Below are 57671 nucleotides of genomic sequence, written 5' to 3' on the forward strand. Positions count from 1 at the left end.
GCGGCGGAGGTCGCGGCCAGGACGACGGGGGCGGCGGTGGCGGACGCGGACGCGGGGGCGTTCAGCGCCATGGTGGTGGACAGCGTCTGGGCGGCGCCGTCGTTGCTGGTCCGCAGCGGGGTCTGGGTACGGCACGAGGCGAGCTGCGGGGTCGTCAGGGCGCAGGCGGGGAGCTGGACGAGATGCAGGCGCGAGGCGTAGTCGCCGCCGTACGCCTGGGCGAAGGAGGAGTAGTCCACGCCGAGGCGCACCGTGCCGGGTCCGGAACCGGTGGGCGTCACCTGGGCCAGCACGCCGGTGATCCCGGCGTTCTCGGCGGCCTTCCGGTCGAGCACCTTCACATGGAGGGCGGTCAGGCCGCCGGCGGGGCTCTTGGTGGCGCTCCTGGTGGTCGCCGTGTCCGTGCCGGCCTTGCTCGTCAGGCCGGCCGCGGGCTCGACCCGCTGGGCCCACACCGGGCTGCCGGGGCTGCCGCTCCGGGCGGAGGTCAGCTCCAGCGTGCTGGACGCGGCGGACGGGAAGGCCGTCGCGGTGGCCTTGTAGGGCTTGGCCTGCTGGGCGGCCCTGGGAGCCGCCCGGTGGACGGGGCTCACCGGGACGGGCGCGCCGAGCACCGGCTTCGGCGCGTGCACGTGCGCCTTGGCGGGCGGCAGCGCGGACGCGACAGCGGTCTGCAGGACCAGCGCGAAGATCGCCAGCAGGGCGACCCTCAGCGACAGGAACCGGTTTCTGTTCCACCACAGCTTCGACCGCACTGCCCCGCCCCCCACTTCCCCGGACAGCGTCCGGACCAACTGCGCAGCGGCACAAGGCTTTTGCCACAGAGCATCAGCGGAGGAAGTTAGCGCCAGTTGGCTGGCACACGGATCAAAAGACGGCTGTGATGTGCATCACTTTTTCTGTGCAGCTCTCGTGAGTTTTCCGTGATGCTGCCGAAAAGCTAAAGCCGAACCCTGCGGGCAGTAAAGCGATTTCCAAATATCAAGGAGAATCACGGGCAAAAAGGGGCAGCGCTCACCAGACCTTCACGCCGAACACTCATGGGCTGTACAAGTCCTTCGGAATACTCACGGCGACATGCCAGGCGCCCAACCCGGGCAAACGGGAAGTGAAGTGATGATGGCTCACAGACCACGCAAACCCGCTGCCAGGAGAGGCGGCGCGGCGCTCGCGCTCGGCGCGCTCTCCGCGGCATTCCTCGTGGCGCTGCCCCCCGGCACCGCGGCGGCCGACAGCGGAATTCCGGCTTCCCCTTCCACCGCTGCGCCCGCGGGTAATTCGGCACACAAAGCACTCTCGGCCGACGAGGCGGCGGCAAAGGCCCAGTCGACGGGCCGCCCGGTCGTGGCCTCGGCCCTGACCACCGCGGTGTCGCAGACGACGGCCAACCCGGACGGCACCCTGACGCTTGCTCAGACCGCCGCTCCCACCCGGGTGCTCAAGGACGGCGCCTGGACGGCGATCGACCCGACCCTGACCGCCAACCCGGACGGCACGCTCTCCCCCAAGGCCGCCCCCAGCAGCGTGATCCTCTCCGGCGGCGGCACCGGCCCGCTGCTGTCCCTGCACACCGGTGGCCAGGGCTTCTCGCTCACCCTGCCCACCAGCCTCCCCGCGCCCACCCTGTCCGGTCCCAGCGCCGCATACGCCGGTGTCCTGCCCGGCGTAGATCTCACCGTCACCGTCGACCCCAGCGGCGGCGTCAGCGACGTCTTCACCCTCCACACCGCGGCGGCGGCGCGCAATCCGCAGCTCGCCACACTGCTCGACGCGGACATCGCGACCACCCCCGGCCTCACCGTCGGCTCCGACGCCAACGGCACCGTCCAGGTCAAGGACGCCGCCGGGCACCCGATCTACACCGCCCCCACCCCGCTGGCCTGGGACTCCGCCGACACCGCCGCCGCGACCCCGGACACCACCGCGGAGATCGCCCCGGCCACCGCGGACGCCCTCCGCCGTGACGCGTCCGGCGCCCACCCGTCCTCCGCCCTGCGCCGCGGCGCCGCGGCCCGCAACGGGCGCGTGGGCGTCACCGCCGGGCACGGCAGACTCGCCCTCACCCCGCCGGCTGCCCTGCTCGGCGCGAGCGACACGCAATACCCCGTCTATCTCGACCCGACCTATTCGCCCTCCTACGGTTCCACCGGCTGGGCGAGCCCCGGATCCGGAGTGCCCTCCCAGAATTTCTGGAAGAGTTCGGTCTCCTACACCGGTGACGCCGAAGTCGGCCCGAGCGGCGACGTCCAGGACGAGGCGATCAGCCTTTTCAATTTCCCCGTGACGACATCGCTGAAGACGGCGAAGATCTACAGCGCCCATTTCGACATCACCGAGACCTATTCCTGGGCATGCCCCACGTCCGGGCACAACCAGACGGTCGACCTCTACGCCCCCACGAAAGTCCTGTCGTCCTCCAACGCCACATGGAACAGCTGGTCCGGCAGCCTCGGCAGCAAGGTCGACTCCCATTCCTTCGCCCTCGGGTACAACAGCGGCTGCCCGGCAGGTGGCGCACCGCCCTTCGACGTCACGAGCACCATCGCGAAGGACCTGACGGCCGGAACCACCACACAGACCCTGGCGATGCGGGCGGACAGCCACACCGACAACTACGCCCTCAAGCGCTTCAAGGCCGGTTCGGCGCAGCTCGTCATCACCTACGACAAATACCCGAACACTCCCAAGGGGCTTTTCACCTCCCCGAAGACCAATTGCAAGGACACGCTCTTCGGCGACACCGCCGTCAGCCTCTACGCCCCCGTCTCCACCCCCACGGGCGCGGCACTGACCACGACGTTCACGCTCTACAAGACCGCGGACACCGCCAAGACCAACCTACTGACCTCGGCAAACGGAATCGCCGCCCGCACCTATCACGGCGCGTCCGGACAGAACGCGGTACTGAAGCTCCCGGAGACGTTCTTCAAGAAAGTCGCGTCCGGCGGCCTCGGTACCTTCAGCTGGACGGTGACCACCTCCGACGGCACGCTCAGCTCCAAGGCCTCGGCCACCCCCTGCACCTTCGGCTGGGACGCCAGCCGTCCCGGTGCCCCGGACATCGCCCCGGCCACCGCGCCGCGTGACGGCGGCCGGATCTGCCCCACCCTCGACGACCCCGACATGGGGGCGGTCCAGCCCATCGGCGCCCGCTGCTCGTTCAGCATCACGCCGCCCTCCGGCCAGTCCGTGTCGGGGTACGCCTACCAGATCAACCAGTCCTCTCCGGTGACGGTCGACGCGAAGGGCGCGCTCACCATCACCGTGCCGGTCAGCCGGCTCGTCAACACCCTCACCGTCACCGCGTTCTCGCCGGGCGGCAACCTCGGCCAGCCCGCGTCCACCGAGTTCCTCGGCACCGCGATCACCCCGGCGGCCGCGGACGGCGACGTCAACCTCGACGGCACGCCCGACCTCGTCACCGTCGGCGGGCCGGGCAGCTCGCTCCCGTCCGGGGCGTGGCTGGCCGCCGGGCACCCGTACGGCAGTGTGAGCGAGGCCGCGACGGACATCGGCGTGGGCGGTCTCCAGACCGACGACGAGGCGGGCACGCCGAAGCCGTCCGACTGGGACGGCGCCCAGGCCGTCACCGGCGACTTCTGCGGCAACGGCGCCCAGGACGTCCTGGCCTACTTCAGCGCTGACGGCAGCGGCGCGGTCGTGTGCAACGACGGGAGCAGCGGTGCCCTCGCGCCGGGCAACCCGACCACGATCGGCACGTCCTCGGCCCCGTACGAGATCCCGGACGGCACCTTCACCGACGCGGACGGCACCCCCGCCACCCAGGTCGTCACCGCGGGCGACACCAGCGGCGCGCACACCGGACTCCCCGACCTGCTCGCGACGATGGACAACACGCTTTACCTCACCTACAGCTTCACCGCCAACGGCTACGGCTTCCTCCTCGACCCCGACTGGGGCACCTGCGCGAGCTGCTACGCCCTCACCGCGCTCAACACCCCGGACGGCACCCAGGACTGGGACAGCTGGACACTCACGACCGCCCAACTGTCCACCGGGACCGCGCTCTACCTGTGGAACCCCGGCACCGGCGAACTCGACCTGTGGACCGGACTCGGCATCAGCACGGACGGCACCACCCTCACCACGGCCGGCCGGATCCAGCTCGCCGCGGCAGGCTGGAACCAGGCCCCCGCGCACCCGCTGACCCTGCGCGCCGCCGACCTCGGCGGTGACGGCAACCCGTCGCTGTGGACGGTCGACCGCACCACCGGCCACGTCACCCCGTACCTCTTCAACGGCACCACGCTCACCCCGCAGACCGCGCAGACCGTCTCCAACCCCTCACACGTCTGGCCGCTGAAGGACGGCACGGACGGCCAGGCCACCACGGCGGCCGACACCGTCGGCACCCTCGACCTGCACGGCGGCACGGGCGCCACCTGGAACGACAGCGACGACCAGCACAGCCCGGACGCCGCCTTCAACGGCACCAGCGCCGGGGTCCTCACGTCCACCGGCCCGGCGGTGACCACCAACGCGGCCTTCACCGTCTCCGCCTGGGTCAAGCCCGAGACGCTGGACACCAAGGTCCTCGAACAGGAAGCCACCGTCGAGCCCGGCTTCGTGTTGTACTCCAACTCCACGGACAACAGCTGGCGCTTCGCCATGGCGACCTCCGACACCGGCCCGACCTGGGACATCACGCAGTCCCGCACGAACGCCGCGATCCCCGGTTTCTGGACGCACCTGGTGGCCGGCTACGACCCCGGCACGTCCACCATGGCCCTCTACGTGGACGGGGCGCTCCAGGGCAAGGTCAAGCACACCAAGACGTCCTGGAACGCCACCCACTCCTTCGACATCGGGGAGTTCTTCAGCAGCGGCAGCCGCAGCAGCTTCTTCAAGGGCCAGGTCTCCGACGTGCAGACCTGGAACTCCGTCCTGACCGCCGCGCAGATCGCCGACCTGTCGGGAGCGCGCCCGGCCGCCACGCCCTCCGGGCCGCTGGCGTCGAAGGTGCCCGGCGTGTGCGCGGACGACCCCTCCGGGGCCACGGCCAACGGCACCAAGGTCCAGGTCTACACCTGCAACGGCAGTCCGGCGCAGAACTGGACCGCCTACCCCGACGGGACGCTGCACCCCGGCAGCCACGCCAAGATCTGCGTGGACGTCGCCTCGGCCGGTACCACCGCGGGCAGCCTCGTCCAGCTCGACGCGTGCAGCACCTCGGCAGCGCAGCAGTGGCAGGTGCTCGACGACGGGCAGGTCAAGAACGTCCACTCCGGGCTGTGTCTGGCCGACCCCGGCTCCGCGACCACGCTCGGCACCCAGCTCGCGCTGGCCGCCTGCGACAACGGAACGGCCGTGACCTGGTCGATCCCGCAGACCGGTGCCGTCAACGAATGGATGCTCAACGAGACCGGTGGCACCACCGCGCACGACGCCGTCGCCGCGGATACCGCCACCGCCACCGGCGGCGTCACCTGGGGCACGAGCACCGACAGCGCCGGCCGTAGCATGCCGGCCGCCACCTTCGACGGCACGGGCTCGCTCGGCACCCAGCACTGGGGCGTGGACACGACCGGCAGCTTCGCGGTCTCGGCCTGGGTGAACGTGACCGACCTCTCCAAGTACCAGACCATCCTGTCCGAGGGCGGCACCACCAGTTACGCCTTCGACCTGTACTACTCGCCCGTCTACCAGGCGTGGATCTTCAACCGCTCCGCCACCGACACCACCAACCCCACGCTGGTGCGCTCCAAGTCCACCGACAACCCGGCGATCCCGGCACCCGCGGTGAACACCTGGACGCTGCTCACGGGCGTGTACGACGCCACCACCGACCCCGCCCACCCGACCGTCCGCCTCTACGTCAACGGCATGCTGGCCAGCGCGATCCCCTTCCCGTACACCCCCTGGGACACCCACAGCCACCTCGACATCGGCCGGGACTTCTTCAACGGGGCCTACAACCCCGACGACCTGGTCACCGGCTCCGTCGCCGACGTCCGGCACTACGACCGGCCGCTCACCGACCAGGAGGCCTACGCCCTCTACGACGACGGCACGGGCATCCCGGCCTCGGCCGCCCACTGGCGCCTCGACGAGGCGAGCGGCAGCACCGCGGCCGACGCCGTCGGTGACGCGCACGACGCGACCCTGCACGGCACGGCGACCTGGAACACCGCCGACCACGGCGGATCCCTCGCGCTGGACGGCACCACCGGCTACCTCGACACGGCGGGGCCGGTGCTCGACACCGGCAACAGCATGACCGTCTCGGCGTGGGTGAAACTGAAGGACACCAGCGTCAACAGCACCTTCGTGGCCGCCGACGGCGTACACACCAGCGTCTTCCAGCTCTACTACTCCACCGCCTACGGCTGGACCTTCAACCGGCTCGGCTCCGACGTGGACACCCCCGTCATCACCCGGTCGTACAGCGGGACCGCCGCCGTGCACACCGGGGTGTGGACCCATCTGGTCGGCGTCTACGACAAGGGCTCGGGGACGGTCCGGCTGTACGTCGACGGCATCCCCCAGACCCCCAACTCCTTCACCACCCCCTGGACGGGCGAGGGGAACTTCCAGCTGGGCCGCCGCCGCTCGGCGGGCGTCTACGGCGAGTACGCCAAGGGCTCCCTCGCGGACGTGACCCTCTGGAGCACCGCCCTGACCCCGACCCAGATCGCCAACCTCGGCTGACGAGACCGTCCCCGGCACGCCCCGTGGTCCGGGCTCCTTCCCGGGAGCCCGGACCACGGGGCGGCCTGCAGAAGGAAAGACGTGATGATGGCTCACCCAAGACGCAAGTCCGCTGCCAGGAGAGGCGCCGCCGCGCTCGCGCTCGGCGCGCTCTCGGCGGCATTCCTCGTGGCCCTGCCACCCGGCGACGCGACCGCCGACAGCGGAACACCGGCTCCCACGTCCGTGAACAGCCCGGCGCACCACGCCCTCTCGGCCGACGAAGCCGCGGCGAAGGCGGCGTCGACCGGGCGACCGGTCGTCGCCTCGGCCCTGACCACCGCGGTGTCGCAGACCACGGCCAACCCGGACGGCACCCTGACGCTCGCCCAGACGGCCACGCCCACACGCGTGCTGAAGGACGGCGCCTGGACCGCGATCGACCCCACCCTGACCGCCGGCCCGGACGGCACGCTCTCCCCGAAAGCCACCCCGAGCAGCGTGATCCTCTCCGGCGGCGGCACCGGGCCGCTGCTCTCCCTGCACACCGGCGGCCAGGGCTTCACCCTCACGCTGCCGGTGTCGCTCCCCGCACCCACCGTGTCGGGGGCGAGCGCCGAGTACGACGGCGTCCTGCCCGGCGTCGACCTCACCGTCACCGTCGACCCCAGCGGCGGCGTCAGCGACGTCCTCACCCTCCACACCCCGGCGGCGGCGCGCAATCCGCAGCTCACCACGCTGCTGAACGCGGACATCGCCACCACCCCCGGCCTCACGGCCACCTCCGACGCCAACGGCACCGTCCAGGTCGAGGACGCAGCAGGGCACGCCGTCTACACCGCCCCGACCCCGCTGGCCTGGGACTCGGCGGAAGCGGCGGACACCGCGGACACCGCCACCGCGAACGCCCTCCGCCGTGACGCGTCCGGCGCCCGCCCCTCCTCCGCCCTGCGCCGCGGCGCCGCCGCCCACAGCCGGCAGGTGGGCGTCACCGCCGGGCACGGCAGACTCGCCCTCACCCCGCCCGCCGCACTCCTCGGCGCGAGCGACACCCGCTACCCGGTCTTCGTCGACCCCACCTACTCCCCCGCCTACGGCGCCACCGGCTGGGCCAGCCCCGGCTCCGGTGTCCCCTCGCAGAACTTCTGGAAGAGCTCCGTCTCCTACACCGGTGACGCGGAGGTCGGCCCCAGCGGCGACGTCCAGGACGAGGCGATCAGCCTTTTCAGTTTCCCCGTGACGACATCGCTGAAGACGGCGAAGATCTACAGCGCCTCCTTCGACATCACCGAGACCTACTCGTGGGCCTGCCACACCTCGGGCCACAACCAGAAGGTCGACCTCTACGCCCCCGCCAAGATCCTGTCGTCCTCGAACGCGACCTGGAACAACTGGTCGGACGCACTCGGCACCCGGGTCGACCAGCAGGACTTCGCCCTCGGCTACGGCAGCGGCTGCCCGGCGGGCGGCGCACCGCCCTTCGACGTCACGAGCACCATCGCGAAGGACCTGACGGCCGGAACGACCACACAGACCCTGGTCATGCGGGCGGACAGCCACACCGACAACTACGCCCTCAAGCGCTTCAACCCGAAGACGGCGCAGCTCGTCATCACCTACGACAAGTACCCGAACACCCCCAAGGGCCTGTTCACCTCACCCCCGACGAACTGCTCGAACACCGTGCTGGGCGACACGGCCGTCAGCCTCTACGCCCCCGTCTCCACACCCACCGGCGCGGCGCTGACCACGACCTTCACCCTCTACAAGACCGCGGACACCGCCAAGACCAACCTGCTGACGCCCGCGAACGGGATCGCCGCCGACACGTACCACGGCGGTTCGGGGCAGAACGCGGTGCTGAAGCTTCCGGAGACGTTCTTCAAGGCCCGTGCGGCCGGGGCGAGCACGTCGTTCACCTGGCGGGTGCAGACATCGGACGGCACCCTCACCTCGGCCTCGTCCGCGACCTGCGCCTTCTCCTGGGACGCCAGCAGGCCCGGCGCCCCCGGGGTGAGCCCCGCGGCCTCGCCGCCGGACGGGAGCCACACATGCCCGACGCTCGACGCGTCCGACACGGGCTCGGCGCAGTCCCTCGGCGCCCGGTGCTCGTTCGACGTCACCCCGCCGACGGGCGGCGCGATCTCGGGCTACGCCTACCAGCTCAACCAGTCCGCCCCGGTGACCGTGGACGCGACCGGTCCGACGACCATCACCGTGCAGGTCAGCCGACTGGTCAACACCCTCACCGTCAACGCCGTCTCCCCCGGCGGCAACCTGGGGTCGCCCACCTTCGTGGAGTTCACCGGCACGGGGATCACCCCACCGGCCCGGGACGGCGACATCAACCTGGACGGCACGCCCGACCTCGTCACGGTCGGCGGCCCGGGTACGGCGATGCCCTCGGGCGCATGGCTGGCGACCGGCCACCAGGACGGCACGGTGGCCCCGGCGGCGACCGACATCGGCGCCGACGGCCTGCAGAAGGACAACCTCGACACCACCGCGCCACCCGCCGACTGGGACGGCGCACAAGCGATCACCGGCGACTTCTGCGGCAACGGCGCCCAGGACGTCCTCGCGTACTTCAGCGGTGACGGCAGCGGGCGAGTCGTCTGCAACGACGGCAGCAGCGACCCGCTGGAACCCGGCAACCCCACGACGATCGGCCAGTCCTCGGCGCCGTACGAGATCGCCCCCGGCTCGTTTCCCGGCGCGGACGGCACCCAGGCCTCCCAGGTCGTCGCCGCGGGCAACACCAGCGGCGCGGACACCGGGCTCCCCGACCTCCTCGCCAAGGCCGGTGACCAGCTCTACCTGGCGTACAGCTTCGCCGCCAACACGTACAGCACCGGCTCCGACCCGGACTGGGACGACTGCTCGTCGTGCTACGCACTCACCTCGCTCACCTCGCCCGACGGCACCATGGACTGGGACAGCTGGACGATCGCGACCGCTCAGCTGGACTCCGGCACCGCCATGTACCTGTGGAAGCCCGCCACCGGTGAACTCGACCTGTGGACGGGCCTGTCGCGGACACCGGACGGCACCTCGCTGACGACGACGGGCCGGTACCGGATCGCCCAGAGCGGCTGGCACCAGAATCCGTCCGACTCCCTGTCCCTGCGGGCCGCCGACCTCACCGGCCAGGGCGTGCCGTCGCTGTGGGCGGCCGACCTCACCACCGGCGAGGTCACCTGTTCCACACCGTCCGCCCTGGCCGACGCCCCGGAACTTGACGCCACGACCACGAAGCTGCTCACCGCCGACCACTCCTGGCAGTTCGCGGACATCGGCGACAACGACGACGGCGCGGTCTTCACCGGCAGCGCGGACAGCACCGGCTCCCTCACGCTCGCCCCGGTGGCGTCGGGGACACCCGCCGCCCGCTGGAACACCGGCGACCTGTTCAGCCCGGACGTGCTCCTCAACGGCACCGCGGCGAGCGACCTGCACGCCGGGGCGGCCATCGGGCTGAAGCAGAGCTTCACCGTCTCCCTGTGGGCGAACCCCTCCGCGTACGGCGGGGCCGTCCTCTCCCAGGACGGCACTTCGTACTCCGGCGTCAGCATCCGCGCCACCGCGGGCGGCTGGCAGGCGAGCCTCGGCACCGCTGACGGCTCGACAAGCGCCGCGGACGTCATCACCGGCGGCCGGACCCAGCTCAACACCTGGACCCATCTGACGCTCACCTACAACAGCGCCATCGGCGTCGCCGACCTCTACGTGAACGACACCTACGTGGCCACCGGCGCCCACGCGGCCCCGGCCTCCGGCGCGAGCGGCGGCTTCCACCTCGGCAGCGACCTCGTCGGCAAGAGCCGCGCCGACTTCTACGCCGGGCAGGTGGCCGACGTCCAGGTCTGGGCCGGCCACGCGATCGCTCCCCCGCAGCCCTCGACCCCGCCCGGCTACCACCAGGCCGTCACCCCCACCCGGATCCTGGACACCCGCACCGCGGCCGGACTCGTCCACGCGAGCCACAACGTCACGGCCGGGACCGCCACGGTGCCCGGCGGCTCGGTCGTCCAGCTCCAGATCAGCGGCGACACGGTCACCCCCGCCGTCGCGGGAGCCCCGACGAAGATCCCGGCCTCCGTCACCGCGGTCGCCGTCGAGGTGACGGCGGCGAACGAGCAGGACCACGGCTACGTCACGGCCTACGCGGACGGGGCCCAGCAGCCGCTGTCGTCGTCCACCAACTTCGCCCCCGCGGTCACCACGACCGGCTACCAGATCGTGCCCGTCGGCGGCGACGGGAAGATCGACCTCTACACGCACGGCAACACGACCAGCGACATCGCCCTCATCGTCGATCTCACGGGCTACTTCACCAGCGACGCCACGCTCACCGGCGACGAGACCTACCACCCCCTCCCCACCGCGAGCCGGATCCTCAACACCTCCGTCAGCACGGCGGGAACCAGCCTCACCGCCACCGGCACGGTACCGGCCAACACCACGTTCACCCTGGACGTCGCGGGCAAGGGCGGGATACCGGCGAACGCCACCGGGGTCGCCCTCAACATCACCACGTCGGGCGCCACGAGCGCCGGTTACCTCGGCGTGTACGCCAGCGGCAGCACACCGGCCGACCCCGTCACCAGTCTCACCTACGGCACCACCACGCCACGGGCCTCCATGGCCGCCGACACGCCGACAGGCACCGGCGGGAAGATCACCGTCAGCAACCACAACGGGGTCACCGCCGTCATCGTGGACGTCTCCGGCTACTACCTCGCGGGGACGTCGGGGCAGACCTACCACGCGGTCAACCCCACCCGCCTGGTGGTGACGTCCAACGGCGTCGGCGGGCTGCCGCCCGGCCCCGTCACGTCGAACGGCACGTACACGCTCTCGCAGGCCGACGTCCGGCAGATCACCACGGCTGCCAGGCCCACACTCGCCCTCATGCTCACGGAGGCGTCGGGCACCGACTACGGCTACCTCACCGCCTACCCGGCGGACGGTACCCTCCCCCCGACGTCCAACCTGAACTGGGTCGCGGGCGACACCAACGCGAATCTCGCGGTCGTGCCGACGAGCGCGGACGGCAGGGTCGTCTTCTCCAACCACAGTCCCGGGACGCTGAACCTCGTCGTCGACTGCAGCGGCTACTTCGCCGGCTGAGCACGCGGTCCCGTCCTGATCCACGTACAGAAAAGAGCACAGCAGTTGGACATCCAGATCGAGAGCCGCATGACGGTCGAGGACATCACCGCGGCGTCCTTCCACATCCAGCGCTGGGAGACGATGCGGATCCTGCCGGGAGCCGTCGTCTTCGCGGTGGTCGCCGTGCTGACCGCCTTCACGGTGCCGGTGGTCGCGATCGTGTGCGGGCTGGGCCTCGCCGTCGTCCTGGGGCTGCACCTGAAGTGGCGGCGGGACGCCCAGCGGATAGCGGAGAGCGCGGTACGGCTCGCCGACCCGTACTCCGTGCGCTTCACCGACACCAAGGCGACCTTCGCGCAGAACGGCAGCGCGGCGGAGTACCCGTGGAAGGAGATCGCGTACGTGACGCGGTCGAACGCCGCGTGGATCGTGGTGCCGGACGACCCGCGGGAGGTCTTCATGCTGCCGCACCGGGCTCTCTCGGCGTCGCAGACGGGTGAGTTCACCCGGCTGCTGTCGGGCTGGCCGCAGCGCAAGTACCGCAAGGCCAGGCTGCCGGAGCCGAGGATGCCGCGGTTCTGACCGGCGTACGGCAGCGGGCCCCCGCCGGGTGATCCGGCGGGGGCCCGCTGCCGCTCCGGGCTCAGCCGCCGACGTAGGCGGCGAGGTGTTCGCCGGTCAGGGTGGGGCGGGTCGTGACGAGGTCGGTGGGGGTGCCCTCGAAGACGATGCGGCCGCCGTCGTGGCCGGCGCCGGGGCCCAGGTCGATGATCCAGTCGGCGTGGGCCATCACCGCCTGGTGGTGCTCGACGACGATGACGGACTTGCCCGCGTCGACCAGGCGGTCCAGGAGGGCCAGGAGCTGGGCGACGTCGGCGAGGTGCAGGCCGGTCGTGGGCTCGTCCAGGACGTAGACGCCGCCCTTCTCGCCCATGTGGGTGGCGAGCTTGAGGCGCTGGCGCTCGCCGCCGGACAAGGTGGTGAGGGGCTGGCCGATGGTGAGGTAGCCGAGGCCGACGTCCATCAGGCGGCCGAGGATCGTGTGGGCGGCGGGGGTGCGGGCGTCGCCGTCCGCGAAGAAGTCCGCGGCCTCGGCGACGGACATCGCCAGCACCTCGCTGATGTCGCGCCCGCCGAAGGTGTACTCCAGCACCTCCGGCGAGAAGCGCTTGCCGCCGCAGTCCTCGCAGGGGGTCGCGACTCCCGCCATCATCGCCAGGTCGGTGTAGACGACCCCGGCGCCGTTGCACGTCGGGCAGGCGCCCTCGGAATTGGCGCTGAAGAGCGCGGGCTTGACGCCGTTCGCCTTCGCGAAGGCCTTGCGGATCGGGTCGAGCAGCCCGGTGTACGTCGCCGGGTTGCTGCGGCGCGAGCCGCGGATCGGGCTCTGGTCGATCGACACGACGCCCGCCTCCGCGGCCTGCGCGCTCCTCATGAGCGAACCGTGCACGAGCGAGCTCTTCCCGGAGCCCGCCACACCCGTCACGACGCACAGCACGCCGAGCGGGATGTCGACGTCCACGTCCTGGAGGTTGTTGGCGTCGGCGCCGCGCACCGCGAGGGTGCCGGAGGGCTTGCGCACCTCGTCCTTGAGCGTCGCCCGGTCGTCGAGGTGGCGGCCGGTGGTCGTGCCGCTGGCGCGCAGCCCCGCGACGCCGCCCTCGTACGTGACCGTGCCGCCCGCGGCGCCCGCTCCCGGGCCGAGGTCCACGACGTGGTCGGCGATCTCGATCGTCTCCGGCTTGTGCTCGACGACCAGCACCGTGTTGCCCTTGTCGCGCAGCCGCAGCAGCAGGCCGTTCATCCGCTGGATGTCGTGCGGGTGCAGGCCCACCGTGGGCTCGTCGAAGACGTACGTGACGTCGGTGAGCGACGAGCCGAGCTGCTTGATCATCTTCACGCGCTGCGACTCGCCGCCCGACAGCGTGCCCGCGGGCCGGTCGAGCGCCAGGTAGCCGAGGCCGATCTCGGTGAAGGAGTCCAGCGTCACCGACAGCGCCGCCAGCAGCGGGGCGACGGACGGCTCGTCCAGGCCGCGCACCCACTGCGCGAGGTCGCTGATCTGCATCGCGCACGCGTCCGCGATGCTCACCCCGCCGATCTTCGACGACCGCGCGCCCTCCGCCAGCCGCGTGCCGTCGCACTCCGGACACGTGGTGAAGGTGACCGCGCGCTCCACGAAGGCCCGGATGTGCGGCTGGAGCGACTCCTTGTCCTTCGACAGCATCGACTTCTGGATCTTCGGGACGAGCCCCTCGTAGGTGAGGTTGACGCCCTCGACCTTGACCTTCGTCGGCTCCCGGTAGAGGAAGTCCTGCATCTCCTGCTGCGTGAACTCCGCGATCGGCTTGTGCGGATCGAGCAGCCCGGACTCGGCGTAGACCCGTACCGTCCAGAAGCTGTCGGACTTCCAGCCGGGGATCGTGAAGGCGCCCTCGGCGAGCGACTTCGAGTCGTCGTAGAGCTGGCTCAGATCGATGTCGGAGACGGTGCCGCGGCCCTCGCAGTGCGTGCACATGCCGCCCGTGCGGTTGAAGGTCGCCTTCACGGCCTTCTTCGCGCCGCGCTCGACGGTGATCGCGCCGGACGCGTGGACCGAGGGCACGTTGAAGGCGTACGCGCTGGGCGGGCCGATGTGCGGGGTGCCGAGGCGGCTGAAGAGGATGCGCAGCATGGCGTTGGCGTCGGTGGCCGTGCCGACGGTGGAGCGCGGGTCGGCGCCCATCCGCTGCTGGTCGACGCTGATCACGGTGGTCAGGCCCTCCAGCACGTCCACGTCGGGACGGGAGAGCGTCGGCATGAAGCCCTGCACGAAGGCGCTGTACGTCTCGTTGATGAGCCGCTGAGACTCGGCGGCCACCGTGTTGAAGACCAGCGAGCTCTTGCCGGAGCCGGACACGCCGGTGAAGGCGGTCAGCTGGCGCTTGGGGATCTCGACGTGGACGTCCTTGAGGTTGTTCACGCGGGCGCCGTGCACACGGATCACGTCATGGCTGTCCGGGCCGGTGCCCGCGCCCGTTCCCGTTCCCGCTCCCGTTCCCGCTTGTGCGTCCGTCCCCGTCATCGCGCTCTCCCTCGTCGGTGCGGCCGTACTGCCCGCCGCCACCGTAGCCGGGCGCGGAGCCGGGACGCTTCTCCGTTCCTGACCCGCGGGCGGGGCGTGCGGACACGCCGAAGGGCGGCGGGGCCGGTGTGGCCCCGCCGCCCTTCGAACCGTGCTTTCGCCGGTGACGGATCAGTACGCGGAATTCACGTTGTCCATCGTGCCGTAACGGTCGGCGGCGTAATTGCACGCGGCGGTGATGTTCGCGACCGGGTCGTAGATGTTGTGCGACGTGCCGGCCACGTGGAAACGGTTGAACGTCGGGTCGATCACCTGGAGCAGACCCTTCGAGGGAATGCCGTTGCGGGCGTTGATGTCCCACAGGTTGATCGCCTTCGGGTCACCACTGGACTCGCGGATGATGTTGCGGTGGATTCCCTCGTACGTGCCGGGGATCCCCTTCTTGTGCATGATGTCGAGCGACTCGCGGATCCAGCCGTCCAGGTTGTTCGCGTAGTGCTTCGCGGCCGGCTTGGACGCGGGCTTGGACGCGGTGGTGCTCTTCTTCGGCGCGGCCTTGGGCGCGCTCTTCTTCGGGGCGTCGGCGCGGTGCGACGAGCGGTTCGCGGCGGCCTCGGCCTTCGCGCGCTCGTTCGCCTCGGCGGCGGCCTTCTTCTTCGCGGCCGCGCCCGCGGCCTCCTTCTGGGCCTGCTCGGCCTTGGCCGCCTTCTGCTGCGCGGAGTCGGTGATCGCCTTCTGCGACGCCATACCAGTCTGCGCACCCAGGTCCTTGGTGGGCGTACCGGTGGAGACGGAGAACCCGGTCGGGTCGCCCGCCGCGGTCGCCGAGCCGGCTCCGGCGGTCGCCTCCAGGCCGGTGACGGTCAGCACGACCGCTGCGGCGGCGACAGCGCCGGCTGCGGTGATCTTGTGCTTCTTCGACATCTGCTGGAACTTCGCGAACGACGGGAGCTTCTTCGGGATCGTGGGGAGCTGCATGGAGAAATTACCTCTTCCGTAGCGGGACCCCTGAATTGTTAGGGGGCGGGGATCCGCCGGTCAACGACCCGCACTACGGCATGCATTCGTAGGACGCTTTCGGAAGGCCGGTATTCCGTGCGATACGGCGGCCGAGGTTCACTAAGCGGCCTAGTATGTGACGCACGTCCCGTCGAGGACGTCACAAGGGGGCGCCCCCGCTCTCACCGCGAGTGAGAACGGGGGCGCCGGACGTGAGCGAATTGCGGCGGTCTTTGTGACCGCGGTCACGCGGAATTGAGGACGGAAAGGAAAGGGGGCGGGTTCCTACGGTTCCTCAGCGGCCCGCGGGCTCGGGTGCGGGGGCCCCGGAGGGCGCGGGCACCGCCTTGTCGCCGCCGCCGGAGCGCGACGGCCGGACGAGCACCAGCACCAGCAGGCCGCCGAGCAGGCCCGCGACCGCCGCCCACACCGAGATACGGTCCAGGGCCGCCGCGTACGCCGCGTGCGTGGAGCCGCCGTGCCCGGTGACATGGCGCAGCCGCGCGGTGAAGACCGCCCCGAGGACGGCGACACCCAGCGTCATCCCCAGCTGGCGCGCGGTGTTCAGCGCCCCGCCCGCCATGCCCGCGCGGTGCGGCGGCACCGCGTCCACCGCGGCAGCGGCCAGCACCGGCGTGGTCAGCCCGACGCCCACCCCGGTCACCGCGAAACCGGCGGCCAGCGAGGCCGCGCCCGACGAGGTGTGCACGGTCAGTGTCAGCAGGCCGCAGCCCGCGCCGATGATCACCAGGCCCAGCCCGATCGGCAGCCGCGCCGGGAAGCGGTGCATCACGCGCCCGGCGATCGCCGCGACCACGAAGGCCGTGGCCGCCATCGGCATCATCGCCAGACCGCCGCGGATCGGGCTGAGGCCCAGCACGTTCTGCAGCCACAGGGAGAAGTAGACGAAGCCGCTGAAGGCCGCCGCCTGGTACAGCAGGCCGCCCACGAGCAGGCCGCTGAAGCCGGGGCGGCGCAGCAGGGCCAGGTCGATCATCGGATGGGCCGAGCGCGCCTCGATCGCGACGAAGCCGACGGCGGCGACCGCGCTCACCACGAAGGCGGCGACCGTCAGCCCGTCCGTCCAGCCCGCGTCACCGCCGCGGATCAGGGCGTACGTGACGGCGGCCACGGCGACCGTGAAGGCCGCGGCCCCCGGCAGGTCCAGCCGGCCCGTGCCGCGCCGGCCGTGATCGGGCAGCACCCGCAGGGTGAGCAGCACCGCGACCGCCGCGATCGGCAGGTTGACCAGGAAGATCGCCTGCCAGCCGAAGCCCTGGGTGAGCAGCCCGCCCAGGATCGGCCCGGCCGCGGCGGCGGCACCGTTGACCGCGCCCCACACACCGAACGCGACCCCGCGGTCACGCCCCTGGTAGGAGGACGCCACCAGGGCGGCGGAGGTCGCGAACATCGCCGCGCCGCCGATGCCCTGCACGCCCCGCGCGGTGATCAGCGCGGCGGCGTTCGGCGAGAGGGCCGCGCCCAGCGAGGCCACGGCGAAGAGGACGAGCCCGGCCGCGTACAGCCGCCGGTGCCCGAAGAGGTCGCCCAGCGAGCCGGCCACGAGCAGCAGCGCGGCCAGCGCGAGGGCGTACACGTCCACCACCCACTGGAGGGAGGAGAAGGGTGCGTCGAGGTCGGACGCCATCCGCGGCAGCGCGACGTTCACGATCGTGACGTCGACCAGCAGGATGAAGGCGCCCAGGCAGATCGCCACGAGGGGCAGCCATTTGCGCATGGGACGGGGCTCCGTTTTCGGCTCGTTCGGGGGTGCGGGTCGGGTGCGGGCGGTTCGCTTGCGGGCGGTTCGCTTGCGGGGGTCGGGGTACGCGGCTCGGGGATGAGGCCGGTCCGGGTGGACCGGGATCCGGGTGGACCGGGATCCGGGTGGCGCCCGTGCTCCACTGCTCCGGTACTGACACCGCCGGACGGCCCTTCCGGGCGGTCGCCCGGCTGTCCGACCGTTCAAGCGTGCGGCCCGCGTACCGAAATCCTCGGCCGATCCGCCCTGGCTGGCGGAATCCGACACGCAGTAGGCTCATCACGTGGAATCCGACACGACATGGGCACCCTTGCGCGTCTTCGACCCGCTCGACCAGCAGATCGTGCAGGCCCTGCAACTCGACGGGCGCGCGCCCTTCCGCCGTATCGGCGAGGTGCTCGGCGTCTCCGACCAGACCGTGGCCCGCCGGCACGCCCGGCTGCGGGAGACCGCCGGACTGCGTGTGCTCGGGCTGACCGAGCCGCTGCGGATGGGACTCACGCCCTGGTTCGTCCGTGTGCGCTGCACGCCGGACGCCGCCCAGCAGATCGGCGAGGCGCTCGCCCGGCGTACCGACACCCGCTGGGTGAGCCTGCTGTCCGGCGGTACGGAGATCGGCTGCATGACCCATGTCTCCGACCCGGCGGCGGACCCGCACGCCCTGCTCCTCCAGAAGCTGCCGCGCACCCCGCGCGTGGTCCAGGTCAGCGCGCACGCCCTGCTGCACGTCTTCTTCGGCGGCGACCTCAGCCCGTATAGCAGGCTCGGGCCGCTCACCCCCGGCCAGGTCGCGGCGCTGCGCCCGGCGCCGCCCGCGGAGTCCGCGGAGCCGCCCCTGCTCGACGAGGGCGACCGGCGGCTGCTGGAGCTGCTGGCGCACGACGGCCGCACCCCGGCGGCCGAGCTGGCGGCCGCCACCGGGTGGTCGCCCACCACGGTCCGCCGCCGGATGACGGAACTACGGGCGTCCGGCGTGCTCTACTTCGACCTCGACTTCGCCGCGGGCCTGCACCCGAGCGAGCTGCGGACCTCCCTGTGGCTGGAGGTCGAACCGGCGCACCTGGCCGCGGCGGGTACGGCGCTGGCCGCGCACACGGAGGTCGCCTTCGCGGCGGCCACCACGGGGACGTCGAACCTCTACGCGTCCCTCCTGTGCCGGGACGCGCCCTCCCTCTACCGCTACCTCACCGGCCCGGTGGCCGCCCTCCCCGGCGTCCGCCGCACCGAGACGGCCCCCATCCACCGCACCCTCAAGGGCGCGGGCCCCTTCTTCGTCCCGGGCCGCTGATCCCCGGGACGCGGACCGCGCCCGGTCAGAAGCCGAGGCGGCGCAGCTGCTTGGGGTCGCGCTGCCAGTCCTTCGCGACCTTGACGTGCAGGTCGAGGAAGACCGGCGTACCGAGCAGCGCCTCGATCTGCTTGCGGGACTTCATGCCGACCTCCTTCAGGCGGGCGCCCTTGGGGCCGATGATGATGCCCTTCTGGGAGGGCCGCTCGATGTAGACGTTGGCGTGGATGTCGACCAGCGGGCGGTCGGCGGGCCGGTCCTCGCGCGGGGCCATCTCCTCCACGACGACGGCGATGGAGTGCGGCAGCTCGTCGCGTACGCCCTCCAGCGCGGCCTCGCGGATCAGCTCGGCGACCATGATCTGCTCGGGCTCGTCGGTGAGGTCGCCCTCGGGGTAGAGGGCGGGGCCCTCCGGGAGCAGCGGGACCAGCAGGTCCGCGAGCAGGCCCACCTGCTCGCCGGAGACCGCCGAGACGGGCACGATCTCCGCCCACTCGATCCCCAGCTCGCGGCCGAGCTTGTCGACGGCCAGCAGCTGCCCGGCGAGGGCCTTGGAGTCGACCAGGTCGGTCTTGGTGACCACCGCGACCTTGGGGGTCTTGCGGATCTCGGCCAGCTCGCGCGCGATGTACGTGTCGCCGGGGCCGAGCTTCTGGTCGGCGGGCAGGCAGAAGCCGATGACGTCCACCTCGGCCCAGGTGCTGCGGACGACGTCGTTGAGACGCTCGCCGAGCAGCGTGCGGGGCTTGTGCAGGCCGGGGGTGTCGACCAGCACGAGCTGGGCCTCGGGGCGGTGGACGATGCCGCGCACGGTGTGCCGGGTGGTCTGCGGCCGGTTGGAGGTGATCGCCACCTTCTGGCCGACCAGAGCGTTCGTGAGGGTGGACTTTCCGGCGTTGGGGCGGCCCACGAAGCAGGCGAAGCCGGACCGGTGGGCGGGGCCGGTGGCGGGGGTGCGAGCGCTCATGGCCCTCATTCTCCCCGATGGCGGCGGTGCGCGCGGACGCGCGGCTCCCCGCGGCGGCGCGGGCGGGCTCGGCCCGGCTGCGCGGGCGCGCGGACGGGCGCCCGCGGCGGCCGCAGCCTCACGCATCGTGAGGATGGCGTAATACCCACGCAACACGAAACACGGCGGAAACACCCGCGCCCACATCCGGAAACGCGCACCCGTGACGCTTCCGTACAACCGCCTGTGGAAGGACCCCGCCCGTGCTGCTGCTGTCCTCCGGCCCCTCCGGCCAGACGGCCGTGAACGCCGCCGACACCGCGTGGCTGCTGGCCGCGACCGCCCTGGTGCTGCTCATGACGCCCGGCCTCGCGCTCTTCTACGGCGGCATGGTCCGCAGCAAGAGCGTCCTCAACATGCTGATGATGAGCTTCGTCTCGATCGCGCTGGTCACGCTGGTGTGGCTGCTCGCCGGATACACGCTGGCCTTCGGGCACGACGCGGGCGGGCTCGGCCTCATCGGCGACCTGAAGAACGTCGGCATGCACGGCATCGGGCCGACCGCGATGCACGGGCACGTGCCGACGCTGCTCTTCGCGACCTTCCAGCTGACCTTCGCCGTGATCACGGCCGCGCTGATCAGCGGGGCGGTCGCCGACCGGGCGCGGTTCGGGGCCTGGATGGTCTTCGTGCCGGTGTGGACACTGGCCGTATACGTCCCCGTGGCGCACTGGGTCTTCGCAGACGGCGGCTGGGTCGTCTCGAAGCTGCACGCGCTGGACTACGCGGGCGGCACGGTCGTGGAGGTGTGCTCGGGCGCCTCCGGGCTGGCGCTGGCGATCGTGCTGGGGCCGCGGCTGGGCTTCCGCAAGGAGGCGATGCGGCCGCACAACCTGCCGCTGGTGCTGCTGGGCGCCGGGCTGCTGTGGTTCGGCTGGTTCGGCTTCAACGCCGGATCCGCGCTGGGCGCCAACGGCATGGCGGGCGCCGCCTTCCTCAACACCCAGACCGCGGGCTGCGCGGGCCTGCTGGGCTGGCTGGCCGTCGAGAAGCGGCGGGACGGGCACGCCACGACGCTGGGCGCCGCCTCCGGCTCGATCGCGGGCCTGGTCGCGATCACCCCCTCCTGCGGCAGCGTGGACGTCCCCGGCGCCGCGCTCGTCGGCCTCGCGGCGGGCGTGCTGTGCTCGTACGCGGTGAGCTGGAAATTCCGCTGGGGGGTGGACGACTCGCTGGACGTCGTGGGCGTCCACCTCATGGGCGGCATCGTCGGCACCGCCCTGATCGGCCTGCTGGCCACCGAGTCCATGACCGGGGGGCCGGAGGGCCTGTTCTACGGCGGCGGCCTGGCGCAGCTGGGCCGCCAGCTCACGGCGATCGGGGCGGTCGGGGCCTACGCCTTCGCCGTCACGTACGCGATCGGCAAGGTCATCGACCGGCTGCTGGGCTTCCGGGCGAGCGAGGAGCACGAGAGGAGGGGCCTGGACCTCACCGTGCACGCCGAGACCGCCTACGATCACGGCGTACTCACGCACGGTACGTCGCACGGCGCCGCCGCCGGGCACGCCGCCGCAGCGCAGGCCGCGCACGACAGGAGCCCCTTGGGATGAAGCTGGTCACCGCCGTCATCAAGCCGTACAAGCTGGACGACGTGAAGACCGCCCTGCAGGAGATGGGCGTGCAGGGCATGACCGTGACCGAGGCCAGCGGCTACGGCAGGCAGCGCGGCCACACCGAGGTCTACCGGGGCGCCGAATACCGCGTGGACCTCGTGCCGAAGGCGCGCATCGAGGTGCTGGTGGAGGACGCGGAGGCGGAGGCCGTGATCGCGGCGGTGGTCGCGGCGGCCCGCACCGGCAAGATCGGCGACGGCAAGGTGTGGTCGGTGCCGGTCGAGACGGCCGTCCGCGTCAGGACCGGCGAGTTCGGCCCCGACGCCCTCTGAGTCCCCCCGCGGTCAGCCCGCGGTGACCTGCGCGCGTATCGAGCCGTCCGGCGCCGCCGTGATCACCGGCACCGCGGCGCCGCCCAGATCCCGGACGGCGGCACGGTCGGCGTCGGACGCCGACTCCGCCTCCGTCACGACCGCGGCGGCCTCCAGCGACTTCGCGCCGCTCGCGACGGCCATGGCGACGGCCGTCTGGAGCGCGCTCAGCCGCAGCGACTCCAGCGCGACGGTGCCCGCCACATACGTGCGCCCCGTCTCGTCACGCACCGCGGCGCCCTCGGCCACCCCGTTGCGCGCGCGGGCCGAGCGGGCGAGGGTGACGAGCTTGCGGTCTTCCGGGTCCGACAGCTCGGCTGCCTGCTGCTGATCGCTCATACGCGCGATCATAGGGCGTCCCGCGCACCCCGCCTTTTCTCCCCTGTGGATTGCGCTGCGTGACCGCACCTGCGCAGCCGGCGACCCAACCTCCTGACGACGCTCGGCACCTTCTCCCCCTGAGCCCCGCGGACCGCCCGGCTCACTCCCCCGTCCCGTCCTCCCCGGGGTGCGGCTGCGGGGGCAGGGGCTCGACCAGGACCGTGCCGATGCGGTTGCGGCGGCCCGCCTGGGTCTCGGCGGTCAGGCGGAGGGCGGGGGTGGGGTGGTCGGGGGTGGTGTCCTCGGGGAGGGGGACGACGACCGTGGCGCCGGGGATGGGGACGCGGCCGAGGGACTTGGCCAGCAGGCCGCCGACCGTCTCGACGTCGTCGTCGTCCAGGAGCACGCCGTACAGCTCGCCCAGGTCGCCGATGTCGAGCCGGGCGGTGACCCGGTAGCGGCCCTCGCCCAGGGCCTCGACCGGCGGGGTCTCCTGGTCGTACTCGTCGGTGATCTCGCCGACGATCTCCTCCAGGATGTCCTCGATCGTGACGATGCCCGCGGTGCCGCCGTACTCGTCGACGACGACGGCGACGTGGTTGCGGTCGCGCTGCATCTCGCGCAGCAGGTCGCCGGCGTTCTTGGTGTCGGGGACGAAGGCCGCCGGGCGCAGCACGCTGGTGACGGGCTCGCTCTCGGCGTCGCGGTTGATGTGGGTGCGCCGGGCGAGGTCCTTGAGGTAGACGAAGCCCACGACGTCGTCCTCGCTCTCGCCGGTGACCGGGATGCGGGAGAAGCCGCTGCGCAACGCCAGCGTGGTGGCCTGCCGGATGGTCTTGAAGCGCTCGATCATCACCAGCTCGGGGCGCGGCACCATGACCTCGCGCACGATGGTGTCGCCCAGCTCGAAGACGGAGTGCACCATGCGGCGCTCGTCGTCCTCGATGAGCGACTCGGACTCGGCGAGGTCCACGAGCGCGCGCAGCTCGGCCTCGCTCGCGAACGGGCCGCGTTTGAAGCCCCTGCCGGGGGTCAGCGCGTTGCCGAGCAGGATCAGCAGCCCGGGGACGGGGCCCATGACGCGGGCCAGCGGCAGCAGCACGTACGAGGCGGCGGTCGCGGTGTTCATGGGGTGCTGGCGGCCGATGGTGCGCGGGGAGACGCCCACCGCGACGTACGACACCAGCACCATGACGCCGATCGCGACGACCAGCACCTCCCAGGTGCTGGTGAAGGCGCGGTAGCAGACGACCGTGATGAGCACGGCCGCCGCGGTCTCGCACCCGACCCGCACCAGCAGCGCGACGTTGAGGTAGCGGGTCGGGTCGGAGGCCACGGCGAGGAGGTTGGCGGCGCCCCGGCGGCCGGAGCGCACCGCGTCCTCGGCGCGGAAACGGGAGATCCTGGCGAGCGCGGTCTCGGCGCAGGCCGCGAGCCAGGCGACGATGACGAGCAGGACGGCGGAGACGATCATGAGGCGTCCACGTGCGGTAGCCGTGCCCCCGCGTCAGTGGGTGGTGGGCGCGGGCGAGGGGCCCGTCAGTCCGTGCTCGGCCCGCCAGCCGTCCAGGATGGCCTTCTGGAGGCCGAACATCTCGGCCTTGTCCTCGGGCTCCTCGTGGTCGTACCCGAGCAGGTGCAGCACCCCGTGCACGGTGAGCAGCTGCAGCTCCTCGTCCATGCTGTGCCCGGTCGGCGCCTCCTCGCCCTGCTTCTTCGCGACCTCGGGGCACAGCACGATGTCGCCGAGCAGCCCCTGCGCGGGCTCCTCGTCCTCCTTGCCGGGCCGCAGCTCGTCCATCGGGAAGGACATGACATCGGTGGGGCCCGGCAGGTCCATCCACTGGATGTGCAGCTGCTCCATCGCGTCGGCGTCCACCAGGATCACCGACAGCTCCGACAGCGGGTGGATGCGCATGCGGTGCAGCGCGTAGCGGGCGGCGTCGAGCACCGCCTGCTCGTCGACCTCCCAGCCGGACTCGTTGTTGACGTCGATCGCCATGATGGTGTGATCCGGCTACTTTCTCTCGGGGCGTGCGCCGCGGCCGCCGGCGGGGTCGCCCGAGTCGGCCGCCGCGAGCGCGTTGTCGTACCGCTCGTACGCGTCCACGATCCGCCCGACCAGCTTGTGGCGCACCACGTCGGTGCTGCTCAGCCGCGCGAAATGGACGTCGTCGACGTCCGCGAGGATGTCCTGCACCTGGCGCAGGCCGCTCTTGGTCCCGTTCGGCAGGTCGACCTGGGTGACGTCACCGGTGATGACGATCTTGGAGTCGAAGCCGAGCCGGGTGAGGAACATCTTCATCTGCTCGGCGCTGGTGTTCTGCGCCTCGTCCAGGATGATGAAGGCGTCGTTGAGGGTGCGGCCGCGCATGTACGCCAGCGGGGCGACCTCGATCGTGCCGGCTGCCATCAGCCGGGGGATCGAGTCGGGGTCCAGCATGTCGTGCAGGGCGTCGTAGAGCGGGCGCAGGTAGGGGTCGATCTTCTCGTAGAGGGTGCCGGGCAGGAAGCCCAGGCGCTCGCCGGCCTCGACCGCGGGGCGGGTCAGGATGATGCGGTTGACCTGCTTGGACTGGAGGGCCTGGACGGCCTTGGCCATCGCCAGGTAGGTCTTGCCGGTGCCGGCCGGGCCGATGCCGAAGACGATGGTGTGCTTGTCGATCGCGTCCACGTAGCGCTTCTGGTTGAGCGTCTTGGGGCGGATCGTACGGCCGCGGCTGGACAGGATGTTCTGCGTGAGCACCTGGGCCGGGGTCTCGGCGTCCTCGTCGGCGGCGGTGCCGTTGGCGCGGAGCATCGCGATGGAGCGCTCCACCGCGTCCTCCGTCATCGGCTGGCCGGTGCGCAGGACGAGCATCATCTCGTCGAACAGCCGCTGGACCAGGGCCACCTCGGCGGCCTCGCCGACGGCGTTGATCTCGTTGCCCCGCACGTGGATGTCGACGGCCGGGAAGGCCTGCTCGATCACCCGCAGGAGAGCGTCGCCAGATCCCAGGACGGTCACCATGGGGTGCTTGGCCGGTACGACGAAGTGGGCGCGCGCCGGCTGCGGCTGCGGCTGCTGCTTTGTCGGTGTCTGAGTCATGGGCCGGCGCTAGGGCCTGCTCATCCCGCTTTCTGCTGATCGACGAGCCCGGTGGGGCGTGGTAATCCAAGCCTACGACGTGGGGCCTCGGCCGCCGAGGGGATTTGCCGTTGTCACCGGCGGCCGGGCACGCACCCGCCGGGCTCAGGCCCGGCGGAAGCCGATCGTCGGCACCGCCCGGGGCAGCGGCCAGCGGCGCGGGGCGGGCGGGATCAGCGCGTCCAGGAAGGCGTAGCGGCGCAGGGCCTCGGCGGGGGTCGCCGGATCGGCCTTGGCCCGCGTCCACCACGCGGCGACCTCCGTCCAGCCCGGCGCGGACAGCGAGCCGCCGAACTCCTGGACGGACAGCGCGGCGCACAGCGAGCCGAAGGCCAGCCGGTCGGGCAGCGGCCAGCCCGCGAGGCTGCCGGTGACGAAGGCGGCCACGAAGACGTCCCCGGCGCCGGTCGGATCCAGCGCGTCCACGATCAGCGCGGGCACCTCCGCCGTCTCGCCGCTGCCCGCGTCCACCGCGACGGCGCCCTCGGCACCGAGCGTGACCACGGCGAGCGGCACCAGCTCGGCGAGCTTGTACGCGGCCGCCCGCGGGCTGGTGGTGCGGGTGTAGCGCATGGCCTCCTGCGCGTTCGGCAGGAAGGCCGCGCAGTGCCGCAGCTCGGCCAGATCCGCCGGATCCCAGCGGCCGGTGTCGTCCCACCCGACGTCGGCGAAGACCGCCGTGCCGGACGCGGCCGCACGGGCGACCCACTCGCGGTCAGGGTCGGGCGCGGGCTCCTCGTCCGAGGCCCGCTCGCGCTGCCCGAGGGAGGCCACCGCGGCCCGCGCGGGCGGCGGGCACGCGGGCACCGGCTCCTTCTCGGGCGGCGGCGCCCGGTGCCCGTGGCTGACCATGGTGCGCTCGCCCTCGTACGCCATCGACACCGTGACCGGGGAGTGCCAGCCGGGGATGCGGCGGGAGGGCCCCAGGTCGATGCCCTCGCCCTGCGACAGGCTCTCCCAGCAGTAGTCGCCGTACATGTCGTCCCCGAAGGCGGCGGCGAGCGTCGTGCGCAGGCCGAGGCGGGCCAGGGCGGTGGCCATGTTCGCCACGCCGCCGGGGCTGGAGCCCATGCCGCGGGCCCACGACTCCGTACCCCGCACGGGTGCGCTGTCCAGGCCGGTGAAGATGATGTCGAGGAAGACGGTGCCGGTGAGATAGACATCGGTCGCCGGGTCCCCCGCGGCGCGCACCGCGCCGAGCGGATCGAGGACGGGCTGGTCGTGCATGCAGGACACTGTGCCCGATACCACTGACAGTGACGAGCATCCAGGGAACGGAGTACGGGTGAAGCTCACCATTCTGGGCGGCGGAGGCTTCAGGGTGCCGCTCGTGCACCGGGCGCTGGCCGGGGACGACCTGATCGACGAGGTCGTGCTGCACGACGAGGACCCGCTGCGGCTGCGGGCCGTCGCCGCCGTGATCGCCGGGGCGGGCACGGGCGGGCCCGCCGTACGGCTCGCCGACGGGCTGGACGACGCGGTGCGCGGCGCGGACTTCGTCTTCTCCGCGATCCGGGTGGGCGGCACCGCGGGCCGGGTGCGCGACGAGCGGCTGCCGCTCGCCGAGGGCGTGCTCGGACAGGAGACGGTGGGCGCGGGCGGTGTCCTGTACGGGCTGCGCACCCTGCCGGTCGCGGTACGGATCGCCGAGCGGGTCCGGGCGCTGGCACCGGACGCCATGGTGATCAATTTCACCAACCCGGCGGGCATGGTGACCGAGGCGATGGCGCGCGTGCTGGGCGACCGCGTCATCGGCATCTGCGACTCGCCCGTGGGCCTGGTGCGGCGGGCGGCGCGCGCGGCGGGCGCCGACCCGGACGCGCCGGACTTCGGCTACGACTACGTCGGCCTCAACCACCTGGGCTGGCTGCGCCGCCTGACCTCCGGCGGCCGCGACCTGCTGCCGGGCCTGCTCGCCGACCCGGCCGCCCTCGGCGGCTTCGAGGAGGGGCGGCTCTTCGGCCCGGACTTCCTCGCCGCGCTGGGCGCCCTGCCCAACGAATACCTGCACTACTACTACTTCCGCCGCGAGACCCTCGCCGCGGTGCGCGCCGCCGACGAGACACGCGGGGAGTTCCTGGACCGGCAGCAGGGCGCGTTCTTCGCGGCGGCCGACCGCGACCCGGGCCGCGCGCACGAGCTGTGGGAGGCGACCCGGCGCGAGCGCGAGGAGACCTACGGGGCCGACTCCCGCGCGGCGAGCGGCGGTTGGCAGCGCGACCCGCACGACCTGGACGGCGGCGGCTACGACCGGGTCGCGCTCGCGCTCATGCGGGCCGTCGCACGCGACGAGCGGACCGAGCTGATCCTCGACGTCCGCTCGGGCGGCGCGCTGCCCTTCCTGGACGCCGACGCCGTCGTGGAGGTGCCCTGCGCGGTGGACGCCGCCGGGGCGCGCCCGCTGCCCGTCGCACCGCCGGACGAGCACCAGGCGGGCCTGATGCTGGCCGTCAAGGCGGTGGAGCGGGCGACGATCGACGCGGCGCTGACCGGCTCCCGCACGGCGGCGCTGCGCGCGCTGGCCCTGCACCCGCTGGTGGACTCCCCCGCGGCCGCGGCCCGCATCCTCGACGCGGCGGACCACTGAGGCGCGAGCCGGGCCCGTACCGCCTGTCGCCGAGCCTCGGACCGGACCCGTACCGCCCGGCCGCCGCACCGCGGACCGGGCCCCGTACGGTCGCGCGCGCCCGGCCGCGGCAACGGGCGGCGCCCGGACGGCGTTTGGGGAAACACCAGGGAAACACCATCTGACCTGCGTTGTGACGATACGCGCGTAGACCGTCCTTGACCTGCCGGGAACCGGGGGTCTAACTTGCCGCGCATCAACCAGCGTTGAAGGAGCACCGCCATGCCCCTCGTCCGTCCGTCCCGCCGTTCGCTGGCGCTCGCCGCCGCCGCAGCCACCCTGGGCGCCGCCTTCTACGGCGTCGGAGCCGCCACCGCGGACCCCTCGGTGCCGCGCAGCGACAAGGAGATCCCCAACCTCACCAACGTCGTCAACGACATCAAGGCCTACTACGGCGACACCGTCGTGGGCAGCGAGCACTACGCCTCCGCGGACAGCAACTACGCCCGTCAGCTCGCCGGCATCGAGGCCAAGGCGAAGGCGGACCTCACGCACGCGCTCAAGCACGCCAAGGGCGGCAAGCACGGCTCCCGCGGTGCGAAGCCCGCGATCGTGCTGGACGTCGACGACACCAGCGTGCTCACGTACAACTACGAGCTGGAGGTCGGCTTCAACTACACCCCGGCCAGCAACCAGGCCTACCTGGACACCAAGGACATGCCGCCGGTCTTCGGCATGGACACCCTCACCAACTGGGCCGCGGACCAGGGCGTGACGGTCTTCTGGATCACCGGCCGCCCGGAGGCGCAGCGCGCCGACACCGTGCGGAACCTGTCGGCGGTCGGCTACACCGCGGCCCCCGACACCGCGCACCTGTACCTGAAGAACACCGCGAACCCGCCCGCCTACCTGGCGTGCGGCGCGACGTGCACGACGATCGAGTACAAGTCGGGGACGCGCGCGCACATCGAGTCGCTGGGCTACGACATCATCGGCAACTTCGGCGACCAGTACAGCGACCTGTCCGGCGGCCACGCCGACAAGTCCTACAAGCTGCCCAACCCGATGTACTACCTGCCGTAACCGCAGCCGCAGCCGCAGCCCGCACAGGACCCCGGTGCCGCGTCGTGGACGGACTCACACGCGGCGCGGCACCGGCACCCGCGTCAGATCCTCGGCCACCGTCAGCTCGCCCTCGAACCCGGCGGCGCGCGCCTCGGCCGCGAAGCCGTCCGGCTCGGGGTAGCGCTGCGAGAAGTGCGTGAGCACCAGGTGGCGCACCCCGGCGTCGCGCGCGACCGCGGCGGCCTGGCCCGCCGTCAGATGGCCGTGCTCGGCGGCGAGCGCGGCGTCGGCCTCCTGGAACGTCGACTCGATCACCAGCATGTCGCAGCCCGCGGCGAGTTCGGGCACCGCCGGGCACATCCGGGTGTCCATGACGAAGGCGAAGCGCTGGCCGCGGCGCGGCTCGCTGACCTCCTCCAGCGTCACCCCGCGCAGCTCGCCGTCCTGCTGGAGGCGGCCGACGTCGGGCCCCGCGATGCCGTGTGCGGCGAGCTTCGCCGGCAGCATCCGGCGGCCGTCCGGCTCGGTGAGCCGGTAGCCGTAGGACTCCACGGGATGCGACAGGCGGCGCGCCTCCAGGGTGAACGCGGGCGTGACGGCGAGGACGCCGCCCTCGCCGCTCACCGGCTGCTCGCGGATGTCGCCCGCCTCGCGGTAGGCGGTGGCGTGCCGCAGCCGGTCGAAGTAGGCCTGGCCGCTGGCCGGGTAGTGCGCGGCGACCGGATGCGGGACGCGGTCCAGGCTGATGCGCTGGAAGACGCCCGCGAGGCCGAGCGAGTGGTCGCCGTGGAAGTGCGTGACGCAGATCCGCGTCAGGTCGTGCGCGGCGACCCCGGCGTGCAGCATCTGCCGCTGGCTGCCCTCGCCGGGGTCGAAGAGGATGCCCTCGCCGTCCCAGCGCAGTACGTAGCCGTTGTGGTTGCGCTGCCGCGTCGGCACCTGGCTGGCGGTGCCGAGGACGACGAGTTCACGGGCCATCGGGCGCGGCTCAGACCAGCCGCTGGAGGTCGCGGCCGCCCAGCACGTGGGCGTGCGCGTGGAAGACCGTCTGGCCCGCGCCCGCGCCGGTGTTGAAGATGATCCGGTAGCCGGTGCCGTCGACCTTCTCCTGCGCGGCGACCTCGCCCGCCTCGCGCAGCACGTCCGCGACCGCTCCCGGGTCGCCCGCGGCGAGCGTGGCCGCGTCCGGGTAGTGCACCCGCGGGATCACCAGGACGTGCGTGGGCGCCTGCGGGTTGATGTCCCGGAAGGCGAGCGTGGTGGGCGTCTCGCGGACGATCGTGGCCGGGATCTCACCGGCGACGATCTTGCAGAACAGGCAGTCGGCCTGGGGCTCTCCCGCCATGGCGCGGGGCTCCCTTCTCGGGGGGCTACGGGGCTTCGCATCGTACCGGCAGCGGGCGCACGGGCCGTACGCGCGCGGGTGCGCCGCCGCCGGACGCCGCCGCTGACGGCCGTACGCGCGCGGATGCGCGTACGGCCCCCGGACGGCCCCGGACGGCCTACAGCGGCGGGTGCTCCGGCGGGGTCTTCGCGGGGCGGTCGGCCAGCGCGCGCAGCGCCAGCTCCACCGCGGTGTCCAGCTGCGGGTCCTCGCCCGCGGCCCACTGCTGCGGGGCGCACACCACCTCGACGTCCGGATCGACGCCGTGGTTCTCCACGTCCCAGCCGTAACCCTCCAGCCAGAAGGCGTACTTGGGCTGCGTCACGCCCGTGCCGTCGACCAGCTGGTAGCGGCTGTCGATGCCGATGACGCCGCCCCAGGTGCGGGTGCCGACGACCGGGCCGATGTCCAGCGCGCGGATCGCCGCGTTGACCACGTCGCCGTCGGAGCCGGAGAACTCGTTGGCCACCGCCACGACCGGGCCGCGCGGGGCGTCCAGCGGGTAGCTCATGGGGCGGCTGCCGCGCGGCACGTCCCAGCCGATGATCCGCCGGGCCAGCTTCTCCACCACCAGCTGCGAGGTGTGCCCGCCGCGGTTCTCCCGCACATCGACCACCAGGCCCTCGCGGGCGACCTCCACCCGCAGGTCGCGGTGCAGTTGCGCCCAGCCGTTGCCGACCATGTCCGGCACGTGCAGATAGCCCAGCCGCCCGCCCGACGCCTCGTGGACGTGCGCGCGCCGCCCGGCGACCCAGTCGTGGTAACGCAGCGGCTCCTCGTCCTCCAGCGGCACCGCCACCACATGGCGTACGGCGCCGCCCCCCGCCGGCTGCACGGTCAGCTCCACCGGCTTGCCCGCGGTGCCCACCAGCAGCGGGCCGGGCCCGGCGACCGGGTCCACCGGGACCCCGTCCACCGCGAGCAGCACGTCGCCCGCGCGCACCGCCACGCCCGGGGCCGACAGCGGCGAGCGGGCCAGCGGGTCGGAGGACTCCCCCGGCAGCACCCGCGCCACCGCCCACAGCCCCTCCGCCGTACGCGCCAGGTCCGCGCCCAGCAGGCCCTGGCGGTGCAGCGGGTCGCGGTAGCCGCCGGGCGGCGAGACGTAGGCGTGCGAGGTGCCCAGCTCGCCGTGCAGCTCCCACAGCAGATCGACCAGGTCGTCGTGGGTGGCGACGCGGTCCACCAGCGGGCGGTAGCGCTCGGCGACACCGTCCCAGTCCAGGCCGCCCATGTCGGCGCGCCAGAAGTTGTCCCGGGCCAGCCGGTGGGTCTCGGCGAACATCTGCCGCCACTCGTCCTGCGGCCGCACCGTCACCCGGACCCGGGACAGGTCCACGGTGACCGCGCTGCCCGAGTCGTCGTCGGAGTCGGCCTTGCTGTCGGCGGGCACCACCCGCAGCCGCCCGCCGGTCCGCAGCAGCAGCCTGGTGCCGTCGCCGGTGACCGCGAAGCCGTCGGCGTCGTCGGCGATCTCCTCCAGCCGCAACTGCGCCAGGTCGTAGCGCTCCAGGGCGGTGCCCGGCGGCTGCGCGTCCGGGGTGGCCAGGCCCGAGCCCAGCACGCCGGTCAGCGGGTGGCGCAGCCACAGCACGCCGCCCTTGGCCGCGCGCAGGCCCGAGTAGCGGGCCGCCTCGACCGGGAAGGGCACGATGCGGTCGGCCAGCCCCACCGTGTCCACGGTGGTGGCCGGGACCCGCGGGCCGTCGCCCTTGCCCTCGCCGTCGGGCTTGTCGCGGGGCTTGTCGTCCTCGCCCGCGCCACCCGGGGCGTCGTCCTCCCCGTCGTACGGGCGGCCCTGGCGCTGCGGGCCGAAGGGCGACGGCGTGGTGGCCGCCAGCGTGATCAGGTACGGGCGGCAGGCGTTGGTGAAGGCCAGGTCGAAGACGTGCGCGTCGTAGACCGGGTCGAACGAGCGCTCCGACAGGAACGCCAGGTGGCGGCCGTCCGCGGTGAAGGCGGGCGAGAAGTCCGCGAAGCGCAGCGGAGTGGCGTCGACCACCGTCAGATCCGCCGTCGAGGCCAGCTTGAGCTGCCGCAGCTCACCCGGTCCCGGCGCCGACCAGGCCAGCCACGCCGAGTCCGGCGAGAACGTCAGACCCGTCGCGTCCCCGGCGTCGCTCGCGGCGACCTCCCGGATCTCGCCCGTCTGGGTCTCCACCAGCAGCACCCGGCCGTCGTGCGACGCGACGGCGATCCGGTGGCCGTCCGGCGAGACCTCCATCGCCAGCACCCGGCCCAGCCGCCCCGCCGCCAGCCGCCGCGGCGCCGCACCCGGCGGCAGGCCCAGCGCGGGCGCCAGCTCCAGGGCGTCCTCGCCCTCCGCGTCCGTCACCCACACCACGTGCTGCTCGCCGTCCGCGCCACCCGGCGCGAAGACCCGCGGCAGCCGGGTGCGCACCCCGGGCTCGGCCGCCAGCACCCGCGCCGGACCGCCCCGGTGGGTGACCCAGTGCGTGGTGCCGCGCACCTCGACCGCGCTGCCCCGCCCGGTGTGGTCCGGCCGGGCGCCGCCCAGGTAGTGGGCCGCGCGCACCGGATGCGGCTGGAGGTCGGCCCGCTGGCCGCCCAGCGCGATGTCCAGCACGCGCGGCTCGTCGTCCAGGCCGTCCAGAACGTGCAGGACGCCGCCGCTGGTCCAGGCGACACGGGTGCCGTCCGTCCCCGCGTGGCGGGCGTAGAAACCTTCCAGGCTGCTGTGGCGGCGCAGGTCCGTACCGTCGGGGAGGCTGGAGTAGATCGCGCCCACGCCCTCGTGGTCGGACAGGAAGGCGATCCGGTCGCCCACCCACATCGGGCACTCGATGTTGCCGTCCAGCCCCGCGTGCACCCGTACGAAACCGCCGTCGCCGCGCGCGTCCAGCCACAACTTGCCCGCGGTGCCGCCCCGGTAGCGCTTCCAGTACGCCGCCTCCCGGCCCATCGGCACGGACAGCAGCAGCACCGCGCCGTCCGGCCCGTACGCCACGTCGCCGACCGGCCCGTACGGCAGCAGCTCGCCCGGCCCGCCGTCCAGCGGCACCGTACGCGCCCACGTCCGGCGGCCCGACGCCTGGCCGTGACCCGACGTCACCACCAGCGCGCCGTCCGGCGTCCAGCCACGCACCGCCGTACGCGGGTCGCCCCAGTACGTCAGGCGCCGCGACGGGCCGCCGTCCAGCGGCGCCACGTGCACCTCCGGAGCGCCGTCCCGGGTGGACGTCCACGCCAGGCTCGCGCCGTCCGGTGCGATACGGGGCCGGCCCACCGGCATGTTGTCCGCGCTGACCCGCCAGGCACGGCCGCCGTCCAGCGGCGCGACCCACACGTCGTCCTCGGCCGTGAAAGCGATCAGCTCACCGTGCGGATGCGGGTGCCTCAGATACGAGGGCTGGTGATTCGGTGTCGGGTGCGTCACCCGACCACATTAACTTCGATCAACTCCCCGCAGTATGCCGCCGGTCGCAGTTCCCCAGCCCCTCGACGGAGAACACCCGCCTCGCGCCGACCGTCGCCGTCAGCCTGCCGCGCACGCACAGGTCGTCGAGCTGTTCGGTGACGTCGCCCGTCACGGAGATCTTGCGGTCGTCGCCGGTGCGGCCCACGCAATCGACGCTGGCGTGGTGCGTTTTCGACTGCGCGCTGCACGAGAGCCACTGGACGTCGACGCCCTTCTGTTCCAGGGCGTGCGTCGTCAACCGGTCCGTCGTCACGGAGACGGCACTGGTGCCGAGGCCGTCGGCGGGCTCGCACGCGGTCGCGGCTGCCGCCGCCGCTGCAATGAGGGCGGCGACCGCCCATGTCCTTCTGGCCATTCCCATACGCTTCACGGTGCTGCGGCTTCGGGTGCGGGTCCATCCCCCGCACGGTCGATTCACCCCTTACGGGGCAAGGTCCCCCCTCTGGGGGTGAGTTGGCGCGTCCGCGGGGTGCCCCTTGCGGTGGCGTTCGCGGCCTTCCCGCCGCCACGCGCCCCGAGAACGCCCGCCCTGCGTGCGGAAACCGCAAGGAGCACCCCGGGGCGGGGTCAGGACCAGCGGTGGGTGCGGGTCTGGAGGAGGGAGACCGCGGCGACGCCCGCCGTGGAGGTGCGGAGGACCGTAGGGCCCAGGCGGTACGGGGAGGCGCCGGCCTCCGCGAAGGCGGCCAGCTCCTCGGGGGCCACCCCGCCCTCGGGGCCGACGACGAGGACGACGGACCCCGCGACGGGCAGCGCCGCGGTCGCCAGCGGCAGCGAACCCTCCTCGTGGAGGACCCCCGCGAAATCGGCCGCGCGCAGCAGCTCGCCCAGCTGACGCGTCGTCACCAGGTCACCGACCTCGGGAAACCTCAGCCGCCGGGCCTGCTTCGCGGCCTCCCGCGCCGTCGAACGCCACTTCGCGAGCGACTTCGCCCCCCGCTCCCCCCGCCACTGCGTCACGCAGCGCGCCGCCGCCCACGGCACGACCGCATCGACCCCGGCCTCGGTCATCGTCTCGACGGCGAGTTCGCCGCGGTCGCCCTTGGGCAGCGCCTGCACGACGGTGATCCGCGGGGTCGGCTCCTCCTCGGCCCGGATCTCCCGCACCTCGACGTCGAGTTCGTCCTTGCCGCGGGCCGCCGCGACGACGCCGTACGCGCCGCGCCCCGCCCCGTCCGTCAGGACGACCTCCTCGCCCGCCTGGAGCCGCCGTACGGACACGGCGTGCCGTCCCTCGGGCCCGTCCAGCGTGACGAGCCCGGGGCCGCGGTCGAGCACGGCGGGCTCGGCCAGGAAGACCGGCGCGGTCATGCCGCCACCTCCCGGGCGGCCCGCATCTCCTCGGCCAGCAGCTCCACGAGCCGCCCCGCGGACTCCTCGCGGGCCAGCCGGTGCCCCTGCCCGGCCCACAGCGCCATGCCCTGCGCGTCACCGGCCGCCGCTGCGGCCTTCCGCAGCGGCGCCGTCAGATGGTGGACCTGCGGATAGCCGGGCGGCGCGTACGGGCCGTGCTCGCGCACGAAACGGTTGACCAGGCCCCGGGCCGGGCGCCCGGAGAAGGCCCGGGTCATCTCGGTACGGGTGAAGACCGGATCGGTCAGCGCCTGCTTGTGCAACGGGCTCGCCCCCGACTCCGGGCACACCAGGAACGCCGTGCCGAGCTGCGCCGCGTCCGCGCCCGCCGCGAGCACCGCGGCGACCTGGCCGCCGCGCATCAGCCCGCCCGTCGCGATCAGCGGCAGCGTCACCGCCTCGCGCACCTGCGGCAGCAGCGCGAGCAGGCCGTCGCCGGTGCCGTCGAGCAGCGGCTCGTCGCGGTGCGTGCCGCGGTGGCCGCCCGCCTCCACGCCCTGCACGCACAGCGCGTCCGCGCCCGCGGCCTGCGCGGCCTGCGCCTCCGCCACGGTCGTGACCGTCACGACGGTGTACGTGCCCGCCTTGCGGAAGGCGTCCAGCACCTTGCGGGCGGGGCAGCCGAAGGTGAAGCTCACCATCGGGACGGGGTCCTCCAGAAGGATCGCCACCTTGGCCTCGTACGCGTCGTCCAGACCCGCCTCCGGGTCGCCGAGCGGCACGCCGTACCAGGACTCCTCACCGGCCAGCTGCTCGGCGTACACCGCGACCGCGGAGAGGTCCGTCGCCGTCGGCTGCGGCAGGAAGACGTTCACCCCGAAAGGCTGCCCGCTCTGGTCGCGGAGCTGGCGGATCTCCTCGTACATCGCCTCGGGCGTCTTGTAGCCCGCCGCGAGGAAGCCGACCCCGCCGGACGCGGCTACCGCCGCGGCAAGACGAGGGTTCGCCGCGCCGCCCGCCATCGGGGCCTGCACGATCGGATGTGCCGAGAATGTCGGCAGCCTTGACGCAGCCATGCGCTCACCCTATGTCCTCGCCGGACGAGCCCCTCTGCCGCGCAGGGCACCCGTTTTTCGGGGGGCGCGTGCCGCGCCGGGCAACCGTTTTTAGGTTCGCGGGGAGGCCGCGCGTGCCGCGCCGGGCAACCACCAGGGGCGCGGGGAACTGCGCGCTCAGCCCACCACCGGCCGGTGGTCCGGAGCGGACCGAACTGCCCCTTCGGGCCGGTGACGACCCGCGCCACCGTCGTGGCTGGTCGCGCAGTTCCCCGCGCCCCTAAAAGCGCGTGCCCGGCGCGGCAAAGGCGCCGCCCCGCCGCGCCCGGCGAAAAACGCGGCCCGCGCGGCAAAGGCGCCGCCCCGCCGCGCCCGGCGGGATTGCTTGCCGGCACGCGCAGGGTGGAGGGAGAGCGGCGCGCGCTCAGCGGCCGTTGAAAGCGTCCTTCAGGCGCGAGAAGAGCCCCTGCTGGCCGGGGGCGAACTGCCCGGTGGGGCGCTCCTCCCCGCGCGCCTTCGCCAGGCGGCGCAAAAGCTCCTCCTGCTCCGCGTCGAGCTTGCTCGGGGTCAGGACCTCGACGTGGACGACGAGGTCGCCGCGGCCGCCGCCGCGCAGGTGGGTGATGCCGCGCTGGTGGAGCGGGATCGACTGGCCGGACTGCGTGCCGGGCCGGATGTCGATCTCCTCCAGGCCGTCCAGCGTCTCCAGCGGGCACTTCGTGCCGAGCGCCGCCGCGGTCATCGGGATGGTGACCGTGCAGTGCAGGTCGTCGCCGCGGCGCTGGAAGACGGGGTGCGGGGTCTCGCGGATCTCGACGTAGAGGTCTCCGGCGGGGCCGCCGCCGGGGCCGACCTCGCCCTCGCCCGCGAGCTGGATGCGGGTGCCGTTGTCGACGCCCGCGGGGATCTTGACGGTGAGGGTGCGGCGGGAGCGGACCCGGCCGTCACCCGCGCACTCGGGGCAGGGGGTGGGCACGACGGTGCCGAAGCCCTGGCACTGCGGGCAGGGCCGGGAGGTCATGACCTGGCCGAGGAAGGACCGGGTGACCTGGGAGACCTCGCCGCGGCCGCGGCACATGTCGCAGGTCTGCGCGGCGGTGCCGGGCGCGGCGCCCTCGCCGTTGCAGGTGCCGCAGGTGACCGCGGTGTCGACCTGGATGTCCTTGGTGGTGCCGAAGGCGGCCTCTTCGAGGTCGATCTCCAGCCGGATCATGGCGTCCTGCCCGCGCCGGACGCGCGAGCGCGGACCGCGCTGCGACGACTGGCCGAAGAACGCGTCCATGATGTCGCTGAAGTTGCCGAATCCGCCGCCGAAGCCGCCGCCCGCGCCGCCGCCGGTGGCGGACAGCGGGTCGCCCCCGAGGTCGTAGACCTGCTTCTTCTGCGGGTCGGAGAGCACCTCGTAGGCGGCGTTGATCTCCTTGAACCGCTCCTGCGTCTTCGGGTCCGGATTGACGTCAGGGTGCAATTCCCGGGCAAGTCGGCGGAATGCCTTCTTGATCTCATCGGGACCTGCGTCGCGGCGTACGCCCAGGACGGCGTAGTAGTCCGTGGCCACTTACGACTCCGCCAGGATCTGTCCGACGTAACGTGCCACTGCGCGTACCGCTCCCATCGTTCCGGGGTAGTCCATGCGGGTCGGTCCGACCACGCCGAGTTTGGCGACTGCCTCGTCGCCGGAACCGTAGCCGACGGCCACGACCGAGGTGGAATTGAGGCCCTCGTGAAAATTCTCATGCCCGATCCGCACGGTCATCGCGGAGTCGGTGGCCTCGCCGAGCAGTTTCAGCAGCACCATCTGCTCTTCCAGTGCTTCGAGCACGGGTCTGATCGTGAGCGGGAAGTCGTGGTTGAACCGGGTGAGGTTCGCCGCGCCGCCCAGCATGATGCGCTCTTCGGGACGCTCGACGAGCGTTTCCAGCAGGGTGGACAGGACTCCGGCGACGGCGGGCCGGTCGTCGGCCTCGAAGCTCTCCGGCAGGTCCGCCACCAGCGGGGGGACGTCGGCGAAACGGCGGCCGACGACCCGGCTGTTGAGCCGCGCCCGCAGATCCGCGAGCACGGTCTCGGTGACCGGGGCCGCGCAGTCGACGAGGCGCTGCTCGACCCGGCCGGTGTCGGTGATGAGCACGAGCATGAGCCGGGCGGGCGCGAGCGCGAGCAGTTCGACGTGCCGGACCGCGGAGCGGGTCAGCGACGGGTACTGCACGACGGCGACCTGCCGGGTGAGCTGTGCCAGCAGCCGTACGGTGCGGGCCACGACGTCGTCGAGGTCGACCGCGCCCTCCAGGAAGTTCTGGATCGCGCGGCGCTCGGCGGACGACAGCGGCTTGACGCCGGCCATCTTGTCGACGAAGAGCCGGTAGCCCTTGTCGGTGGGGATGCGGCCGGCGCTGGTGTGCGGCTGGGCGATGTAGCCCTCGTCCTCCAGCACCGCCATGTCGTTGCGCACGGTGGCGGGCGAGACGCCGAGGTTGTGGCGCTCCGTGAGCGCCTTGGAACCGACGGGCTCCTCGGTGCCGACGTAGTCCTGGACGATGGCGCGCAGGACCTCGAGTCTGCGTTCGCTCAGCATCGCGCACCTCCAGCCGCTCGTTCTCGTGCCGTGTCCGTCACCCTGGCGGGCCCTGGCACTCCGCCGTTTCGAGTGCCAGCTTCCCCGGAGCCAGTGTACGGCGAGGCAGCAAGGGCTCGGCAAGGGTGCGCGGCGCACCGGGTCCGGGGAGGCGGCGGCGGACGGCCCCGCGGCGGCGATACGGTCACCCCCGTGGAATCTGTGGACGGTACGGAGGGTCCGGGTACGGGCGGTTCGGGCGGTACGGGTGGTACGTCGTGGGAGCAGCTCGCCCCCGGGGTCGCCCGGCGCCGGCTGCCGCATCTCGACGTCACGATCGGCCTGGTCGTGGGCGCCGACGCGGTGCTGCTGGTGGACACCGGCTCGACGCTGCGCGAGGGCGCCGAGCTGCGCGCGCAGGTCGCCGCGCTCACCGGGCGCGATGTGACGCACATCGCCCTCACGCACGGCCACTTCGACCACGTCCTGGGCACCGCCGCCTTCCCCGGCGCCGAGATCTACGCGCACCGCGCGCTCGGCGACCGGCTGCGGGCGGAACGGGACGCGCTGCGCGCCTGCGCCGTCGAGTACGGCACCGATCCGGCCGAGGCCGCGGAGGCGGCGGCCGCGCTCGCCCTGCCGACCCGGCCCGTCGCCGGGGAGACCGTCATCGACCTGGGCGAACGCGTCGTGCGGCTGGTCCACCCCGGCGCCGGGCACACCGCGCACGACCTGGTCGTGGTGGTGCCGGGCGGCACCGCGAGCGATCCCACGGTGGTCTTCTGCGGCGATCTCGTCGAGGAGTCCGGCGAGCCCCAGGCGGACGACGACGCCGTCCCGGACCGCTGGCCGGACTCCCTGGACGCGCTGCTCGCCCTCGGCGGCGAGACCGGCCGCTACGTGCCCGGACACGGCGCCGTGGTCGACGCGCGCTTCGTCCGCGCCCAGCGGGACGCGCTGGCCGAGCGGTTCGCCGCCGGGAGCTGACCCGGGCTCGTTACGATCGCCCGCATGCGCAGCAGGACGTACGACGGCGATCTCACCCCGCCCTGGAAGAAGCCGGCCCCCGTGCCCGAGGTCCCGGCCGACGCCGACCTCGTGGTCGAGGAGGCCACGACGGGCTTCTGCGGGGCGGTGGTGCGCTGCGAGAAGACCGCGGAGGGCCTGACCGTCACGCTGGAGGACCGCTTCGGCAAGCACCGGGTCTTCCCGATGGTGCCGCGCGGCTTCCTCATCGACGGCCGCACCGTGACGCTGGTACGCCCGCAGGGCGCGCCGAAGCCGCGCGGACCGCTGCTGTCCGCGTCCGGCTCCATCGCGGTCCCGGACGCGAAGGCCCGGGTGGCGCGCGCCGGGCGCATCTACGTCGAGGGCAAGCACGACGCCGAGCTGGTGGAGCGGGTGTGGGGCCACGACCTGCGGGTCGAGGGCGTCGCGGTGGAGTTCCTGGAGGGCGTCGACGACCTCCCGTCCGTGGTCGCCGCCTTCGGCCCCGCGCCGGACGCGCGGCTCGGCGTCCTCGTCGACCACCTCGTGCCCGGCTCGAAGGAGTCCCGCATCGCCGCGCAGGTGTCCGGGGCGGACGTCCTGGTGGTGGGCCACCCCTTCATCGACGTCTGGGAAGCCGTCAAGCCCTCCTCGGTGGGCATCCCCGAATGGCCGCGCGTGCCGCGCGGCCAGGACTGGAAGACCGGGGTCTGCGACGCGCTCGGCTGGCGCACGAGCACGGGCGAGGCGTGGGCCCGCATCCTGGAGGGCGTGCACTCGTACAAGGACCTGCGGCCCGAGCTGCTGGGCGCGGTGGAGCGGCTGATCGACTTCGTGACCGTCCCGTAAGTCCCGCCGGGCTAGTCCGTCAGGTCGCGGACCACCGCGTCGGCCAGCAGGCGGCCCTTGAGCGTCAGGACCGCGCGGCCGGCGGCGTAAGGGGCGGGCGCCAAGAGGCCGTCCCTTACCGCGCGGGCGGCCGCGGCGGCGCCCGCCTCGGTCAGGACGTCCAGCGGGCAGCCCGCCGCCAGCCGCAGCTCCAGGAGGACGCGCTCGACGCGGCGGTCCTCGGCGCTCAGGATCTCGCGGCCCGCGCCGGGCGTACGGGCTTCGGCGAGGGCCTGGGCGTACGCGCCGGGGTGCTTCACGTTCCACCAGCGCACACCGCCGACGTGGCTGTGCGCGCCGGGGCCCGCGCCCCACCAGTCCGCACCGGTCCAGTACAGCTCGTTGTGGCGGCACCGGGCCGCGTCCTCGGTCGCCCAGTTGGAGACCTCGTACCAGGAGTAGCCCGCCGCGGCGAGCCGCTCCTCGGCGATCAGGTAGCGGTCCGCGTGCTCGTCGTCGTCCGTCATCGGCACCTCGCCGCGGCGGATGCGCGAGGCCAGCCGCGTACCGTCCTCGACGATCAGGGCGTACGCGGAGACGTGGTCGGGGCCCGCGCCGATCGCCGCGTCCAGGGACGCGCGCCAGTCGTCGTCGGACTCCCCCGGCGTGCCGTAGATCAGGTCCAGGTTGACGTGCGCGAAGCCCGCGGCCCGCGCCTCGGCGACGCAGGCCTCCGGGCGGCCCGGGGTGTGCGTGCGGTCCAGCACCTTCAGCACGTGCGGGCGGGCGGACTGCATGCCGAAGGACATCCGGGTGAAGCCGCCGGCGCGCAGCTGCGCGAGATACGCCGGGTCGACGGACTCCGGGTTCGCCTCCGTCGTCACCTCCGCGTCCGGCGCGAGCCCGAACTCGTCACGGATCGCGCCCAGCATGCGGACGAGGTCCGCGGCCGGGAGCAGGGTGGGCGTGCCGCCGCCCACGAACACGGTCTCGACCTGCCGCGGGTCGTCACCGAGCACCTTGCGGGCGAGCCGGATCTCGTCGATCAGGACGTCGGCGTAGTTCTCCCGCGAGGCGAGCGCGCCGCCGGAGCCGCGCAGCTCGGTCGCGGTGTAGGTGTTGAAGTCGCAGTACCCGCAGCGGGTCGCGCAGTACGGGACGTGCAGATAGAACCCCAGAGGGCGCGCCGCCGCGCGGGCCAGGGCCTGCGCGGGCAGCGCCCCGTCCCGGGGCACGGGTTCCCCGTCGGGCAGTACGGAAGGCATCCCCCCAGTATCCGTCACCCGGCGGGTGCTCCTCCCGGCACGCTCCGGGCTGCCACGTGCGGTGGCGTTCGCGACCTTGCGCCCGGTGGTGGGTTGCGCGCGCAGTTCCCCGCGCCCCTGGTGGGTGCCGCGAGCGGCGCCCCGGGGCGTACCCCCCTACGCCTCGCGGGAGCCCGCGTACATCTCCTCGACCAGCGGGGCGAACTCCCGCTCGACGACGGGGCGCTTGAGCTTCAGGCTCGGCGTGAGGTCGCCGTGTTCGACGTCCAGGTCACGGGGCAGGACCCGGTACTGCCGGATCTGCTCCCACCGCTGGAGCCCCTCGTTGACGCCCTGCACGTAGCCGTCCATGAGGACGCGGACCTCGTCGGTGCGCACGATGTCGGCGTACGCCCGGCCGCCGAGGCCGTTGTCCTCGGCCCACGCGAGGAGCGAGGGCTCGTCGAGGGCGATGAGCGCGGTGCAGAAACTGCGGCCGCCGCCGAGGACGAGGACGTTGCTGACGTACGGGCACACCGCCTTGAAGCGGCCTTCGACCTCCGCGGGGGCGATGTACTTGCCGTTGGAGGACTTGATGAGGTCCTTCTTGCGGTCGGTGATCTTGAGGAAGCCGTCCGGGGAGAGCTCGCCGATGTCGCCGGTGTGGAACCAGCCGTCCGGCTCCAGGACCTCCGCGGTCTTCTCGGGCAGGCCGTGGTAGCCCTGCATGATGCCGGGGCCGCGCAGCAGGACCTCGCCGTCCTCCTCGGCGATGCGCACCTCCAGGCCCGGGAGGGCCTTGCCGACGGTGCCGGTGCGGTAGTTCTCGCCGGGGTTGACGAAGCTCGCGGCGCTGGACTCGGTGAGGCCGTAGCCCTCCAGGATGTGGATGCCGGCGCCGGCGAAGAAGAAGCCGATCTCGGGGGCGAGCGCGGCGGAGCCGGAGACGCAGGCGCGCAGCCGGCCGCCGAAGGCCTCGCGGATCTTGGAGTAGACGAGCTTGTCGGCGAGCGCGTGCCGGGCGCGCAGGGCGACGGGGGCGGTCGGGACGCCGGTGAGCCGCATGCTGTTCTGCGTGGCCTTGGCGTAGTCGCGGGCGACGCCCGCTGCCCACTGGAAGATCTTGTACTTGGCGGGGCCGCCGGCCCGCGCCTTCGCGGCGACGCCGTTGTAGACCTTCTCGAAGATGCGCGGCACCGCGGCCATGTAGGTGGGCTGCACGACCGGCAGGTTCTCGATGATCTTGTCGACCCGGCCGTCCACCGCGGTGATGTGCCCGACGGCGATCTGCCCGGCGGTGAGCACCTTGCCGAAGACGTGCGCGAGCGGCAGCCACAGGTACTGCACGTCCTCGGGTTCGAGGAGGTCGACGCCCTGGATGGCGCGGGCCATGTACGACCAGCAGTCGTGCGGCAGCCGTACGCCCTTGGGGCGGCCGGTGGTGCCGGAGGTGTAGATGAGGGTCGCGAGCTGGTCCTTGGTGAGCGCGGCGACCGCGTCGGTGACGGCCGCGGGGTGCTGCGCCAGGTAGGCGTCGCCGCGCTTCTCCAGCTCGGTGAGGGAGAGGACCCAGCCGTCGCCGGACTCGTCGAGCGCGTCCTCGGCGTCGATGACGACGACGTGCGCCAGCTCGGGCAGCTCGGAGCGGCATTCACGGGCCTTGGCCAGCTGCGCGGCGTTCTCGGCGATGAGGACGCGGCTGCCGGAGTCGGCGAGGATGAACGCGGTCTCCTCGGCGTTGGTGCTGGGGTAGACCGTCGTGGTGGCCGCGCCCGCGCACAGCACGCCGAGGTCGGTGAGGATCCACTCGACCGAGGTGTTGGCGGCGATCGCCACCCGCTCCTCGGGGCGTACCCCCAGGTCCATCAGTCCGGCGGCGATCGCGTGCACCCGGCGGGCGGCGTCCGCCCAGGTGAGCGACTTCCAGCCGTCGGGACCCTCGCCGCTCTCCGGCGGCACCGGGTAGCGGTACGCCTCGGCGTCCGGGGTGTCCGCGACCCGCTCCAGGAAGAGCGCCGCCACGGAGGGCGGCCGGTTCTCTAGCAACGTCTGTGTGTCGGTCACCGTCATCCTCCGGGCACGAGCGCGTTCTTCTTAACTCACCAGTAACCTATCCGTCGGATCAGAGTAGAGGCCCGGCGCCCGGCGCGTAAGGGGGAAACCCCAGCGCATCGGGGCCGGGCCGCGGGACGGGCTACTTTTCTCGGTCTACTTCTTGGACTTGGAGTCGCCGCCGTCGGAGTCGGTGGAGAGCACCGCGATGAAGGCCTCCTGCGGCACCTCGACGCTGCCGACCATCTTCATCCGCTTCTTGCCCTCCTTCTGCTTCTCCAGCAGCTTGCGCTTGCGCGAGATGTCACCGCCGTAGCACTTGGCGAGCACGTCCTTGCGGATCGCGCGCACCGTCTCACGGGCGATGACCCGGGCGCCGATCGCGGCCTGGATGGGCACCTCGAAGTTCTGCCGCGGGATGAGCTCGCGCAGCTTGGCGACGAGCCGCACACCGTACGCGTACGCCTTCTCCTTGTGGGTGATCGCCGAGAAGGCGTCCACCTTGTCGCCGTGCAGCAGGATGTCGACCTTGACCAGGTCGGCGCTCTGCTCGCCGGTGGGCTCGTAGTCCAGCGACGCGTAGCCGCGGGTCTTGGACTTCAGGTTGTCGAAGAAGTCGAAGACGATCTCGGCGAGCGGCAGGGTGTAGCGGATCTCGACCCGGTCCTCGGAGAGGTAGTCCATGCCGAGCAGGCTGCCGCGCCGGTTCTGGCACAGCTCCATGATCGCGCCGATGAACTCGGTCGGGGCGAGCACCGTGGCCCGCACGACCGGCTCGAAGACCTCGTCGATCTTGCCCTCGGGGAATTCGCTCGGATTGGTGACGACGTGCTCCTGGCCGTCCTCCATCAGCACCCGGTAGACGACGTTCGGCGCCGTCGCGATGAGGTCCAGGCCGAACTCGCGCTCCAGCCGCTCGCGGATCACGTCCAGGTGCAGCAGGCCGAGGAAGCCGACACGGAAGCCGAAGCCGAGGGCCGCGGACGTCTCCGGCTCGTAGACCAGGGCGGCGTCGTTGAGCTGCAGCTTGTCGAGGGCCTCGCGCAGCTCGGGGTAGTCCGAGCCGTCCAGCGGGTAGAGGCCGGAGAAGACCATCGGCTTGGGGTCCTTGTAGCCGCCGAGCGCCTCGGTGGCGCCGGAGCTCTGGGTGGTGATGGTGTCACCGACCTTGGACTGCCGGACGTCCTTCACACCCGTGATGAGGTAGCCGACCTCGCCGACGCCGAGCCCGTCGGCCGGCAGCATCTCGGGCGAGTTGGTGCCGATCTCCAGCAGCTCGTGCGTGGCGCCGGTGGACATCATCCGGATCCGCTCGCGCCTGGTGAGCTGCCCGTCCACGACCCGGACGTAGGTGACCACACCGCGGTACGAGTCGTACACGGAGTCGAAGATCATCGCGCGGGCGGGCGCGTTCGCCACGCCGACCGGCGCGGGCACGTCCCGCACCACCCGGTCCAGCAGCGCGTCCACCCCGACGCCGGTCTTCGCCGAGACCCGCAGCACGTCGGCGGGGTCGCAGCCGACCAGGTTGGCCAGCTCCTCGGCGAACTTCTCCGGCTGCGCCGCGGGCAGGTCGATCTTGTTCAGCACCGGGATGATGGCCAGGTCGTTCTCCATCGCCAGGTACAGGTTCGCCAGCGTCTGCGCCTCGATGCCCTGGGCGGCGTCGACCAGCAGGATCGTGCCCTCGCACGCGGCCAGCGAGCGCGACACCTCGTAGGTGAAGTCGACGTGGCCGGGGGTGTCGATCATGTTCAGGATGTGGGTGCCCGGGGTGCCGTCGGTGGGCTGCCAGGGCAGCCGGACGGCCTGCGACTTGATCGTGATGCCGCGCTCGCGCTCGATGTCCATCCGGTCGAGGTACTGCGCGCGCATCTGCCGCGCGTCGACGACCCCGGTGAGCTGGAGCATACGGTCGGCGAGCGTCGACTTGCCGTGGTCGATGTGCGCGATGATGCAGAAGTTGCGGATCAGCGCCGGGTCGGTACGGCTCGGCTCCGGCACGTGGGCCGGCACGGATGAAGGGGTCGCGGGCACGCAGGGTCCATTTTCTCGCGAGGCGCGGCACCCGGCGTGGGTCGGGGCGGCCTGGCTGGCTGGTCGGATCGATACGCAGCCTCCATACTCCCATGGCCGGAGGCCCCCGGGCGGTTTGGGAGCCGCCTGGTGCTGCTGGTAATCTGGGCCGCTGTGTCTCGTACCCGCGTGCCCTTCGCGCGCGGGTGACGCTGAAGACCGAAGAATTCCGAACCTGAGAAGGCTCTTTCGTGGCGAACATCAAGTCCCAGATCAAGCGCAACAAGACCAACGAGAAGGCGCGCCAGCGCAACAAGGCGGTCAAGTCCGAGCTGAAGACGGCCATCCGCCGTACCCGTGAGGCCGTCGCCGCCGGTGACAGCGCGAAGGCCCAGGAGGCCGCCCGCGCCGCCTCCAAGAAGCTCGACAAGGCCGTCAGCAAGGGCGTCATCCACAAGAACCAGGCCGCCAACAAGAAGTCGGCCATCGCGCAGTCGGTCTCCGCGCTCCAGGGCTGATCACCCGAGGTCGACGGCACAGCGGACAACCGGACCACGCGGCCCCTCTACCGCCCGGACCCGCACCACCGCGACCTCGCGCCGCACGCGGACGTTCGCCACGTGCCCGCGGCGCACGCGCACAAGCACTGCCACTGCTGCCCGTCCGGGTTTTCCCGGGCGGGCAGTACGCATGTACGCGTGTCGGTGGGTGTCAGTATCCTCACCGTATGTCGACGCCGCCGCAGCCTGGGCAGCCGGGCCCCCAGCCGTACCAGAACCCGCAGATACCGGGCCAGCTGCCGGGCCAGGTGCCGGGGCAGCCTCCGGCGCAGCCGCCGACCGGCGGCGGTTACGGCGCGCCCGTGCCCGCCCAGCACAACCCCTACGCCCAGACCTCGCCCGGCTTCGGGCCCCCGCAGCAGCCCGGCCCCTACGGGATGCCGCAGCAGCCGGGAGCACCCGGGATGCCGCCGGCGCCCGGTGCCGGCGGACCGGCGGGCGGCGGACGGGGCACCGCCGGGAAGGCCGTGCTGTGGGCGGTCGTCGGTGCCGCGGTCGCCTCCGCGCTGTGGGCCGGCGGGGTCTTCGTGCTCGGCAAGGACTCGTCGTCGGCGCCGAGCCTGCGCGGCTACAAGTCGGTCAAGGACCTGTGCACCACCGCGGACCTGAGCGCCTTCAAGGAGCAGTACCCGAAGGACGACGACAGCCCGACGACGTACACCAGCGACCGGCCCGCGCTGGTGCAGATGTACTGCGGCAAGGGCCTGGACCAGGAGGACACGTCGGCCTCCACCGCCTACGTGTCGATCGAGGCGGACCTGCACCGCAAGGCCGACCCGGCGCCGGAGTTCGAGGACCGCTGGCGGAGCTTCGGCGACCACGGCCCGGATCCCGACGACAACTACAAGGTCACCGCGGTGGACGGCTTCGGCGACGAGGCCTATCTGGTCACCCAGGACACGGTGCCCAAGAGCTCCGACTCCGACAGCTCCACCTCGGGAGACCGCACGGTGGTGCTCGCGGTGCGCGACGGCGCGCTGACCATGACGCTGTCCTGGGACATCTACTCGGTGGAGGCCACCGACGACGAGCCCTCGCTCGACCAGGGCACCGAGTGGGTCAAGGCCGCGACGAAGGCGACGATGGCCAACCTCAGGAAGTGACCACCCCGCCGCGGACCCGTCCCGGCTCGTCCCCGCCGCTCGCGGTCGCCGCGCCCCCGGTCAGCCGCGGGCGCGGGCGGCGCGGGCGATCGTGACGACGGCCTTCTCCAGCGCGTACGCCGGATCGGCGCCGCCGCCCTTGACCGCCGCGTCCGCCTCCGCGACCGCGCGCAGCGCCACCGAGACGGCGTCCGCGTTCCAGCCGCGCATCTGCTGCCGGACCCGGTCGATCTTCCACGGCGGCATGCCCAGGTCACGGGCGAGCTGCCCCGGGTTCGCCCCGCGCGGCGCCGAGGCGAGCTTGCCGATCGCCCGCACCCCGGAGGCCAGCGCGAAGGTGATGCCGGGCGCGGGCTGCCCCACCGCGAGCGCCCAGCGCAGCCGCTCCAGCGCCTCGGCCGCCCGGCCGGTCACGGCGAGGTCGGCGACCTCGAAGCCGGTGGCCTCGGCCCGGCCGGTGTAGTAGCGGCGCACCACCGGCTCGTCGATCGTGCCGTCGGTGTCGGCGACGAGCTGGGCGCACGCGCTCGCCAGCTCCCGCAGATCACTGCCCAGCGCGTCGACCAGCGCCTGCGCCGCCTCGGGGGTGGCCGACCGGCCCAGCGTGCGGAATTCGCCGCGGACGAAGGCCAGCCGGTCGGCGGGCTTGGTCATCTTCGGGCACGCCACCTCGCGCGCGCCCGCCTTGCGCGCCGCGTCCAGCAGCGCCTTGCCCTTGGCGCCGCCCGCGTGCAGCAGCACCAGCGTGATCTCCTCGGCGGGCGCCGCGAAATACGCCTTGAGCTCCTTGACCGTGTCCGCGGAGAGATCCTGCGCGTTCCGCACCGCGATGACCTTGCGCTCGGCGAAGAGCGACGGGCTGGTCAGCTCCGCCAGGGTGCCGGGCTGGAGCGCGTCGGGCGCGAGGTCGCGCACATCGGTGTCGGGGTCGGCCTCGCGCGCCGCCGCCACGACCTCGCGCACGGCGCGGTCGAGCAGCAGCTCCTCCTGGCCCACGGCGAGCGTGAGGGGGGCGAGCGGATCGTCGGAAGCGGTCTTCTTGGCCATCGCGGACCAGCATCGCACGCCCCGCCGACAGTCCGGTCCGCCGGAGGTACGGTCCGCCGGGGGTACGTCGGCCTGCCGCCGCGCCCCGGCCGCCGGCATGGGGGTCCGGCGGCCGGGGCGGGCAGGTGCGGGACCCGGCGCCGCGTCCAGGCGCCGGGCCCCGCGGTCCGGGGTGGTGCGGGGTTGGTGCGGGGTCAGCTCGCGGAGCAGGAGACCGTGGGCCAGGTGGTGGAGCCGTTCTTCTGGACGGTCACGCCCCAGTTGTTGCCGCTGCCGTTGGGCTTGGCGACGAGCGTCTGCGCGTTGGGGTAGCTCGCGGTGATGTTCCAGGTGGACAGGATCTTCTCGGGCGCCGGGACGTTCATCGTGACCGTCCAGTTGCTGGAGCCGGTGACCGCCACGTTGAGGTTGAAGCGGTCGCTCCACGAGGTGCCCGCGGACAGGGTCGCGGTGCAGCCGCCGCCCGTTCCGCCGGTGGTGCCGCCGGTCGTGGTGCCGCCCGTCGTCGTCCCGCCGGTCGTCGTCCCGCCGGTGCCGGAGCCGCCGCCGTCGGGGGCGACCGCGCGGCCGGTCTGCGGCGAGATCATGCCGGCGCACAGGCCGCGGCTGGCCAGGCCCTGCGCGATGCGCGGAATGGCGGCCAGGGTGTTGGCGGGCCACTCGTGCATGAGGATGATCTGGCCGTTGGTGAGCCGGGCGTTGGCCGCCACGATGGCGTCGGTGCTCGCGCCGTTCCAGTCCTGCGAGTCGACGTCCCAGATGATCTCGGTCAGGCCGTACTTGGCCTCGACGGACTTCAGGGTCGCGTTGGTCTCGCCGTACGGCGGCCGGAAGAGCTTGGGTGTGCCGCCGCCCGCGGCCGCGATCTTCTGCTGGGTCTGGCCGACCTCGGAGTCGATCTGCGCCTGGCTCTCCTGGATCAGGTGCGGGTGGGTGTAGCTGTGGTTGCCGACCCACATGCCGGCCGCGATCTCGGCCGCGACCTGCGACGGGTAGGAGGCGGCGTACTGGCCCTCGTTGAACATCGTCGCGCGCAGACCGTTCTGCTTGAGCGCGTTGAGGATCGCCGGGGTGTGGTCGTTGGAGGGGCCGTCGTCGAAGGTCAGACCCACGTAGCCATTGCAGGTGGCCGCCTGCGAGGGGGTGGAGTTGACGGTCGAGGCGACGACGCCGGTCGCGGCGAGCGCCGCCACCGCGAGGCCCGCGATCAGGGTGCGGGGGGTGGTGCGGGGCGTGTCAGTCATGGGGGGATCTCCTCCGCGGGCGGGCGGCCGCGCCGGGCCGCCCGCCGTGAAACGAGGGGTGGTGGAGCGTCAGCCGACCTTGCAGGAGAAGGTGGGCCAGGTGGTGGAGCCGTTCTTCTGGATCGTCAGGCCCCAGTTGTTGCCGCTGCCGTTGGGCTTGGCGGTCAGGGTCTGGGCGTTGGGGTAGCTGGCGGTGATGTTCCAGGTGGACATGACCTTCTCGGGGCTCGGCACGTTCGCCGTCACGGTCCAGTTGCTGGAGCCGCTGACCGAGACGTTGAGGTTGTAGCGGTCCGACCAGGAGTCGCCGGCCGAGACGTTGGCGGTGCAGCTGCCGCCCGTACCGCCGCTGCCACCGGTCGTGCCGCCCGTGGTCCCGCCGGTCGTCCCACCGGTGGTGCCGCCCGTGGAGCCGCCGCCGCTGGAGCCGACGGTGATGTTGGAGCTGCCGGAGGAGCCGTAGCCCTCGGTGGCGAGGATCTCGTAGTTCGGGGTGCCGAGGTTCAGGCCCGCCTGCGACCAGGCGTTGAAGATGGTGGAGACGGTGATGGTGCCGCCGGTGCGCTTGGCCTGGCGGACGGCCCAGTACTGGTAGAACGTCGCGGTGCCCTGGATGGAGGGCTGGTTGACGCGCTGGGTGCGGTACAGGTCGTACGTGCTGCCGTCACTGGAGACGGAGCCCAGCTTGGTGGCGCCCGAACTCGGGTTGTAGCTGCCGTAGTTCTCGACGATGTAGTACTCGATGAGCGGGTTGGTCGTCCAGCCGTACAGCGACAGGTAGCAGTTGCCGCTGCAGTTCCACGAGCCCGAGTACGTCACGGGCGAGGTGTTGCCGGGGTTCCAGCCCTTGCCGGCGACGAAGTTGGTCACGTTGTTCCACGTGGTGCTGTACTGGCCGCCGGAGCCCATCGTCATCGAGGCCTGGCCGCTGTTCTGGCTCCAGAACGAGTAGAAGTACCCGTTGTTGGTGCCGGTGCTGTTGGTGTTCACGGTCGTGTCGGCACTGGCGGTGCCCGGCATGACAAGGGCGGCGACGCCGACGAGCGCGGTCGTCAGGAAAGCGCTGAGGAGCAGGCGCATCCGGCCCTTGGCAGCGGTGGGGGGACGGTTCACAGGTGTCCTCCTGGAGGGATGCCCGGGTGTGTGCGGGCAGCGCGACATGGCCCCGTGGCGCGGGGCGGGTCACTTGTGGGGGATGGCTCGGACACCCCGCTCGGCGGCTCGTGCGGAAGGGCCCGGAAAGGCCCGGACCGCGGTGCGGTCCGGGTGACGGGTGGTGCGGTCTCAACGGCGAACAGTGTTGATCCGCCCCCGTCAACTGTCAACAGTTTCGGCGAAGTTAGCGAAAGCTTCGACTGGCACGGGAGCGCGTGGCACAGTGTTGTGCCAGGCCACGGCGTACCGAAAGGGGGTCAGCGACGAGAGCACCCAGAGATGGCGGGGTTGTTGCCCCCGAGATCGCGGACGTCGGCTCCGAAATTTTCGTAGATATTTCCGGACGCTTGCGCGGTGAGGTGGCTCAGACCGCCGGGACCGTGGCCGGGGGGCGGGTCATGAAGACGTCCACCGGGTCCTCGGAGTCGACGGTGAAGCCGTGCCGCTCGTAGAGCCGGCGGGCCGGGCTGCCCTGGAGCACGTTCAGACGCACGGTCTGCCCGCGGGCGTCGGCCTGCGCCAGCACCGCCCGCAGCACGTCGGAGCCGAGACCGCGGCCCTGGTGGTGCGGGGCGAGGTAGAAGTGCTCCAGCCACTGCCGGTCGTCCCCGGCCGGGCGCAGCGTGACGGAGCCCGCGAAGTCGTCGCCGACGACGATGATCGCGGTGTGCGCGGTCGAGAAGGAGTCGCGCAGCCGCTGCCGCACCCGGTGCTCGTCGTAGCGGCCCAGCCGCTCCAGATCCGGGCGCATCACCACGGCCCGCAGGTCCGCGAGCGGCTCCAGGTCCGCCTCGGTGGACGGGCGCAGGTGCCAGGACGGCTGTTGCGCGGGGACGCGGGGCGGGGCGGCGGTCATGCCGGAAGTATGCCATCGCACCCCCGCTGACCTGCGACGGGGCCTGTCGCGGCCAGGCGTCCCCCGGCGCGGTCGGACGCGGTCAGGCGGGGTGGGCGGACTGCTCGGGCTCCTCCGGCTCCGGCAGCCGGCGCAGCCGCGGTATCGGGGACGGCAGCAGCCACAGCGCGCCGAGCGCGGCCGCCACGGTCACGACCCACAGCGCGGGGCGCAGCCCGATCGCCGAGCCAAGGAAGCCGCCGGCGAGCGCGCCGAGCGGGCGAACCCCGTAGTTGACCATGCGGAAGGCGCCGGACACGCGCGAGCGCAGGGCGTTGGGGATGACGGCGGCCTTGAGCGTGTCCGCGCTGATGTCGAGCAGCATCACACCGACCCCGCCCGCGAACTCCGCGACGAAGAAGGCCGCCAGCACCAGCGGGGTCGGGCCGCCCGCCATCGGCACGAGCACCAGTGGGACGGGGAAGGCGACCGCGCCCAGTGTCAGGGCCGGGCCGATGCCGATCGCCCGCACGATCCGCCCGCTGACCACCGAGCCGAGCAGGCTGCCGAGCGCCCCGGCGCCGATGACCAGGCCCAGCGTCCCGGCGCTCAGCCCGAGGCCGTCCACCGCGTAGAGGACGACGAGGGTGCTGAAGGCGAAGTTGAAGAGGTTGATCGTGGCGACACAGGACAGCATCGGGCGCAGCAGCGCGGAGCGCCCGATGAAGCGCAGCCCCTCGGTGAGCTGGCCGCGGGCGCGCGGGACGGCGGGCGGCTCCTCGGGCGCTATCCGGGCGAGCTGCCAGGCCGAGACGACGTACGAGACCGCGTCCACGAGCAGCGCCAGCGGGGCCGCGAGCAGCTGCACCAGCAGACCCCCGGCGCTGGGCCCGGCCATGAAGGAGAAGGCCCGGCTGCCGCTCACCAGCGAGCTGCCGGTGACGTAGCTCTGCCGGTCCACGAGCGCGACGAAGAGCGTGGCGTTGCAGACGTCGAAGGCGACGGCGAGGGTGCCGACGGCGAAGACGACGACGCAGAGCTGGGCGAAGGTCAGCACACCGAGGGCGTAGGCGAGCGGAACGGACGCCATGAGCGCGGCGCGGGCGAGGTCCGCGGCGATCATCGTCCGGCGGCGCCGCCCGCGGCGGTCCGCCCAGACCCCGCCGTGCAGCGAGAAGAGCAGCGCGGGCAGCAGCCCGGCGAAGCGCAGCCAGCCCATGCCGGTCGGCCCGGTGTGCAGCACCAGGACGGCGGCGAGCGGCACGGCCAGATAGGTCACCTCGTCGCCGAAGAGGGAGACGGTCTGACCGGCCCAGTAGCGGCGGAACTGCCGCTCGCGCAGCAGCGCGGGCGCCCGGCCCGCGAGCGCGCGGACCGCGGTGGCGGTGCTCACGGCGCCTCCCCGGGGGCGGGTTCCTGCCCCTCCCCGGGGGCGGGCTCCGGCCCGGCGTCCGCGGGCTTCCCCGGCTGCTCGGGGGCGACGTAGCCGGTGTGCAGATAGGCCACCCGGCGGGCGGTCGGCGGGCGGTGCGCCGGGTCCTGGCCGCGCTGCGCGTACTCCGCGATCACCGCGGTGACCCTTTCCCCCAGCTCGGACAGCTCCTCGGGGGTGAGGTAGAGGATCGCGTCGGAGTACGTCTCGGCGCGCTGCCACTGCGGGGGCAGCGTGTGCCGCAGCTCGCGGGCCCGCATCAGGCGGTTGAACTGCGACTCCGCCACGGCCACGCTCAGCGCCTCGGCGGCGTCCGCGACCGCCGGATCCTCCGAGTAGGTCGGCCAGTCGGTGTACGACGCGGTGGCGCGCCATGGCTTCTCCCGCCCCGACGCCCCCGGCTCCGCCTCCTCGACGAGGCCGTACTTGGCCAGTATCCGCAGGTGGTAGGAGCAGCTGGCGACGGACTCCCCGGTAAGCTCGGCCGCCCGCGTCGCGGTGAACGGCCCCTCCGTGCGCAGCAGGCCGACCAGCGTCATGCGGGTGGGGTGGGCGTACGCGCGCAGGGCGCGCGGATCGCTGAGGTGGATCTGGTGGTCGCGCGGCGTCTCGGACATGTTTCTCACGATAACTTTCTCAAGACTTCTTTAGCAAGAAGGCTTTAGAGTGTGGGCAGGCCGCGGGAGGCGGGCGCGCGGCGGGCGGAAGGCCGTACGGCCCCAGGTCAGCGGCCGAGCAGCGCGCGGACGGCGTCGGCGAAGGCCAGCACGCGGGCGGTGGCGGCGTCGGCCCGCCAGTGCAGGGCCCATTCCACGGGCGGGGCGTCCCGGAAGGGGACGTAGGCGACGTCGGGGCGTGCGTAGTAGCGGCGGGTCTGGGCGCCGACGACGAGCGCGCCCCGGCCCGCGCCGACGAGCGTGAGCAGCTCGTTGTACGTCGCCGCCGCCGGGCCGTGCGCGACCGGCCGCCCGGCCGGGGTGACGCTCGGCGCGCGGTCCTCCTGGAGGGACGCAGGCGCGTGGGCGGGGAGCCGCAGCAGCGTCACCCGGGCCAGATCCTCCACGGACAGCGACTCGCGGCGGGCGAAAGGATGGCCCGCGGGCACGGCGAGCATGCGCGCCTCACCGATCAGCACCGGCCCGGAGACGATCCCGGGGGCGTCCACCGGAAGGCCCGCCAGCACCAGGTCGGCCTCGCCCGCGCGGAGCCCGGCCACGACGTCCGCGGGCTGCACCTCACGGATGCGGACCTCGCAGCCGGGCGCCCGCTCCCGGAAGAGCTCGGCCGCGCCCGCCAGCAGCTGCCCGCCCGCCGCGCCGACGAAGGCCGCGTCCAGCGTGCCCGTGAGCCCGCGGGCCGCCTCGACCGCGGCCTGGTACGCCGCCGCGATCCGCTCCCACGCCGGCCGCAGCTCCGCGACGAGCCGGCTGCCGAGCGGCGTCAGCTCCACCCGGCGGCTGGTGCGCGCGAACAGCGAGGCGCCGACCCGGCGTTCGAGCTTCGCGACCGTCTGGCTGACCCGGGCGGTGGAGACGTGCAGCCGCTCGGCGGTCCGGCCGAAATGCAGCTCCTCGGCCAGCGTGAGCAGCGTCTCCAGCTCCTGCCGCTCCAGCACCGCGCCGCCCCCGCATCGTCAAGTCCGACTCGACGATCGTTGCACAGCCCGGCATTGATCCGGCCGCCGCGCCCGGCGAAGGTCGGGTCAGCACCGATCCGGCTCAGCCGGCCGACCCGCACCAGGAGCGAGCGATGTACGTCACCGGACCCCACGCCCTCAGCGCCCCCGCCGCCGACACCCCGGCGGTCCTGCGGGAGCTGCGCGACCGCACGGAGATCCTCGACGCCCTGCTGCGTTTCGGCCTCGGCCAGGACCTCCGGGACGCCGCACTCTTCGCCTCCGCCTTCGCGCCCGACGCCGAGGTGGACTTCGCCCCCGCCTCCGCGAAGTGGGGCGGCACCGCCCCGCTGCTGGCCGGGCGGGACAGCATCGTCACCACCATCCTCGGCCTCTTCGCCGGACGCGTGGACACCACCCACCAGGTCACCAACCCGCGCATCGCGATCGACGGCGACACCGCCCGCCTCACCGCCCTCGTCGAGGCCCAGCACCTGCTGACCGCCGACCACGGCACCTTCGCGCTGCTCAAGAACCCCTACGCGGTGGACCTGGTGCGCGACGGCGACCGCTGGGTGATCCGCCGGATGCGCATCGACAACGCCTGGTACACCGGGGACCCCACCGCGATCTTCGGCGCCTGACCGCCGCCAGGGCCCGCCGCCCCTCCCCCGCCGCGAGCAGGCCGCCGCCCCCGCGGCGGGGCACCGAGGCGCGCAGCCCGCCCGGACCCGCGGTGACGGCGACGGGACCGTCCCGGTCCGTCCGCAGCACGGTGGCGCCCAGCGCCCGCAGCGCCGCGACCGTCCCCGGCGCCGGGTGGTGGTACGTGTTGTGCGCCCCCACCGAGACGAGCGCCAGCCGCGGGTGCAGCCGGGCGAAGAACGCGTCGTCCCGGAACGCGCTGCCGTGGTGCGGGACCTTCAGCACGTCCACCCGCGGCAGATCCGGCACCGACGCCAGCACCTCGCGCTGCGTCTCGGGGCCCAGATCCCCGGCGAGCAGCAGCGTCAGGCCGCCCGTGCGCACCAGCAGCGCCACGCTCGCGTCGTTGGGGTCGTCGTCCGGCAACTCCCCCGCGTCCGGCGGCGGCCACAGCACCCGCCAGGCCAGCGGGCCCACCGCGCGCTGCTCCCCCGCCGCCGCCCGCAGCACCGGCACACCCGCGGCCGCCGCCTCCCGCCGCACCCGCGCGGCCTCCGGCGCCGGTTCGTCCAGCACCGTCGTCTCGATCGCCCCGACCGCGCGCCCGCGCAGCACACCGCCGAGGCCGTCCGCGTGATCGGCGTGAAAGTGCGTCAGGATCAGCAGCGGCACCGAAGTGACCCGCAGGTCGCGCAGACAGCGGTCGGCGAGCGCCGGATCAGGACCGGTGTCCACGACCACCGCGCTGCCCGGCCCCGCGGACAGCGCCAGCGCGTCGCCCTGCCCCACGTCGCACATCGCGAACCGCCAGCCCGCGGGCGGCCACCGCGCCTCCCGCCCCGGCAACGGCACGGGCAACGGCAGCGGCACCGGCCGGGTCAGCGCCAGCAGCACCAGCAAGGCCGCTCCCGCCGCGGTCCACGGCCGCGCCGCGAGCCCCCGCAGCAGACGGCCGCCCCGCGCCGCCACCGCGACCGCGACCGTCAGCGCCGCCAGCAGCGCCGCGCCCGCCCAGCCGCCCGGCCAGCCCATCTGCGCACCCGGCAGCGCGGCGCCGTGCCGGGCCACCGCCGCGATCCACCGCACCGGCCAGCCCGCCGCCCACGCCGTGGCCGCCGCCGCGGCCGGGGACAGCGGCGCCAGCACCAGCGCGCCGAAACCCAGCACCGTCGCAGGCGCGACCGCGGGCTCCGCCAGCAGATTGCACGGCACGCCCACCAGGCTGAGCCGCCCCGACAGCACCACCAGCAGCGGAGCGCACGCCGCCTGCGCCGCACCCGCCGCCGCCAGCGCCTCCGCCGCCCGCGGCGGCACCCCGCGGCGGCGCAGGGCCGCGCACCACCGCGGCGCCAGCGCCAGCAGCGAGCCCGTCGCCAGCACGGACAGGGCGAAGCCGTACGAGCGGGCGACCGGCGGATCGCACAGCACCAGCAGCAGGACCGCGCCGCACAGCGCGGGCAGCAGCGACCTGCGGCGGCCCGTACCGATCGCCAGCAGCGTGATCAGGCCGCACACCGCCGCCCGCAGCACGCTCGGGCCCGGACGGCACACCAGCACGAACGCGCCCGTCAAGGCCGCGCCCAGCACCGCCGTCAGCCGCAACGGCACGCCCAGTGCCGCCGCCAGGCCGCGGCGTTCCGCCCGCACGGCCTCGGCCGGGGGGCCGATCAGGAGCAGCAGGACGATCGTGAGGTTCGCCCCCGACACGGACGTGAGGTGCGCGAGGTCCGTCGCCTCGAACGACTCCTTGAGCGACGCGGGCAGTGCGCCGGTGTCGCCCGTCACCAGACCCGGGAGCAGTCCGCGGACGTCCGCGGGCAGACCCGCGCTCGCCGTGCGCAGGCCGCCGCGCAGCCGGGCCGCGACCCGCTGGGACGTGCTCGGCGGGCTCAGCACGCGGGGCGGGCCCGTCGGGCGCAGTATCGCCGCGGACTCGCCGGGGCGGGTCGAGGGGGCGATGCGGGCTGCCACCCGCAGGGTCGTCGACGGCACGAGCCGTGCCCACACCGGGGGGCGGGCGTCGTCGGCCAGCACCACGACGGGTGTGCGGGTCCTCGTCGGGCCGACGCGGATCGCTTCCGCCGGGACCACCACGGTCGGGGCTCGCCCTGCGGGAGCGCGGGAGCGGGCGGTGAACGGGTCGCCCGTGACCCGCAGCACCACCTCCGCGTGTGCCCTGCGGGCGGCCAGGTCCGGGAGGGGGCCGCGGTGGAGGTCCGCGTCCGCGAGCGCCGCGGTGGTGGCTGCCGCCACGAGGCTCAGCAGGGTTGCCGCTGCTGCGGCGGTGAGCGTGCTTTTTCG

41 protein-coding genes and 1 pseudogene (1 of these 42 running past the window's edge) are annotated in these 57671 nt (G+C 73.1%); 13 read left to right on the top strand and 29 right to left on the bottom strand.

Annotated elements, in window-relative coordinates; translation table 11 throughout:
- Positions 1–755: pseudogene (locus ACWERV_RS19645) on the bottom strand (hypothetical protein); the annotation flags it as partial.
- 589 nt (positions 756–1344) lie between these two features.
- Between ACWERV_RS19645 and ACWERV_RS19650 the strand changes: the two are divergent.
- From ACWERV_RS19650 to ACWERV_RS19660, 3 genes are all read left to right on the top strand, one after another.
- Positions 1345–6669 (top strand): LamG-like jellyroll fold domain-containing protein, encoded by a 5325-nt coding sequence (locus ACWERV_RS19650; RefSeq protein WP_452934566.1) that lies wholly within the window; start codon positions 1345–1347, stop codon positions 6667–6669.
- A gap of 84 nt (positions 6670–6753) precedes the next feature.
- A complete protein-coding gene (locus ACWERV_RS19655; RefSeq protein WP_452934569.1) occupies positions 6754–11778 on the top strand; it encodes a LamG-like jellyroll fold domain-containing protein in 5025 nt (1674 codons plus the stop codon).
- Between the two features lie 45 nt (positions 11779–11823).
- Positions 11824–12342, top strand: a complete 519-nt coding sequence (locus ACWERV_RS19660) for a YcxB family protein (protein WP_398181856.1) — start codon at positions 11824–11826, stop codon at positions 12340–12342.
- Between the two features lie 61 nt (positions 12343–12403).
- Here the strand turns inward: ACWERV_RS19660 and ACWERV_RS19665 are convergent, their stop codons facing one another.
- From ACWERV_RS19665 to ACWERV_RS19675, 3 genes are all read right to left on the bottom strand, one after another.
- Positions 12404–14824 carry an ATP-binding cassette domain-containing protein gene (locus ACWERV_RS19665; RefSeq protein WP_452934573.1) on the bottom strand — a complete coding sequence of 807 codons (2421 nt, stop codon included), beginning with the start codon at positions 14822–14824 and terminating at the stop codon, positions 12404–12406.
- Positions 14825–14995: 171 nt separating this feature from the next.
- Complete coding sequence (locus ACWERV_RS19670; protein ID WP_398181850.1) at positions 14996–15802, bottom strand: transglycosylase SLT domain-containing protein; 807 nt, start codon at positions 15800–15802, stop codon at positions 14996–14998.
- Between the two features lie 316 nt (positions 15803–16118).
- Positions 16119–17561: an MFS transporter gene (locus ACWERV_RS19675; protein WP_452934576.1), complete on the bottom strand. Its 1443-nt coding sequence runs from the start codon at positions 17559–17561 to the stop codon at positions 16119–16121.
- Between the two features lie 307 nt (positions 17562–17868).
- On the opposite strand from ACWERV_RS19675, the gene ACWERV_RS19680 reads away from it, so the two are divergent.
- Entirely contained in the window at positions 17869–18873 is a 1005-nt protein-coding gene (locus ACWERV_RS19680) for an Lrp/AsnC family transcriptional regulator (RefSeq protein WP_452934579.1), read from the top strand.
- A gap of 25 nt (positions 18874–18898) precedes the next feature.
- Here the strand turns inward: ACWERV_RS19680 and era are convergent, their stop codons facing one another.
- The gene (gene era, locus ACWERV_RS19685; protein ID WP_398181840.1) at positions 18899–19849 is read right to left on the bottom strand and encodes a GTPase Era; all 951 of its coding nucleotides are present in this window, start codon (positions 19847–19849) and stop codon (positions 18899–18901) included.
- A 236-nt stretch (positions 19850–20085) separates the two neighbouring features.
- Here era and ACWERV_RS19690 point away from each other — a divergent pair, with 236 nt between their 5' ends.
- Entirely contained in the window at positions 20086–21429 is a 1344-nt protein-coding gene (locus tag ACWERV_RS19690; RefSeq protein ID WP_452934704.1) for an ammonium transporter, read from the top strand.
- Entirely contained in the window at positions 21426–21764 is a 339-nt protein-coding gene (locus ACWERV_RS19695; protein ID WP_398181837.1) for a P-II family nitrogen regulator, read from the top strand. Before ACWERV_RS19690 ends, ACWERV_RS19695 begins: the two co-directional genes overlap by 4 nt.
- A 12-nt stretch (positions 21765–21776) precedes the next feature.
- Here ACWERV_RS19695 and ACWERV_RS19700 read toward each other — a convergent pair whose 3' ends face one another.
- The 5 genes from ACWERV_RS19700 to ACWERV_RS19720 form a co-directional block, all read right to left on the bottom strand.
- Positions 21777–22154, bottom strand: coding sequence for a cytidine deaminase (locus tag ACWERV_RS19700; RefSeq protein ID WP_452934583.1), 378 nt, complete (start codon positions 22152–22154; stop codon positions 21777–21779).
- A 130-nt stretch (positions 22155–22284) separates the two neighbouring features.
- Positions 22285–23598: a hemolysin family protein gene (locus tag ACWERV_RS19705; protein ID WP_398181831.1), complete on the bottom strand. Its 1314-nt coding sequence runs from the start codon at positions 23596–23598 to the stop codon at positions 22285–22287.
- 33 nt (positions 23599–23631) lie between these two features.
- The gene (ybeY, locus tag ACWERV_RS19710; RefSeq protein WP_398181828.1) at positions 23632–24126 is read right to left on the bottom strand and encodes an rRNA maturation RNase YbeY; all 495 of its coding nucleotides are present in this window, start codon (positions 24124–24126) and stop codon (positions 23632–23634) included.
- A gap of 15 nt (positions 24127–24141) precedes the next feature.
- A complete protein-coding gene (locus ACWERV_RS19715; protein ID WP_452934586.1) occupies positions 24142–25212 on the bottom strand; it encodes a PhoH family protein in 1071 nt (356 codons plus the stop codon).
- 144 nt (positions 25213–25356) lie between these two features.
- Positions 25357–26478 (bottom strand): PfkB family carbohydrate kinase, encoded by a 1122-nt coding sequence (locus tag ACWERV_RS19720; RefSeq protein WP_452934589.1) that lies wholly within the window; start codon positions 26476–26478, stop codon positions 25357–25359.
- A gap of 58 nt (positions 26479–26536) precedes the next feature.
- Here ACWERV_RS19720 and ACWERV_RS19725 point away from each other — a divergent pair, with 58 nt between their 5' ends.
- Together ACWERV_RS19725 and ACWERV_RS19730 are read left to right on the top strand one after the other, a co-directional pair.
- Positions 26537–27838 (top strand): family 4 glycosyl hydrolase, encoded by a 1302-nt coding sequence (locus tag ACWERV_RS19725; protein WP_452934591.1) that lies wholly within the window; start codon positions 26537–26539, stop codon positions 27836–27838.
- 261 nt (positions 27839–28099) lie between these two features.
- On the top strand, positions 28100–28900 hold the full coding sequence (locus tag ACWERV_RS19730; protein WP_452934594.1) for an HAD family acid phosphatase: 801 nt from the start codon (positions 28100–28102) through the stop codon (positions 28898–28900).
- Between the two features lie 54 nt (positions 28901–28954).
- Here ACWERV_RS19730 and ACWERV_RS19735 read toward each other — a convergent pair whose 3' ends face one another.
- The 8 genes from ACWERV_RS19735 to hrcA all read right to left on the bottom strand — a co-directional run bounded on the left by ACWERV_RS19735 (position 28955) and on the right by hrcA (position 38628).
- Positions 28955–29860 carry a ribonuclease Z gene (locus ACWERV_RS19735; protein ID WP_452934597.1) on the bottom strand — a complete coding sequence of 302 codons (906 nt, stop codon included), beginning with the start codon at positions 29858–29860 and terminating at the stop codon, positions 28955–28957.
- Between the two features lie 10 nt (positions 29861–29870).
- Positions 29871–30227, bottom strand: coding sequence for a histidine triad nucleotide-binding protein (locus tag ACWERV_RS19740; protein ID WP_398181811.1), 357 nt, complete (start codon positions 30225–30227; stop codon positions 29871–29873).
- Positions 30228–30384: 157 nt separating this feature from the next.
- Complete coding sequence (locus ACWERV_RS19745) at positions 30385–33663, bottom strand: S41 family peptidase (protein ID WP_452934600.1); 3279 nt, start codon at positions 33661–33663, stop codon at positions 30385–30387.
- Between the two features lie 19 nt (positions 33664–33682).
- Positions 33683–34060, bottom strand: coding sequence for a hypothetical protein (locus ACWERV_RS19750; RefSeq protein WP_452934602.1), 378 nt, complete (start codon positions 34058–34060; stop codon positions 33683–33685).
- A gap of 212 nt (positions 34061–34272) precedes the next feature.
- Positions 34273–35016 (bottom strand): 16S rRNA (uracil(1498)-N(3))-methyltransferase, encoded by a 744-nt coding sequence (locus ACWERV_RS19755; protein WP_452934605.1) that lies wholly within the window; start codon positions 35014–35016, stop codon positions 34273–34275.
- Entirely contained in the window at positions 35013–36074 is a 1062-nt protein-coding gene (locus tag ACWERV_RS19760; protein WP_452934607.1) for a nitronate monooxygenase, read from the bottom strand. The genes ACWERV_RS19755 and ACWERV_RS19760 overlap by 4 nt, the downstream gene beginning before the upstream one ends.
- A gap of 403 nt (positions 36075–36477) precedes the next feature.
- Positions 36478–37611 carry a molecular chaperone DnaJ gene (dnaJ, locus tag ACWERV_RS19765; protein WP_398181796.1) on the bottom strand — a complete coding sequence of 378 codons (1134 nt, stop codon included), beginning with the start codon at positions 37609–37611 and terminating at the stop codon, positions 36478–36480.
- Complete coding sequence (hrcA, locus tag ACWERV_RS19770; protein WP_398181794.1) at positions 37612–38628, bottom strand: heat-inducible transcriptional repressor HrcA; 1017 nt, start codon at positions 38626–38628, stop codon at positions 37612–37614.
- A 201-nt stretch (positions 38629–38829) separates the two neighbouring features.
- Here hrcA and ACWERV_RS19775 point away from each other — a divergent pair, with 201 nt between their 5' ends.
- Entirely contained in the window at positions 38830–39594 is a 765-nt protein-coding gene (locus ACWERV_RS19775; protein WP_452934707.1) for an MBL fold metallo-hydrolase, read from the top strand.
- Positions 39595–39618: 24 nt separating this feature from the next.
- Positions 39619–40443, top strand: a complete 825-nt coding sequence (locus ACWERV_RS19780; protein WP_452934611.1) for a DUF3097 domain-containing protein — start codon at positions 39619–39621, stop codon at positions 40441–40443.
- 11 nt (positions 40444–40454) lie between these two features.
- Here ACWERV_RS19780 and hemW read toward each other — a convergent pair whose 3' ends face one another.
- The 3 genes from hemW to lepA form a co-directional block, all read right to left on the bottom strand.
- The gene (hemW, locus tag ACWERV_RS19785) at positions 40455–41687 is read right to left on the bottom strand and encodes a radical SAM family heme chaperone HemW (protein ID WP_398181788.1); all 1233 of its coding nucleotides are present in this window, start codon (positions 41685–41687) and stop codon (positions 40455–40457) included.
- A 156-nt stretch (positions 41688–41843) separates the two neighbouring features.
- On the bottom strand, positions 41844–43730 hold the full coding sequence (locus tag ACWERV_RS19790) for an AMP-dependent synthetase/ligase (protein WP_452934614.1): 1887 nt from the start codon (positions 43728–43730) through the stop codon (positions 41844–41846).
- Between the two features lie 144 nt (positions 43731–43874).
- Entirely contained in the window at positions 43875–45755 is a 1881-nt protein-coding gene (gene lepA / locus ACWERV_RS19795; protein WP_398181782.1) for a translation elongation factor 4, read from the bottom strand.
- Between the two features lie 230 nt (positions 45756–45985).
- Between lepA and rpsT the strand changes: the two genes are divergently transcribed.
- Together rpsT and ACWERV_RS19805 are read left to right on the top strand one after the other, a co-directional pair.
- Positions 45986–46252 carry a 30S ribosomal protein S20 gene (gene rpsT, locus ACWERV_RS19800; RefSeq protein ID WP_398181780.1) on the top strand — a complete coding sequence of 89 codons (267 nt, stop codon included), beginning with the start codon at positions 45986–45988 and terminating at the stop codon, positions 46250–46252.
- Positions 46253–46461: 209 nt separating this feature from the next.
- On the top strand, positions 46462–47397 hold the full coding sequence (locus ACWERV_RS19805; protein WP_452934618.1) for a hypothetical protein: 936 nt from the start codon (positions 46462–46464) through the stop codon (positions 47395–47397).
- A gap of 60 nt (positions 47398–47457) precedes the next feature.
- On the opposite strand, the gene holA is transcribed toward ACWERV_RS19805, so the two are convergent.
- The 7 genes from holA to ACWERV_RS19840 form a co-directional block, all read right to left on the bottom strand.
- Entirely contained in the window at positions 47458–48444 is a 987-nt protein-coding gene (holA, locus tag ACWERV_RS19810) for a DNA polymerase III subunit delta (protein WP_452934621.1), read from the bottom strand.
- Between the two features lie 194 nt (positions 48445–48638).
- Positions 48639–49688 carry a polysaccharide deacetylase family protein gene (locus ACWERV_RS19815; protein WP_452934624.1) on the bottom strand — a complete coding sequence of 350 codons (1050 nt, stop codon included), beginning with the start codon at positions 49686–49688 and terminating at the stop codon, positions 48639–48641.
- 69 nt (positions 49689–49757) lie between these two features.
- The gene (locus ACWERV_RS19820) at positions 49758–50768 is read right to left on the bottom strand and encodes a glycoside hydrolase family 11 protein (RefSeq protein ID WP_452934709.1); all 1011 of its coding nucleotides are present in this window, start codon (positions 50766–50768) and stop codon (positions 49758–49760) included.
- A gap of 439 nt (positions 50769–51207) precedes the next feature.
- Positions 51208–51699 (bottom strand): N-acetyltransferase family protein, encoded by a 492-nt coding sequence (locus ACWERV_RS19825; protein WP_452934627.1) that lies wholly within the window; start codon positions 51697–51699, stop codon positions 51208–51210.
- An 82-nt stretch (positions 51700–51781) separates the two neighbouring features.
- Complete coding sequence (locus ACWERV_RS19830) at positions 51782–53071, bottom strand: MFS transporter (protein ID WP_452934630.1); 1290 nt, start codon at positions 53069–53071, stop codon at positions 51782–51784.
- On the bottom strand, positions 53068–53727 hold the full coding sequence (locus ACWERV_RS19835) for a helix-turn-helix domain-containing protein (RefSeq protein ID WP_452934633.1): 660 nt from the start codon (positions 53725–53727) through the stop codon (positions 53068–53070). The genes ACWERV_RS19830 and ACWERV_RS19835 overlap by 4 nt, the downstream gene beginning before the upstream one ends.
- Before the next feature lie 107 nt (positions 53728–53834).
- A complete protein-coding gene (locus ACWERV_RS19840; RefSeq protein WP_452934635.1) occupies positions 53835–54725 on the bottom strand; it encodes a LysR family transcriptional regulator in 891 nt (296 codons plus the stop codon).
- Between the two features lie 134 nt (positions 54726–54859).
- On the opposite strand from ACWERV_RS19840, the gene ACWERV_RS19845 reads away from it, so the two are divergent.
- A complete protein-coding gene (locus ACWERV_RS19845) occupies positions 54860–55369 on the top strand; it encodes a nuclear transport factor 2 family protein (RefSeq protein ID WP_452934637.1) in 510 nt (169 codons plus the stop codon).
- On the opposite strand, the gene ACWERV_RS19850 is transcribed toward ACWERV_RS19845, so the two are convergent.
- Positions 55254–57671 carry the 3' portion of a ComEC/Rec2 family competence protein gene (locus tag ACWERV_RS19850; protein ID WP_452934640.1) on the bottom strand. 60 nt of this gene lie beyond the right edge of the window, so 2418 of the gene's 2478 nt are visible here — the last part of the coding sequence; its start codon lies off the right edge, out of view — the gene reads right to left on this strand; the stop codon is at positions 55254–55256. The genes ACWERV_RS19845 and ACWERV_RS19850 overlap by 116 nt on opposite strands.

Source organism: Streptomyces sp. NPDC004031 (assembly GCF_053604375.1).

Coding starts and splice junctions, on each gene's coding strand:
- ybeY (WP_398181828.1), bottom strand. CDS start 24,126: ATGGCGATCGACGTCAACAACGAGTCCGGCTGGGAGGTCGACGAGCAG.
- ACWERV_RS19750 (WP_452934602.1), bottom strand. CDS start 34,060: ATGGCCAGAAGGACATGGGCGGTCGCCGCCCTCATTGCAGCGGCGGCG.
- ACWERV_RS19655 (WP_452934569.1), top strand. CDS start 6,754: ATGATGGCTCACCCAAGACGCAAGTCCGCTGCCAGGAGAGGCGCCGCC.
- ACWERV_RS19705 (WP_398181831.1), bottom strand. CDS start 23,598: ATGATCGTCTCCGCCGTCCTGCTCGTCATCGTCGCCTGGCTCGCGGCC.
- hrcA (WP_398181794.1), bottom strand. CDS start 38,628: ATGCTGAGCGAACGCAGACTCGAGGTCCTGCGCGCCATCGTCCAGGAC.
- ACWERV_RS19715 (WP_452934586.1), bottom strand. CDS start 25,212: ATGACTCAGACACCGACAAAGCAGCAGCCGCAGCCGCAGCCGGCGCGC.
- holA (WP_452934621.1), bottom strand. CDS start 48,444: ATGGCCAAGAAGACCGCTTCCGACGATCCGCTCGCCCCCCTCACGCTC.
- ACWERV_RS19755 (WP_452934605.1), bottom strand. CDS start 35,016: ATGACCGCGCCGGTCTTCCTGGCCGAGCCCGCCGTGCTCGACCGCGGC.
- ACWERV_RS19825 (WP_452934627.1), bottom strand. CDS start 51,699: ATGACCGCCGCCCCGCCCCGCGTCCCCGCGCAACAGCCGTCCTGGCAC.
- ACWERV_RS19675 (WP_452934576.1), bottom strand. CDS start 17,561: ATGCGCAAATGGCTGCCCCTCGTGGCGATCTGCCTGGGCGCCTTCATC.
- ACWERV_RS19815 (WP_452934624.1), bottom strand. CDS start 49,688: ATGACTGACACGCCCCGCACCACCCCCCGCACCCTGATCGCGGGCCTC.
- ACWERV_RS19670 (WP_398181850.1), bottom strand. CDS start 15,802: ATGCAGCTCCCCACGATCCCGAAGAAGCTCCCGTCGTTCGCGAAGTTC.
- ACWERV_RS19730 (WP_452934594.1), top strand. CDS start 28,100: ATGCCCCTCGTCCGTCCGTCCCGCCGTTCGCTGGCGCTCGCCGCCGCC.
- era (WP_398181840.1), bottom strand. CDS start 19,849: ATGAGGGCCATGAGCGCTCGCACCCCCGCCACCGGCCCCGCCCACCGG.
- ACWERV_RS19835 (WP_452934633.1), bottom strand. CDS start 53,727: ATGTCCGAGACGCCGCGCGACCACCAGATCCACCTCAGCGATCCGCGC.
- ACWERV_RS19805 (WP_452934618.1), top strand. CDS start 46,462: ATGTCGACGCCGCCGCAGCCTGGGCAGCCGGGCCCCCAGCCGTACCAG.
- ACWERV_RS19735 (WP_452934597.1), bottom strand. CDS start 29,860: ATGGCCCGTGAACTCGTCGTCCTCGGCACCGCCAGCCAGGTGCCGACG.
- ACWERV_RS19820 (WP_452934709.1), bottom strand. CDS start 50,768: ATGCGCCTGCTCCTCAGCGCTTTCCTGACGACCGCGCTCGTCGGCGTC.
- ACWERV_RS19740 (WP_398181811.1), bottom strand. CDS start 30,227: ATGGCGGGAGAGCCCCAGGCCGACTGCCTGTTCTGCAAGATCGTCGCC.
- ACWERV_RS19845 (WP_452934637.1), top strand. CDS start 54,860: ATGTACGTCACCGGACCCCACGCCCTCAGCGCCCCCGCCGCCGACACC.
- ACWERV_RS19665 (WP_452934573.1), bottom strand. CDS start 14,824: ATGACGGGGACGGACGCACAAGCGGGAACGGGAGCGGGAACGGGAACG.
- hemW (WP_398181788.1), bottom strand. CDS start 41,687: ATGCCTTCCGTACTGCCCGACGGGGAACCCGTGCCCCGGGACGGGGCG.
- ACWERV_RS19760 (WP_452934607.1), bottom strand. CDS start 36,074: ATGGCTGCGTCAAGGCTGCCGACATTCTCGGCACATCCGATCGTGCAG.
- ACWERV_RS19695 (WP_398181837.1), top strand. CDS start 21,426: ATGAAGCTGGTCACCGCCGTCATCAAGCCGTACAAGCTGGACGACGTG.
- ACWERV_RS19700 (WP_452934583.1), bottom strand. CDS start 22,154: ATGATCGCGCGTATGAGCGATCAGCAGCAGGCAGCCGAGCTGTCGGAC.
- ACWERV_RS19780 (WP_452934611.1), top strand. CDS start 39,619: ATGCGCAGCAGGACGTACGACGGCGATCTCACCCCGCCCTGGAAGAAG.
- ACWERV_RS19720 (WP_452934589.1), bottom strand. CDS start 26,478: ATGCACGACCAGCCCGTCCTCGATCCGCTCGGCGCGGTGCGCGCCGCG.